Source organism: Flavobacterium tructae, assembly GCF_002217475.1.
In the GTDB taxonomy this organism is placed as follows: domain Bacteria; phylum Bacteroidota; class Bacteroidia; order Flavobacteriales; family Flavobacteriaceae; genus Flavobacterium; species Flavobacterium tructae.
Genome location: NZ_MUHH01000067.1, coordinates 1 through 57,671 on the forward strand (window position 1 = coordinate 1; position 57,671 = coordinate 57,671).

The 57,671-nt window shown below is 36.5% G+C and carries 43 protein-coding genes (1 of these 43 running past the window's edge); 32 read left to right on the forward strand and 11 right to left on the reverse strand.

The window, feature by feature from the left end:
• Positions 1-306: 306 nt before the first annotated feature.
• The gene (locus B0A80_RS19850) at positions 307-777 is read right to left on the reverse strand and encodes a JAB domain-containing protein (protein WP_089078422.1); all 471 of its coding nucleotides are present in this window, start codon (positions 775-777) and stop codon (positions 307-309) included.
• A gap of 161 nt (positions 778-938) precedes the next feature.
• On the opposite strand from B0A80_RS19850, the gene B0A80_RS19855 reads away from it, so the two are divergent.
• The 5 genes from B0A80_RS19855 to B0A80_RS19875 all read left to right on the forward strand — a co-directional run bounded on the left by B0A80_RS19855 (position 939) and on the right by B0A80_RS19875 (position 4,700).
• Entirely contained in the window at positions 939-1,130 is a 192-nt protein-coding gene (locus tag B0A80_RS19855; RefSeq protein ID WP_089078451.1) for a helix-turn-helix transcriptional regulator, read from the forward strand.
• A 23-nt stretch (positions 1,131-1,153) separates the two neighbouring features.
• Positions 1,154-1,720: a hypothetical protein gene (locus B0A80_RS19860; RefSeq protein WP_089078423.1), complete on the forward strand. Its 567-nt coding sequence runs from the start codon at positions 1,154-1,156 to the stop codon at positions 1,718-1,720.
• A gap of 86 nt (positions 1,721-1,806) precedes the next feature.
• Positions 1,807-3,333 carry a S10 family peptidase gene (locus B0A80_RS19865; protein ID WP_089078424.1) on the forward strand — a complete coding sequence of 509 codons (1,527 nt, stop codon included), beginning with the start codon at positions 1,807-1,809 and terminating at the stop codon, positions 3,331-3,333.
• Positions 3,334-3,481: 148 nt separating this feature from the next.
• On the forward strand, positions 3,482-3,988 hold the full coding sequence (locus B0A80_RS19870; RefSeq protein ID WP_089078425.1) for a GNAT family N-acetyltransferase: 507 nt from the start codon (positions 3,482-3,484) through the stop codon (positions 3,986-3,988).
• Between the two features lie 163 nt (positions 3,989-4,151).
• Positions 4,152-4,700, forward strand: coding sequence for a HutD family protein (locus tag B0A80_RS19875; RefSeq protein ID WP_089078426.1), 549 nt, complete (start codon positions 4,152-4,154; stop codon positions 4,698-4,700).
• 190 nt (positions 4,701-4,890) lie between these two features.
• On the opposite strand, the gene B0A80_RS19880 is transcribed toward B0A80_RS19875, so the two are convergent.
• Positions 4,891-5,460 (reverse strand): Crp/Fnr family transcriptional regulator, encoded by a 570-nt coding sequence (locus B0A80_RS19880; RefSeq protein WP_017498240.1) that lies wholly within the window; start codon positions 5,458-5,460, stop codon positions 4,891-4,893.
• Positions 5,461-5,678: 218 nt separating this feature from the next.
• Here B0A80_RS19880 and B0A80_RS19885 point away from each other — a divergent pair, with 218 nt between their 5' ends.
• Positions 5,679-6,788: a pectate lyase family protein gene (locus tag B0A80_RS19885; RefSeq protein WP_089078427.1), complete on the forward strand. Its 1,110-nt coding sequence runs from the start codon at positions 5,679-5,681 to the stop codon at positions 6,786-6,788.
• A gap of 283 nt (positions 6,789-7,071) precedes the next feature.
• On the opposite strand, the gene B0A80_RS19890 is transcribed toward B0A80_RS19885, so the two are convergent.
• From B0A80_RS19890 to B0A80_RS19900, 3 genes are all read right to left on the reverse strand, one after another.
• The gene (locus B0A80_RS19890) at positions 7,072-7,455 is read right to left on the reverse strand and encodes a DUF3037 domain-containing protein (protein WP_017498237.1); all 384 of its coding nucleotides are present in this window, start codon (positions 7,453-7,455) and stop codon (positions 7,072-7,074) included.
• Entirely contained in the window at positions 7,445-8,227 is a 783-nt protein-coding gene (locus tag B0A80_RS19895; RefSeq protein WP_070906692.1) for a HipA family kinase, read from the reverse strand. Before B0A80_RS19895 ends, B0A80_RS19890 begins: the two co-directional genes overlap by 11 nt.
• A 328-nt stretch (positions 8,228-8,555) precedes the next feature.
• Entirely contained in the window at positions 8,556-9,401 is an 846-nt protein-coding gene (locus B0A80_RS19900; protein ID WP_089078428.1) for an NAD(P)H-hydrate dehydratase, read from the reverse strand.
• 259 nt (positions 9,402-9,660) lie between these two features.
• On the opposite strand from B0A80_RS19900, the gene gcvT reads away from it, so the two are divergent.
• The 15 genes from gcvT to B0A80_RS19970 all read left to right on the forward strand — a co-directional run bounded on the left by gcvT (position 9,661) and on the right by B0A80_RS19970 (position 41,014).
• Entirely contained in the window at positions 9,661-10,743 is a 1,083-nt protein-coding gene (gene gcvT, locus B0A80_RS19905) for a glycine cleavage system aminomethyltransferase GcvT (protein WP_017498234.1), read from the forward strand.
• A gap of 235 nt (positions 10,744-10,978) precedes the next feature.
• Positions 10,979-13,009 carry a S41 family peptidase gene (locus tag B0A80_RS19910; protein WP_089078429.1) on the forward strand — a complete coding sequence of 677 codons (2,031 nt, stop codon included), beginning with the start codon at positions 10,979-10,981 and terminating at the stop codon, positions 13,007-13,009.
• Between the two features lie 204 nt (positions 13,010-13,213).
• Positions 13,214-13,927 carry a YebC/PmpR family DNA-binding transcriptional regulator gene (locus B0A80_RS19915; RefSeq protein ID WP_017498232.1) on the forward strand — a complete coding sequence of 238 codons (714 nt, stop codon included), beginning with the start codon at positions 13,214-13,216 and terminating at the stop codon, positions 13,925-13,927.
• A 334-nt stretch (positions 13,928-14,261) separates the two neighbouring features.
• On the forward strand, positions 14,262-18,986 hold the full coding sequence (locus B0A80_RS19920; protein WP_089078430.1) for a hypothetical protein: 4,725 nt from the start codon (positions 14,262-14,264) through the stop codon (positions 18,984-18,986).
• A gap of 1 nt (position 18,987) precedes the next feature.
• The gene (locus tag B0A80_RS19925; RefSeq protein ID WP_089078431.1) at positions 18,988-21,069 is read left to right on the forward strand and encodes a fibronectin type III domain-containing protein; all 2,082 of its coding nucleotides are present in this window, start codon (positions 18,988-18,990) and stop codon (positions 21,067-21,069) included.
• 16 nt (positions 21,070-21,085) lie between these two features.
• Positions 21,086-22,393: a hypothetical protein gene (locus B0A80_RS19930; RefSeq protein WP_089078432.1), complete on the forward strand. Its 1,308-nt coding sequence runs from the start codon at positions 21,086-21,088 to the stop codon at positions 22,391-22,393.
• 31 nt (positions 22,394-22,424) lie between these two features.
• The gene (locus tag B0A80_RS19935; protein ID WP_089078433.1) at positions 22,425-23,666 is read left to right on the forward strand and encodes a hypothetical protein; all 1,242 of its coding nucleotides are present in this window, start codon (positions 22,425-22,427) and stop codon (positions 23,664-23,666) included.
• A gap of 4 nt (positions 23,667-23,670) precedes the next feature.
• Complete coding sequence (locus B0A80_RS19940) at positions 23,671-24,837, forward strand: hypothetical protein (protein WP_089078434.1); 1,167 nt, start codon at positions 23,671-23,673, stop codon at positions 24,835-24,837.
• A gap of 4 nt (positions 24,838-24,841) precedes the next feature.
• Positions 24,842-26,026, forward strand: a complete 1,185-nt coding sequence (locus B0A80_RS19945) for a hypothetical protein (protein ID WP_124020601.1) — start codon at positions 24,842-24,844, stop codon at positions 26,024-26,026.
• Positions 26,027-26,045: 19 nt separating this feature from the next.
• On the forward strand, positions 26,046-27,224 hold the full coding sequence (locus B0A80_RS20720; RefSeq protein WP_123923486.1) for a hypothetical protein: 1,179 nt from the start codon (positions 26,046-26,048) through the stop codon (positions 27,222-27,224).
• A 22-nt stretch (positions 27,225-27,246) separates the two neighbouring features.
• Positions 27,247-33,825: a T9SS type A sorting domain-containing protein gene (locus B0A80_RS19950; RefSeq protein ID WP_165769302.1), complete on the forward strand. Its 6,579-nt coding sequence runs from the start codon at positions 27,247-27,249 to the stop codon at positions 33,823-33,825.
• 89 nt (positions 33,826-33,914) lie between these two features.
• Entirely contained in the window at positions 33,915-36,365 is a 2,451-nt protein-coding gene (locus tag B0A80_RS19955; RefSeq protein ID WP_089078437.1) for a porin family protein, read from the forward strand.
• A gap of 35 nt (positions 36,366-36,400) precedes the next feature.
• Complete coding sequence (locus tag B0A80_RS19960) at positions 36,401-39,295, forward strand: fibronectin type III domain-containing protein (protein WP_089078438.1); 2,895 nt, start codon at positions 36,401-36,403, stop codon at positions 39,293-39,295.
• A gap of 1 nt (position 39,296) precedes the next feature.
• On the forward strand, positions 39,297-39,842 hold the full coding sequence (locus B0A80_RS19965; protein ID WP_124020602.1) for a hypothetical protein: 546 nt from the start codon (positions 39,297-39,299) through the stop codon (positions 39,840-39,842).
• Positions 39,839-41,014: a hypothetical protein gene (locus B0A80_RS19970; RefSeq protein WP_070906707.1), complete on the forward strand. Its 1,176-nt coding sequence runs from the start codon at positions 39,839-39,841 to the stop codon at positions 41,012-41,014. Before B0A80_RS19965 ends, B0A80_RS19970 begins: the two co-directional genes overlap by 4 nt.
• A gap of 97 nt (positions 41,015-41,111) precedes the next feature.
• Here the strand turns inward: B0A80_RS19970 and B0A80_RS19975 are convergent, their stop codons facing one another.
• Positions 41,112-41,867: a hypothetical protein gene (locus tag B0A80_RS19975; RefSeq protein WP_017498218.1), complete on the reverse strand. Its 756-nt coding sequence runs from the start codon at positions 41,865-41,867 to the stop codon at positions 41,112-41,114.
• A gap of 240 nt (positions 41,868-42,107) precedes the next feature.
• Here B0A80_RS19975 and B0A80_RS19980 point away from each other — a divergent pair, with 240 nt between their 5' ends.
• On the forward strand, positions 42,108-42,302 hold the full coding sequence (locus B0A80_RS19980; protein WP_017498217.1) for a hypothetical protein: 195 nt from the start codon (positions 42,108-42,110) through the stop codon (positions 42,300-42,302).
• 170 nt (positions 42,303-42,472) lie between these two features.
• Here B0A80_RS19980 and B0A80_RS19985 read toward each other — a convergent pair whose 3' ends face one another.
• Both B0A80_RS19985 and B0A80_RS19990 read right to left on the reverse strand, forming a co-directional pair.
• Positions 42,473-43,513 (reverse strand): PLP-dependent cysteine synthase family protein, encoded by a 1,041-nt coding sequence (locus B0A80_RS19985; RefSeq protein WP_026110163.1) that lies wholly within the window; start codon positions 43,511-43,513, stop codon positions 42,473-42,475.
• A 70-nt stretch (positions 43,514-43,583) separates the two neighbouring features.
• A complete protein-coding gene (locus tag B0A80_RS19990) occupies positions 43,584-45,719 on the reverse strand; it encodes a S9 family peptidase (protein ID WP_089078440.1) in 2,136 nt (711 codons plus the stop codon).
• Between the two features lie 67 nt (positions 45,720-45,786).
• Between B0A80_RS19990 and B0A80_RS19995 the strand changes: the two genes are divergently transcribed.
• Entirely contained in the window at positions 45,787-46,107 is a 321-nt protein-coding gene (locus B0A80_RS19995) for a YbaB/EbfC family nucleoid-associated protein (RefSeq protein WP_017498214.1), read from the forward strand.
• Positions 46,108-46,259: 152 nt separating this feature from the next.
• Here the strand turns inward: B0A80_RS19995 and B0A80_RS20000 are convergent, their stop codons facing one another.
• A complete protein-coding gene (locus B0A80_RS20000) occupies positions 46,260-47,279 on the reverse strand; it encodes a threonine aldolase family protein (protein WP_017498347.1) in 1,020 nt (339 codons plus the stop codon).
• Between the two features lie 151 nt (positions 47,280-47,430).
• On the opposite strand from B0A80_RS20000, the gene prfB reads away from it, so the two are divergent.
• The 9 genes from prfB to hemN all read left to right on the forward strand — a co-directional run bounded on the left by prfB (position 47,431) and on the right by hemN (position 56,077).
• Positions 47,431-48,529, forward strand: a protein-coding gene (gene prfB, locus B0A80_RS20005; protein ID WP_123923490.1) for a peptide chain release factor 2 whose coding sequence is annotated in 2 segments (ribosomal slippage) — positions 47,431-47,493 and positions 47,495-48,529 — 1,098 coding nt in all. Because the reading frame shifts where the segments join, the coding sequence is not laid out codon by codon here.
• A gap of 84 nt (positions 48,530-48,613) precedes the next feature.
• Complete coding sequence (gene msrB, locus B0A80_RS20010) at positions 48,614-49,057, forward strand: peptide-methionine (R)-S-oxide reductase MsrB (protein WP_017498345.1); 444 nt, start codon at positions 48,614-48,616, stop codon at positions 49,055-49,057.
• A 349-nt stretch (positions 49,058-49,406) separates the two neighbouring features.
• Positions 49,407-50,405, forward strand: coding sequence for a UDP-3-O-(3-hydroxymyristoyl)glucosamine N-acyltransferase (gene lpxD / locus B0A80_RS20015; protein ID WP_017498344.1), 999 nt, complete (start codon positions 49,407-49,409; stop codon positions 50,403-50,405).
• A 200-nt stretch (positions 50,406-50,605) separates the two neighbouring features.
• A complete protein-coding gene (locus tag B0A80_RS20020; RefSeq protein WP_089078441.1) occupies positions 50,606-52,234 on the forward strand; it encodes an acyl-CoA carboxylase subunit beta in 1,629 nt (542 codons plus the stop codon).
• Positions 52,235-52,283: 49 nt separating this feature from the next.
• Positions 52,284-52,922, forward strand: a complete 639-nt coding sequence (locus B0A80_RS20025) for a hypothetical protein (protein ID WP_089078442.1) — start codon at positions 52,284-52,286, stop codon at positions 52,920-52,922.
• 197 nt (positions 52,923-53,119) lie between these two features.
• Positions 53,120-53,542, forward strand: coding sequence for a DoxX family protein (locus B0A80_RS20030; RefSeq protein WP_017498342.1), 423 nt, complete (start codon positions 53,120-53,122; stop codon positions 53,540-53,542).
• A 121-nt stretch (positions 53,543-53,663) separates the two neighbouring features.
• Positions 53,664-54,011, forward strand: a complete 348-nt coding sequence (locus B0A80_RS20035) for a hypothetical protein (protein ID WP_089078443.1) — start codon at positions 53,664-53,666, stop codon at positions 54,009-54,011.
• A 111-nt stretch (positions 54,012-54,122) separates the two neighbouring features.
• Complete coding sequence (locus B0A80_RS20040; protein WP_017498340.1) at positions 54,123-54,593, forward strand: hypothetical protein; 471 nt, start codon at positions 54,123-54,125, stop codon at positions 54,591-54,593.
• Positions 54,594-54,712: 119 nt separating this feature from the next.
• Positions 54,713-56,077 (forward strand): oxygen-independent coproporphyrinogen III oxidase, encoded by a 1,365-nt coding sequence (gene hemN / locus B0A80_RS20045; RefSeq protein WP_089078444.1) that lies wholly within the window; start codon positions 54,713-54,715, stop codon positions 56,075-56,077.
• A 454-nt stretch (positions 56,078-56,531) separates the two neighbouring features.
• On the opposite strand, the gene B0A80_RS20050 is transcribed toward hemN, so the two are convergent.
• On the reverse strand, positions 56,532-57,233 hold the full coding sequence (locus B0A80_RS20050) for a sulfite exporter TauE/SafE family protein (RefSeq protein WP_089078445.1): 702 nt from the start codon (positions 57,231-57,233) through the stop codon (positions 56,532-56,534).
• A 111-nt stretch (positions 57,234-57,344) separates the two neighbouring features.
• A protein-coding gene (locus B0A80_RS20055; protein WP_070906714.1) for a FixH family protein crosses the window boundary here: on the reverse strand, positions 57,345-57,671 show its 3' portion. 123 nt of this gene lie beyond the right edge of the window; 327 of the gene's 450 nt are visible here — the last part of the coding sequence; its start codon lies beyond the right edge, outside the window; it ends in the stop codon at positions 57,345-57,347.

Here is a 57,671-nt window from a genome sequence, read left to right on the forward strand (position 1 = left end):
TATCTCCATATAACGGAGTACAATTATCTTTTAAAGATGTTACTAAGGATTATTTTACTATCTATATGTGGGCAAAAACTGTAGAAGAAGAACAAAAGAATCACAAATACGATTTGCTAATTATTTACAAAGAAGCTCAATAAGCACTACCAGTTCTACGAAGTATTAAGATCCCCCCGCTAGCGCGAGCGTCCCGCTCGTGAACTCAAAGAAATTCAAAAGCCAATTGAAACGGGCACGAGCGAGACGCTCGCGCTAGCGATAGCAATGGTAATATTATACTCAAACATGAAACTTTCTCACTGTTTACATAATACCATTATCAGCAAAAGAGTAATAACCTTCCGGGGTAATAATCAAATGATCTACTACTTCTATATCCAGAATAACACCTGCATCTTTAACTTTTTTAGTCATCACTTTATCGGCAGGAGAAGGAAATGCTTTTCCTGACGGATGATTATGCAACATAATAATAGCGGTTGCTTTGGCTTTGAGTGCTGCCGTAAACAATAACCTAAGATCAACCGTAGTTGCAGTTATGCCTCCTGTAGACATTTCATAAATTCCCAGTACCCTATTCGCTTTGTTGAGTAAAAGTATTTTAAACTGCTCTAAAAACTCTATTTTGTCCGGATCCCAGGACTTCAAAGCCAGCTTGTAAGTTGCTTTAGAGGAAGTGATATGAGGTCGTTCTGAAGCTTTTACTTTGGTTTTGTAAATCAGTTCAATTTCCGATGCGATTCTCCAATCTTCCTTTCCTTTCTTCACTTTCATAATAAATACATCAAATTACAATACAAATATATACTAAATTACAATATTTCACAATACGTTTTTATATTATAATTTAACACACTAATAGAAAAGCTATCAATAGGCAATAACTTTCTATGCTAAATATTATTATAATAAATCAATTAATGGCTGATATTCAAATGAACAGGATTAAAGAAGTTCTAAAAGAACAAGGAAGAACACAAACATGGTTGGCCGAAAAAATTGGAAAAAGTTATGTCGTGGTAACGAATTACTGCAACAATAATGCTCAACCAAGTGTTGAGGTTCTAAGGAAAATTGCGGAGGTACTAGATGTGGATGTTAGAGAATTGTTGGTTCCAACAAAGTAGACAAAAAATAGCAGCTTAGCAGCATGAACAAAAAGCTAAAAATCTTTTTTATTATTCTAATAATAGTGTCTTCATTAGGGTTAGTATATTATTATGGAACCATATTTCTATGCGAAATTAGCGTTAAATGTAAAGATTGTGATCAAACTTCTCAGTCAGAAAAAGAATCAAAAGAAAATAAATTTTATTATGGGTATTATACTTGTGATGTTTCTGAGTTTAATCTAAAATACAATACCGAAAAAATAGAAATCGGAAATATCTGGGTCGAAAAAGTTTGGCGTTATAATACTGATGATTGCTTTAGTGATGACTATAATACCAAGGTAATTAATAACCATGGTTTTAATATTGTAGTAGATTTTAAAAAATCAGCAGATGAATTTCTATTCGATTTCATTCCTCTCATTAACAATATCAAGGACAATACAAATGGTGGAATTGAAGATAGCAGAAAAACTTTGAGATATAGAAGACTCCCACAAGAGATGAAACTTATAGTTGTTGAAAGAAATCCGGATATGAATTTTGGTTGGACGAAAGAAATAGTATCAGATACATTGACATTAAAACTAATAAAGTATGAATGAATAAAATTTTTATTTTTTTATATCTTTAAAAATTCTAAATACAGCCACCTGTTTAGAGCATTAATTTCTATTAACACCCTATTTTTATGAGAAAAACATTACTTGTATTCCTTTTAGCCGGATCCTTAATTTCATCTGCTCAGGAATCAAAACCAAAAGCTCCCCAAGCCCCTGCAAAAGAAGAAAATTCACCTTCTAATCTTACTTTTAATCCGGATGCTAGTGTGATCACCAATCACTCCGTTACCATAAAAGGGCAAAAAGTTCCTTATAAAGCCACAACGGGTACGATGCCGGTTTGGGACGAAGACGGAAAAGCCATTGCCGGATTGTTCTACACCTATTATGAGCGTTCTGATGTAAAAGATCAGGCTTCGCGTCCGTTAGTTATTTCCTTTAACGGTGGTCCGGGTTCTGCTTCGGTTTGGATGCAGATTGCTTACACAGGACCGAGTCTCTTAAACATTGATGACGAAGGATATCCTGTACAGCCTTACGGAATAAAAGAAAATCCGTATTCTATTCTGGATGTTGCCGATATCGTTTTTGTAAACCCTGTCAATACCGCTTATTCCAGACCTACCAGCAAAGACATTCCTACTACAAAATTCTTTGGTGTAAATGCCGATATTAAATACCTCGCCGATTGGATCAATGGTTTTGTAACCCGTACCAATCGCTGGGCTTCTCCTAAATACCTAATTGGTGAAAGTTATGGTACTACCCGTGTTTCGGGATTAGCACTTCAATTGCAAAACAGCCAATGGATGTATCTTAACGGAGTGATTTTGGTTTCTCCAACTGAATTAGGAATAACACGTGGCGTAGTTTCTGATGCTGCTCTTAAATTGCCTTATTTTGCAGCTACTGCCTGGTACCACAAAATGCTTCCGCCTGATCTGCAAAACAAAGATTTAACAGACATGTTACCCGAAGTGGAAGATTTTACCGTAAACGAACTTCTTCCTGCATTGACCAAAGGAGGCTCTTTGGATGAACAAAAAAGAAAAGAAATTGGTGCTAAAATAGCACGTTATTCCGGTATTCCGGAGAAAGTGATCCAGCAAAACAATTTGGACCTTCCTTATGATTATTTTTGGAAAGAATTGTTAAGAGATAAGGGCTATACGGTAGGAAGACTTGATTCGAGATACAAAGGAATTGACCGCAAAGACTCAGGCGAAAGCCCTGATTTTAATGCCGAACTTACTTCCTGGTTGCATTCGTTTACGCCTGCCATCAATATGTACCTGCGCAACAATCTGAACTATAAAACAGACTTTAAATACAATATGTTTGGTTCTGTACATCCTTGGGACAGATCGAACGATAAAACAGGAGAAAACCTGAGACAGGCTATGGCTCAAAACCCATATTTACATGTCATGGTACAATCCGGATATTATGATGGCGCCTGCGATTACTTTAATTCTAAATACGATTTATGGCAAATGGATCCGAGTGGAAAACTAACGGATAGAATGTCATGGAAAGGTTACAGAAGCGGTCACATGATGTACCTGAGAAAAGCCGATCTGGAAGCTGCCAACGAAGATATCAGAACCTTCATAAAGCAATCCTTACCTAAAGCGGGACAACCTGCAAAATACTAAATCGAACCTATTGGGTTTAATGAACAAAAATTGATTTAACACATAGAAATAAAATTTCTCTCGCAGATTTAGCAGATTATTCAGATTATTTTATAATGGTCTTAGAAAACAGTTAAATCTGCGTGAAAAATTACAACTACAATAATTCATGATTACAAAAGCTTCCTTACAGGACATTCCGGCGTTAACCGTTTTAATCAATTCGGCCTACAGAGGCGAAACCTCCAAAAAAGGCTGGACAACTGAAGCCAATTTATTGGAAGGAAAAAGAACTGACGAGCAGGAAATGACCGAAATTTTTCTGGATCCTAAAAACACTATTCTAAAATACACCGAAAATGACCAAATTATTGGTTCAGTTTTATTGATCGAAAAAGGACACCAATTGTATCTCGGAATGTTAACGGTTTCACCGGAATTACAAAACAGCGGTATCGGGAAAAAGATGCTGGCCGAAGCTGAAAATCATGCAAAAGCTTTGGGATTATCCAGTATTATCATGACGGTGATCTCCGTTCGGGAAGAACTTATTGCGTGGTACAAACGTCACGGCTACGTTGATACAGGCGAGAGAGAAGCTTTTCCGGTAAGTGAGATTCACGTTACTATTTCTGAAGAACCTCTGGAGTTTATTTACTTAGAGAAGGTTATTTAGTTTTAGTTGTTTCAAGTTTCATGTTTCAAGTTTCAGGTTTCAAGTTTCAGGTTTCAGGTTTGAGAGTAAAAGCTAAAAAACTTAGCAACTCAGCACCTTAGGACCTTAGTACCTCAGAAAAGCCTTTGAACCTTTGCCTCTCTGAACCTCCAATAATAAAAAAATGATCCTACACCTTTTACCCAAAGAAAATTGTAAACCCGCAGTTTGGAGCGGTGGATTGACGTATGAATATATGATCTATCCAAAAACAGCAAACTACGCCGATAGAGATTTTGCATTCAGAATAAGCAGTGCTACCATAGAGCAGGAACCATCGGTATTTACTCAATTTAAAGGTTATCACCGATATCTGGTTATGCTTGATAACGGCCTGGATATCGAGATAAACCAAGAAAAAAAGGTATACGAGCAATTTGAAATCATGGAATTTAACTCCAATGATGCCGTGACTTCTTTTACAAAAGGTATTGATTTTAATTGGATGGTTTCTGAAAAAATATCCCAGCACCAACTGAAAATAACAGCTGCTAATCAAAATTGTAATGCTCAAATTGTACTTTTCTTTTCTTTAGATACAACCGTTGTTCAAATTAATGAGAAGCCGTACGATTTAAAACCTTATGATTTACTGATCATTGAAAATCCGGAAAAGACAGATATAGCACTTCGATTTTCTAATAAATGCCTTTTTGGAGTATTGGATTTTTAATTCCGAAATGAATTTAACCGCAACGTTCGCGAAGGGTTACGCAAAGATTCGCAAAGCTTTCTTAACTGGTACAGTATATGCTCGCAAAGGCACAAAGTCTCAGAGTTTAAGCTCTTCTTTGTTCTTGCATCTTTCTTCCATTTATCAAAGCATACTACTAAAAAACTCAGCCCCTTAGCTCCTCAGAACCTTAGCAACTCCTTTTAATCTTCGATAAAAACTCGTGGGAAACTCCCAAATAAGAGGATAAATTCCGGTTATTGATTTTATTTGCTTTGTGCGAATAGCGCTTTATAAACTCCAGATACCTTTGTTTAGAAGTTTTATTCAGAAGATCTATAAGCCTTTGCTGAATGGCAATATTAGCCCTTTCAACCATTAAAATATGAAACTGAATCAACTTGGGTACCTGCTCAAACAAAAGTGCTTTGTTTTTCTTACTGATCACCAGGATTTCACTTTCTTCTATTGCTTTGATATTATAAGTCGTAGGCTTTTGATGATAGAAGCTTTCAAGATCACAAATCCATTCATTTTCGAAAGAAAAAAAAATAACACTTTCGGTTCCGTTGTCATTTAAAATATAGGTTTTAAAAGTACCTTTCAAAATAAAGCCTTCATAAGAATTCTTTGAATCCTGAATCTGCAGAAATTCGTTTTTCTTAAGTTTAATAAACTTTACTTTTTCAACTACAAAATTCCATTCCTCATCTGTTAACGGAATCTTGCGCTCGATACTTAATCGTAGGTCTTTGTACATATGGTATTTACTTTTTATTCTTACTCAGGGGCGTAAGCAGGTGAATGAATGAAAAATAATGCAATCGATTACACAAAAATATACTTTTTTGTAATGTAACGGCTACCGAAAACACATTTAACAGTAAATTATTTTCAAAACATTGAACTTGTTCAACTTTTTTCATCCTAATTATAAGCAGATTTGCACTATTAACTATTTAACCAAACTTAATTATTATGAAATTTAAATCAACAATCTCAGTGTTTTTATTGACATTGATTTTCGGTTTTGCAGCCTGTAATACCGAAGAAATTGCTACCCCGCAAAGTAGCGAAAATGCTACTATCGAGACCTCCACAACTTCCGGCAATTTGACGGCAAAAATTGGAAACTGCGCCCAGGTTCCGGGATGGGCTTCTCAAAATGGAGGAACAACTGGTGGAGGTTCCTCTCAAGAAGAAGTAGTTTCGAATTATACGCAGCTGAAATCGGCTATTGAAAACAGTGCAGTAAAAGTGATTAAAGTTACCGGTACCATTACGGTTACTACAAGATTATCACTACAGGATCAAAGCGGCAAAACCATTTACGGTGCAAGCGGTGCCAAACTGGTTTCGACCAACCAAACGAAAGACGGTTCGGGTATCATCAATATCAAAAGATGCACGAATCTGATTATCAGAAATCTTATTTTTGAAGGTCCGGGTGCTTATGACACAGATGGCTGGGACAATGCAATTTTAGATGATTGTCAAAATGTATGGGTAGACCATTGTGAATTTAGAGATGGGGTTGACGGGAACTTCGACATCAAAAATAAATCAGATTTTGTTACGGTATCGTATACAAAATTCGGTTATTTAAAAGCTCCTAAAGCCGGAGGTCCCGGAGGTTCTGACGATCACAGGTATTCTAATTTAATTGGTTCCAGTGATGGTGCAACTGCCGATCGTGGAAAATTACGAATCACTTTCGCTCGCTGCTGGTGGGCTCCGGGCTGCAAAGAAAGAATGCCTAGAGTGCGTTTTGGAAAAGTACATCTGGTAAACAACTTCTTTAACAGTACGGTAAGTAATAAATGTATTGCTGCAGGTTTTGAAGCGAGTCTAAATGTAGAAAGCAACGTTTTTGAAGGTGTAAAAACTCCTATCGATCTAATGAGCGGTTTTACTGCTGTTACAGCAACAGACAATGTTTTCACCAATACCACCGGAAATCAAGCCGGAAGCGGTACTGCTTTTACTCCACCCTATTCGATCGTAAAACTGAACAAAACTGCTGTTAAAGCTGATATCTCTGCCAATGCAGGAGCAACTTTAGGCGGCAATATCTGCGGATCGTTTTAATCAGTTACAAATAATAAATACAAGTTAGTTTTATTTTGAAACCATGGATTACAGTTTTGTAGTTCGTGGTTTTTTTGTTTCAGGTTTTTTTGTTTCAGGTTTCAAGTTTCAAGTTTCAGGTTTCAGGTTTCAGGTTTTAATGCAAAAACTACAATGATTTTAATCTGTTTTAAATTTTATGAAATATAAAAGTTCGCAAAGCTTTACCTAAAAACTTTGCGAACTTTGCGTAATTCTTTGTGTCCTTTGCGGTTAAAAAAACCTTTGCCACTTTGAACCTCCTCTAAAGCACCAATTCTTCAAATAATCTCTGAATCGTCTTTTCTAAGTCCTGACATAAGCCCGGATGAGGTCTTGACGTTTGTATTGCAGAACTTCTAATGGCTGTGAGCCATCTAAAACGTTCCGGAATCTCAAATTCAGCGATCGGTCCGCCGTCTTTGGCTCCATTAACAATTTTTTCTAATGACGTTAAATTACATTCTAACTGTTCGATGTCAAAGTCGGCAGAAAGGGCTTGTATTCTTTCTTTATTCAGATGAAAAAGAACTTTTATGAATTTCTTTTTTTTGCAAAACAAAATGATTCCGATATTCAGAAACTCTTCGCGCTCTACTCTTGGCACCACGCGGATTACGGCATACTCATATAAGTGATTATCTTGCATTTTGCGCCTGGTTTACAAAGATTTCTGAATGATTTAATCGGGTCTGCAAAAACTGTAAATACACATTTCGCAAGGTTTCCGGTTCTTCCTCGGTATCTTCCCATTGCAGCCATTCCAGTGGAATTGTATTTACAATCTCTTCTAATATTTCGTGCGATAAAAGTGCCTTAAATTCAGCATCTACCTCCTTTAAAAGCGAAGCTTGCGGCAATAAAACATGATCTTTAATTAATGCAAACGGACTTTTGGCATGCTGTTCCCAATTGTTCCAGGAATGATGAAAATACAAGCACGCTCCGTGATCAATCAGCCATAATTCTTTATGCCAAATTAGCATATTTGTATTTTTGAAAGTACGATCGACATTGGTAATATAAGCATCCAGCCAAACAATTTGTGAAGCCAGCTTAGCATCAACGGTGGTCACAACAGGATCGAATGTAATGGCTCCTGATAAAAAATGGAGTGCCAGATTTAATCCCTGACTTCCCTGCAGTAAATCCTGAATTTCTTCATCAGCTTCGGTTCTTCCAAACGCTTCGTCAAGATTGGCGAAAACTAATTCCGGAAGCTGCAATTTTAAGGCTTTTGCGATTTGTCCACCCACCAATTCGGCAATCAAAGCTTTTACACCGTGACCGGCTCCTCTAAATTTTAAGACGTATTTAAAATCGTCATCGGCTTCTGCCAAAGCAGGTAAAGAACCTCCCTCGCGCAATGGCGTTATATAACGCATGACGTTTACTGTTCTGAGATCGAAGTTGTTTTTCATTTTTTTCTAAATTCAAAGATGCTAAGAAACTGAGCTACTAAGTTTCTAATCTTTGAGATTACAAACTTACGTTTTTTGATTTTAGATTATGCAGACCAGATTTTAGATTTTTTCTCGTTCGTGCAGATCAAGCAGCTTTATTCTCAGTTTTGGTATCCTGAGCGAAGTCGAAGGACACTTGCTTAGACGTACTTAGACTTGCTTAGACTTACTTAGGCTTGCTTAGTTTTTTTACCGCAAAGTTCGCGAGGGTTTTATCATTTAGTTTTTTGTATAACCTAAAGGTTCGCAAGGCTTTGCGTAACCCTTTGCGAACGTTGCGGTTAAATTAAACCAAACTCAAAAAAGCTTTTCCCAAATACTTAATAATAGTAGACGCTGTAAAAGATTCATACCCTGTTTTTGGTAACGCAATATCGGCTGTAAGTCCGTGGAGGAAAACGCCTAGTTTTGCTGCGTATTTAGGTTCGTAGCCCTGAGCCAGTAAGCCTGTAATGATTCCGGTGAGGGTATCTCCGCTTCCGGCAGTGGCTAAAGCTGCATTACCGGTGGTGTTTTCGTAAATCTCAGTCTTAATGATGATGTAGGTTGGTGCGCCTTTCATGACAATGATTACTTTGTACTTTTCTGAAAAAGCAATCGTTTTTTGAAATTTTTCCGATTCTGAATTCCACTTACCTATTAAACGCTCGAGTTCTTTTGGATGTGGTGTCAGAATAGTATTTTCAGGAACTAATTCCAGCCAGGTTAAATTTTCTGCCAGAATATTCAAGGCATCAGCATCCAATACTAAAGGAGATTTGTTCACTCTTAAAAACTCAAAAAGCGCTTTTTGGGTACCAAGTTCCACTCCTATTCCGGGTCCAATTCCGATGGACTGAGGTACTAACGGAAGATGAATACTGGTCAGGAAATTAGTATTTTCATCGGTTATCACCATCACTTCCGGAATCGAGATCTGCAGAATTTGATAGCCGCATTTGGGTACAAAAACCGTTACTAGTCCGCAACCCGATTTTAAACAGGATTTTGATGCTAAAACTGCCGCTCCTACTTTTCCGTAACTTCCGGCAATGATAACCGCATGCCCCTGAAGTCCCTTATGAGTTATAGGATTTACCGGTTTGAGAAATTTTAATACCTCTTCTTTTGTAATTAGAAATGGATCTTTCATCGGACAGATTTTATTACTTAAAGTTACATAAAAAATTAAAGATGTAGGCACTTTGTAAGATCCTAAAGTCAGATTCTGTTGTCGCTAGTATCTTTCTTTCATTCCTTAGAAAAACAAAACGCAAAAAAACTATTGAAACTGCGGGATATTGCTTCGTATGCATAAATCGGGCAAGAATATTGCGAATTTTAATAATTTAGTATATAAATCTTCGATATTTTTTAAATAAATTTGCGACACAATTTTATAAAACAACACAATGAAAAATACTGCGCTTACGCACATACATGAGAGTTTGGGAGCGAAAATGCTACCTTTTGCCGGATACAATATGCCTATTACCTATGAGGGCGTAAATGCTGAACACGAAACAGTTCGCAACAGTGTGGGCGTTTTTGACGTTTCGCATATGGGAGAATTTTTGTTGACAGGTCCAAATGCTTTGGCTTTGATTCAAAAAGTAACTTCAAATGATGCTTCGACTTTAACGATCGGAAGAGCACAATATTCTTGTCTGCCAAACAACGAAGGTGGAATTGTAGATGATTTGATTGTATATAAAATGAAAGAAGAAGAGTATTTACTGGTTGTAAATGCTTCAAATATCGAAAAAGACTGGAACTGGATTTCTTCGCACAATGATTTGGGTGTTGAAATGAAAAACATTTCTGATGATTATTCTTTATTGGCCATTCAGGGACCAAAAGCGGTTGAAGCTATGCAGTCTTTATCTTCTATCGACTTAGGAGCTATTACATATTATCATTTTGAAGTAGCTGACTTTGCAGGATTCAACGATGTAATTATTTCTGCAACTGGTTATACCGGTTCTGGCGGATTTGAAATTTACTGTAAAAATGCCGATGCTGAAGCTATCTGGAATAAAGTTTTCGAAGCGGGTGCTGCTTTCGGAATTAAACCTATCGGATTAGCTGCTCGTGATACATTACGTCTTGAAATGGGATTCTGTTTGTACGGAAATGATATTAACGATGCTACTTCACCTTTAGAGGCAGGATTAGGCTGGATCACTAAGTTTACTAAAGATTTTACCAATTCTGAAAATCTGAAAAAACAAAAAGAAGAAGGTGTTACCCGTAAATTAATTGCTTTCGAAATGCAGGAGCGTGCGGTACCAAGACATGACTACGAGATTGTAGATGCTTCAGGTGCTGTGATTGGTGTAGTAACTTCGGGAACTATGTCTCCTTCTATGAACAAAGGTATTGGATTAGGATATGTTACGGTAAATAATAGTGCCGTTGACAGCGATATCTTTATCAGAATCAGAAAAAATGATGTAGCTGCAAAAGTGGTTAAATTACCTTTTTATAAGAAATAATATTTTATCCTAAATATTCTAAAAATGCATTGCTTAACAAGTGATGCATTTTTTTTATAGTTTTTTTTCTGCCACAAATTCACAAATGATTGTAAATAAAAAAGGCTGCCAAATTCGCGAATTCATGGCGAAAACTTCGCAGAATAAAATTTATCTGAATGTAAGAATTTTTAGAAAAGTATATCCTTTTATGAAAAAATAAACGTAATTTTAGTCTGAACGAAGATTCCGATTTATGAAAAAAATAGCACTGGCGTTGATTCTAACCACAAATATTCTATTTAGTCAAAGTGGAAATCCCACTTGCGAAATAGTCAACAAAATAAATGCCGTTATTCAGGAAGATCACATCCGACCAAAACCCGTTGATGATAGCTTGTCGATTTTTGTTTTTGATAATCTGATCAACGAATTAGATCCTTCCCGAAATATTTTTTTTAAAACGGAGTACGATGAAATGGCAGAAAAATACCGCACCAACCTGGACGATTTTATTCTTAGTAATGATTGCAGTTTTTTGGCTGATATTACTTCCAAATACAAAGAAAGTCTTTTGAGAACAAAAAAGGTTCTTGAAAAAATTCAAACCGCACCTATCGATTACAGCAAAACAGATACTATCCGGTTTTATAAAAAATCATTTCCTTTTTACCTTAAAAAAGAAAACCTTGAAAAAGTATGGCTTAAAAAAATCCGCTACCAGATTTTGGATGAGATAGCCGAACTAAGTGACAATTTAGATTCAATTAAGGTCAATTTTCAGTCGATAGAGTCCAAATCAAAGAAACTAATTTTATCCAATGAAATATGCCGAATCAATACACTTTTAGAGACAAATGTCAGACAGGAAGAAAAGTTCTACAATTTCTTTTGTACCTACTTTGATCCTCATTCTGCCTATTTTAGTGACGATTCTAAAACGAGCTTTGTGGCATCACTTTCTAAAGAACATTTATCTTTAGGAATGACTGTTAATTTAAATGAAAAAAATGAAATCATTGTAGCCGAAGTTGATCCTAATGGTCCTGCTTATCAAACTGGTCAGATCAAAAAAGGCGATCAGATCATTTCAATATCCAACCAAAAAGAAACTTTGCAGGTTTCCTGTGCTTCGCTGGAATCTATCTCCACCTTGATTTTATCGGAATCTAACAAAAGCATCACGCTAACTTTAAAACGAAACTCGGGTAAAAGCTTTGATGTTTATATCGAAAAAAAGGTGATGAAAGACGAAGAGAATTCTGTTTTTAGCTTTATTGTTGGAAAGGAAAGTAAAATTGGGTACATCAAAATTCCAAGTTTTTACGCTGACTTAGAAGGCAATAGTCGCAAAGGCTGTGCTGATGATGTGGCTCGCGAAGTTATAAAACTGGAAAGAGACAATATAAAAGGACTCGTAATTGATTTGATTGACAATGGCGGCGGATCGATGGAAGAAGCAATAAAACTAGCCGGAATGTTTATTGACTACGGACCACTTTCTATAGTTGTAGATCGTAATCAGGGAAAATCGATTATCAATGATCCTTATAAAGGTTTGATTTATAAAGGTCCGATAGTCATTCTGGTCAATAGCAATACTGCCTCGGCAAGTGAATTCTTTTCCTCTATATTACAGGATTATAACCGTGCTTTATTATTAGGAAGTACTACGCTTGGGAAAGCGACCATGCAAACCATTCTTTCGCTTGACGAAACTAAAAACACTGATTTTTTAAAAATTACAATTAACAAATTTTACAGAGTTACAGGTAAAAGTCATCAATATATCGGAGTAAAACCGGATGTAATTCTTCCTGAATTCTATGAAAATGTTTATCAACGAGAAAGCAATTTTCCTACCGCAATTAAAAATGATAGTATCACACCGTCTTTAAAATTTAAGCCTTACGTAAAAAGAGCCCTAATCGACAAACTGGCTCAAAATAGTACAACAAGATTGGCAGACAATTACTTTTTCAATAACATAAAAGAGATCAATCAAAAAATTGATAAACTTATCAATACTCCAAAAGCCGAAATACCGATGACTATAGATGCTGTCTTCAAACAGAAAAAAGTAGTGAACTCACTTTGGACCGAAATCAATACTTTTAACGATGAAAACAACCCTCTGGATGTCTATAATTCTACGGTAAATCAGTTTCTGCTGGGTGTATACCCTAATGACAAAACGATCAACCAATACCAGATTGACAATCTAAAAACGAATCCCTATCTAAATGAAGCCGTAAATGTTATTAATGAGTTTAATGCGTGGAAATAGTTCTTGGCTATAAGCTATAAGCTGTAGACTATAGGCATTGGACGTTAGACTTTCTACTTTACAAAAGGGAGTTCGGATAACCTTAAACCGTAAACTTTAAACTTTTTAACCTCTAAGTCCTAACTATCACTAAAAAAGAATTCAATTGATTTTGGAAAAATAAGGAATAACCGTATTTTTGCCACACAAAACTAAAAATTAGAAATGGGAAGAGCGTTCGAATTTAGAAAAGGAAGAAAAATGAAACGTTGGTCAGCAATGGCTAAAACATTTACCCGAATTGGTAAAGATATCGTTATGGCCGTTAAAGAAGGTGGTCCCAACCCGGAGGCCAATTCTAGATTAAGAGCTGTAATACAAAATGCAAAAGCCGCTAACATGCCTAAGGACAATGTCGAGCGTGCGATAAAAAATGCAAGTAATAAAGATACTGCCAACTATAAAGAGATTCTGTTTGAAGGATATGCTCCACACGGAATTGCTATTTTAATTGAAACAGCATCTGACAATAATAACAGAACGGTAGCGAACATCAGAAGCTATTTTAACAAATGTAACGGAACAATGGGAACACAAGGTTCTGTTGAGTTTATGTTTGATCATACTTGTAATTTCAGAATTACAAAAGGTGAAATTGATGCTGAAGAATTAGAGTTAGAACTAATTGATTTTGGTGCCGAGGAAGTTTTTGAAGACGAAGACGGAATTTTAATCTACGCCCCTTTTGGAAGCTTCGGAGCTTTACAAAAAGAACTGGAAAACAGAGGTTTGGAGATCTTATCTTCAGGATTTGAACGTATTCCTCAAATTACAAAAGAACTTACGGAAGCTCAAATCGCAGACGTTGAAAAACTAATCGAAAAAATCGAAGAAGATGACGACGTAATGAACGTTTATCACACCATGAAAGAAGAGTAAAAACTTATATTTCAACACCATACAAAAAACTCCGGAATTCTCCGGAGTTTTTTTTTGCCCTAATGTGGAAACCCGTAAAGAATATTCTTAAAGATTGCTTATGTTTGGCAAAATTTTAACAAAACCAAACTTAACAAAATGACTATAAAGAAAATAAGCCTCTGTTTTTTATGGCTTTCAACCTAAAAACTAATACTCCGAAAAGAAAGTATAGCACCAATAAACTTCTCCTTTCCTGTTAAAAACGATATCCGATTAAGGAATTAGAACTACTTCGGTTTGAATCCCTCATGAAATATATATTGCCTAATACCACAACCAAACCTACTAAGACTTGAAAAAAACTACTCTTAAGTTATTTCCTTTTATTGCAAGTATTATTTTATTTTTAGTTAGCATAAACTGCTTTTCTAATACTTCTGATACCATTACCAATTCAAAGAAGGTTTTTATTTCTAAAAATCTTCCAAAAGACGAAATTGGTCTGTTAAACAATTCTCTTAGCTATTACCAGACTCCAAAAAGCGAATTCACAAATGATTTCTTAAAAAAGAACTTTCCGGTTTCACAAGAAATCAATAAAGATCGTGATTTGGCCATGTCTGTTTTTAAGGAAATTGCCAAAAACGATAACCTCACTGATTTATTAGAGCCTAAAAAATTATCTATGCTTCCTCTTGGTATAAAAAAGACCATTGGAGGTATACAATACATGCTTGGTATCAGCAGCGCCAAATTCACTCCTGAATATACGGAACTGACGGCTTTTGTAAAAATCGTGATCCCACAAAATGATTCACTTGGAAAACCAAAAGAATTGTTTTTTGGTGCTAACGGTATTAAGCTTTCTCATAAAGGCGGATTGGTTGGGGCAACGAATTTAGTTTTACTCGGAGATGTTCCCATTAATATAAATGGTCAAAATGCCTTACTTATTTTAAAAGGAGGTATGGAGATGTCTACAGGAGTTGTACAAAAAAAGACTTATGTAACAATTGACTGTAATGGTTTTAAGGAACTCGGAATTGCAGCGGATGTTGAATTTTCAAGAAACTTTCTCGAACCTGTCGACGATGATTACAAGCTTATCCCCGCTCCGAATCGTGTGCGAGGTTCATTTCAGACCATAGTATCCAATTGGAATGATATTCTGATTGAGATATCACTACCCAAATTTCAGTTGACTTCTTATCAGGGCAAAGGCCCTGCTTTTGAGTTAAACAATGCTGTAATTGATTTAAGTGATATTAGAAACTCTGATAAAATCGAATGGCCGGATGCAGATTATGTAAAAGATTATCTGGTGCCTGGTAACGAAAATTTATGGAGAGGTTTTTATGTCAAATCCCTAAAAGTTGTATTACCGGAACAGTTCAATAAGAGAGACGAAAACAAGAGGGTTAAATTTGAAGCAGCCAATCTGTTAATCGACAGAATGGGGGTTTCCGGAAAATTTATAGGTGATAATGTTTTTAGCCTTAAAGAAGGAAGTGCTTCAGGATGGCAGTTTTCATTAGACCATATTGAGATGGAATTCAGGGCCAACTCATTAACAGCAGCCGCCTTCAATGGTGAAATTGTTTTACCGGTTTCTTCGGAAGAAAATACGCAATGTGATCCTAAATCGAGAGGAAGATTAGCTTACAATGCCATCATCAACCCTGTCGATAACGAATACATTCTTAAAGCTGATGTAACCAACAATATTTGCTTTCAGGCTTTTAAAGCGACGGCTTCTTTAGAAAAAAACTCTTATTTGGAACTAAAGGTAAAAGACGGGAAGTTTTTACCAAAAGCGGTTCTTTACGGAAGTTTAGCATTAAAAGGCAGCAATAAAAATACTACTGCGGCTGAACTTGCTAACTCACCCATTAAATCTTCTGAAACCACTAATGCAGATGGAGAGAAAAAGGAAGCTATTAATTTTAAAGGAATCATTTTCCAGAATTTAACCTTACAGACTGTTGTACCTTATCTAACGGCAGACTATTTTGGTTACAAACACATTCAGGAAAAAGATGCCGCAGTAAGTAATTTTCCTGTTACCATTAACGAAATTTCTCTCGTCGCTACAGATGTATCTGCCAGTCTGAAAGTAGATGTTGCCATTAACATCATGAAAAATCAGTTTAACGGTCAAACTAAATTTTATGTGATTGGGTCGTTCGACAGAGAAAAAGGAATTCAGAAATGGAAATACGAACGCATTAAGTTTGAGGAAATAAAAGTTGCCGCAGACTTAGGTGGTGTAAAATTTAAAGGAAGCATTGCCATAATGGATAATGATCCTGTTTATGGAAATGGTTTCAAAGGAAGTGTATCGGCCGATTTTACAGGAGGTATCAAAGTAGAAGCCAATGCTATTTTTGGATCTACTACTTTTAGATATTGGTATGTAGATGCCATGGTAGACAACTTAAATATTCCTGCCGGAGCCATTACTTTTAAAGGTTTTGGTGGTGGTGCTTATTATCAAATGAAAAAAGACGGCTTTAGTTCTTCTTTTGTAGCATCGAAATCAAATTATGTACCTGACGCAGATTCAGGATTAGGAGTTAAGGCAATGATTAAGTTTGCGGGTACTGCAACAGCAAATGCTTTTTGGGGAGGTGCCGGTTTCGAAATTGCTTTTAATAAACATGGCGGTCTTAATAGAATCAGTATTTATGGAGAAGGGCACATCATGCAGCCATTTGAAATTCCGGGGGCTGATGAACTAACAAAAGCCTTACAGACGGTTACCGAAAATGAATCGTTAATGGGTACGATCGCAACTGAAGCACTAAAAACAAGCAATTTATCGGCCGCAGCGGAACAGCTTTATCCAAATGATGTAAAAAACAGTATGGGGATCAATGCCTTTGCTGCAATAGAATACGATTTTAGAGCCAAAACACTACACGGTACCTTCGATTTATATATTGATACTCCGGGTGGTTTCATACAAGGCCGTGCTTCCGGTAACAGAGCGGGTTGGGCAGTTTTACACTTTGGTCCGGACAAATGGTACATCCGTGCGGGTACTCCTACGGATCGCTTGGGTATAAAACTGGCTATTGGATCTGTCGAAGTTGAAGCAGGTGGTTATTTTATGCTTGGAGATGATATTCCGGGCAGTCCTCCTCCACCCGATATTGTTGCAAAACTTTTAAGAGTTGATGTTGCTAAACTGAATTATATGCGTGACGAAAACAGCATTGCTTCAGGAAAAGGATTTGCCTTTGGTTCTGATTTTAGCATTAAAACCGGAAACTTGAGTTTCTTAATGTTCTACGCCAATTTCCAAGCTGGATTTGGATTTGATATTATGGTTAAAGATTATGGAGAAGCACAATGTAAGGGCTCAGGACAAATTGGTATAAACGGTTGGTATGCTAATGGTCAGTCGTATGCCTATATGCAAGGGGAACTTGGAATTAATATTAAACTGTTTTTTATACGAAAGAAAATATCCATTATAAAAGGTGGAGGTGCTGTTTTATTACAGGCCAAACTGCCAAATCCGGTATGGATTCGAGGCTATATGGCTGGTGAATTCAGCCTTCTTGGTGGTGCCGTAAGAGGTAGTTTCCGTTTCAAACTTGAATTTGGAGAACAGTGCGAATTCATATCTGCAAATCCGTTAGAAGGTTTAAAATCTATTGCCGATATCACTCCAGCTCAGGGAGCTAAAGATGTAGATGTCTTTACCGTACCTCAGGTTGGATTTAATATGCCTGTCGATAAAAACTTTAATATTGAAGGAGATGACGGGGTTAAAACCTATCGCCTCAAACTCGAAGAATATACCGTCAAGAAAGGCGGAGTCCCTGTGATTGGTAACTTAAGCTGGAACAAAACAAATGATTTAGTAAGTTTTAATTCATTTGAAATATTACCTGAAAAATCAGAATTAACCTTAACGGTAAAAGTAAGTTTTCAGGAATATGCAAATGGTGCATGGAAAACCATTATGGATCAGGGTCAGGTGGCAATGGAAACAGAAACCAGAACTTTCACGACAGGTGTGGCACCAAATAACATTCCGGTAAGCAATATTGCTTATAGCTACCCTGTTTTTGATCAAAAATATGTGTATCAAAACGAGAGTAAAGAAGCGTATGTTGTGCTAAAAATTGGACAGGCATATTTGTTTGATCTGAAACCGGGACAATCACAAAAAGCAACCTATAAAACCGGAAGTAAAACGACAAATGGTACTATAGGTTACAAAGCTGATTCAAAAAAGGTAATCGTTAGTTTACCCGCTTTAGAAAACCTAAAACCATACAGTTTATCCTTAATGACACTGGAAACTACAAAAGACGCTAATGCCAACCTGAATGAAAGTTTTGACAAGCAGGATCTTGGTACCAATGCCAATGTAGAAGTTAAAAGTAATAAACTGGTAGAAACATTAACTGGTGGTCAGGGTGTCGAATTGCTGCAATACAATTTCAATACCAGTCAATACAATACTTTTCAGGAAAAAATGACTGCTAAGAAAGCACGTAAAACGCACATCGAAATTATCGAAGCCGATATTCATGCATTGCATGCCGAAAACACCGCAACTGAAGCTTTTGATGAAATCGAAATCGCCGGAACACCTCAATCAATGAACGTTCCATTGGTAAGTGTTGAGGCTGTATTAGACGACAGCTATTTTAAAAATGATATACATCCATTGATTTATCAGGGATATCCTTTAGAAGCCGATTTAACTTTAAACAGAAATACGAGCCTTTTAGGAAATCCTCCGGTTAGAGGGGTGGAAATAATCACTTCTTACCTGTCAGATTTAATAAATAATCCAAAAAGTTCTTATTTAAGAGACAGGCTGCCGTATCGCTACAACCAACCTTTCTACTATAAGGACGATTTTATCAAAATTCAGTATAAAGTAGTTAATAAATATTTAAACAGTCAGAATAGGGCTATGATCGATAAGTATAATTACATCATAACAGGAAGATTTCCAATGATAAAAGATGGCACTTACAATGTCAAATTAAATTATATACTTCCTGGTGGACAAGCTGGTACCAGTTCAATTTTTACATTCAATAAAACAAATTAGCATGAAGCTTAAATTTTTAATTCTCCTTACTTTTATAATAACCGGTACTAACTATGCGCAAGAGAAAAATGGTACGGGAGAAGCGAATCCAAACGAAATAAAATCAGAAATACAAGTTATAGCCAGAGTGCAAAAAGACAGAATTTTGTTAAGATGGGCCGTCAGCAATGCGATGGCCTGGAAAAAACTAAATACTTATGGATATACTGTAGAACGTTATACCGTTACCCGTAACAATAAAACTTTACCAACCCCTGAAAAAGTAGTTCTAATTAATGCTTTGAAACCGGAACCGCTGGAAACATGGGAAAAACTAATCGAAAAGAACGACAATGCTGCCATTGTAGCACAAGCCATTTATGGAGAAAATTTCTCGGTTACCGGTACAGATAAATTAGAAAATATCGTAAACCTGTCAGAAGAGAACGAGCAAAGGTTTACGTTTGCTCTGCTAACCGCCGACAGGGATTACGAAATTGCGAAAAAAGCAGGTCTGGGAATTGAAGATAAAACGGTTAAACCTAACGAAAAATATGCCTACAGGATAATCTCAAACGTACCTGAAAAAGAGGCTACAATTTCTTATGGTGGAATTTTCGTTGGATTAGAGGATTATCAACCTCTTCCAAAACCAATGGATTTTACGGCTCATTTTACAGACAGTAGCACCATGTTAAGCTGGAATTTTAAAATACTTTCGCATACCTATGCCAATTATTTTGTAGAACGTTCAACCGATAAAAAGACATTCGAGAGAATCACAGATAAACCTTACACCAGTTTAAATCAGGAAAACACCAGTAACAATCAAATTTTCTATGTCGATTCTATTGCCAACAATAAACCGTACAGTTACAGAATTCAGGGAATTTCACCTTTTGGTGAATTAGGTCCCTATTCACAAGTTATAACAGGAAAAGGAACTGCGATCTTAAAATATGTTCCTCATCTTACTGTTAAAGAATTTAAAGATGAAAACACCGTTACGTTGACTTGGGAATTTCCGGCAGAAGGTGATAATGAAATCACAGGATTTGAATTAAACCGATCTGATAAGGATGATGATGGCTACAAAACGGTAATAAAAAACATTCCTGCCAAGAGTCGTACGGTGACGTACAACAAACTCTTATCGACGAATTATTTTACGATTACAGCCCTTGGAAAACAAGGCAGCAACAGAACTTCATTTCCTATGCTTGTACAGCCCGTAGACTCAATACCACCTTCTAAACCTATCGGTTTAAAAGGAGTTATAGACAGTTTAGGTGTGGTGAAATTAACATGGGATCCTAACAAAGAGAAAGATCTTCTTGGTTATCGTATTTACAGAGGAAATACCGCTGAAGAAGAACTTACACAGCTGACAGTAAGTCCTAGCGAACCCAACTCTTATCAGGACAAAGTGCTTGTTAAAAGTCTGAACAGTAAGGTTTATTACAAAGTTATTGCTGTAGATTATCATTACAATATGTCTGATTTCTCAGATGTCTTAATTATTAAAAAACCAGATGTCATCCCTCCCACTTCACCTGTTTTTACCAGCTTCAAAATCAAAGAAGGAGCAGTCTTTCTAGAATGGGTAAACAGCCAGAGTGAGGATGTGGCCGTACACCAGTTGTACCGAAAAGAAAATGATCAAAAAGACTGGACACTGATTTTGGAGACCAAGAATAAGGAAGAAAAATTTCAGGACAAAACGGCGGTTGAAGGTAACACTTACCGTTATGCCATTTTTGCCAAAGATGAGAGTAATTTAGTTTCTAATCCTTCACCGGGATTAACTTTATTTGTTCCAAAGTATTCTGCAATGCCTGCTGTGAAAGGTTTTTTCGCTCAGCCTAATAAAACTTCCAATACTATTGATTTGTCCTGGGATTACGCAAACAATGAAGTTGATGGCTTCGAAATCTACAAAGCTTCAGATAAAGATCCATTGCAACTGATTCAGATTGTTCCTGGAAAAACACGCTTTTTACCAGATCCTACCATTACCATTAATACGACATACCAATACGGTATCAGAGCAACATTTAAAGATGGAAGAACCTCTAAAATGGATTTTTTCACTGTAAAGTTCTAAGGACATGAAACCATTTATGACATACAAAAACATATTCCAAACCTTAAAAATAGCCTGTCTGTTTTTGACTGTTTTTGGTATGCAGTTACTCAACGGCCAGACAACATACAAATATAAAGTGAAGTGGGACTTAAGAAAATCACCAAGCACCAGCCGAAACGTTTACTTTTACTTGAACACTGGTGATACATATCCCTTCAACGGAACTTATGCCAATGCAAGTTCGACGGGCTCAAGCAGTTCATTTTCGTATGTTTTAAAAAATTCAGGTGCCAGTCCGATGGATGGTGTCGTAGTTTCCAATACCCCATTGCGTCTTAGTGGAGCAGTTGATAACGTATCTTCGGGATTCTTTCAGAAACATGCACCATTTATGACAGGTCCGTATTCCGGTTACTGGCAATCTAACTTTGCTTATAATTTTGATAACGTTACGGTTACACACAATACCCAGTTTGAATTCTTCTATCTGCAAACCCTTGTGGAAGCAAACAATTACAATGTTTCAAATTCAGAGCTGAAACAATGTGAAACTTTCAATTTTACGGTAGCCGTAGTTGGTGAAAGTGGCTTTATGACTTTTGCTGTTGAATATTATGATCCAAACACGGCAGGCTGGAAAGAGCTTCTTCCTTATGCCTCAAGATCGGCACAAAACATACCAATAACGTTTACATCCATCCCTAATCTGCAATTGAATCAAAACTTTCAATTGAGGGCGAGATACACCAGAACCGGAAGTGGCGGAGCAAATGATTATTCTGATATTTTAACGTACAAATTTATTCCCTGCTCTCCTAAACTCAATGGTGCACCGGTAACCGCTCAGGTTAAATGTTTTGATGAACCCACCGGCAGTGTTACTTTAAATTTTTTGTCGGACATTCCAACAGGACAAAAATTACTTCTTACTTTATATCAAAACGGTGCCTATAGAAGTCACAAGTTTGCAAAAGATACAGATGTTAAGAACAGAGCTTATACTTGGGAAGGAATTGCTCCGGGTTCTTATACGATAAAGTACCAAACACAAAATGCTTCAGATCCTAATGCCACAATTGGATCAAGTCCGGTAGAAACTCCGGTGTTCAAAATAGAAAATACAGTGGCCTTAACTTTTAAAGCAACCGCCATACAGCCTCAATGCAGTACGGATAAAGGTGGCATTGAAATTTCAGTAAGTGGCGGAACACCTCCGTACTATTATATTCTAGATAATGAGACCAAAAAAGAGCTGGTCAAAAATCCTGACATCATAGATATTACAACCGATGGTGATCATAAAGTGATTGTCCTGGACCGTTTTGACTGCATGGAAAAATAACTTTGATAAATTCTATTCTAAACATTCAATAATGAATATTTTACACAAAACCACTTACCTTCTGATTTTAGTCGCTTTTTTTGCGGCTCAGCTCATTTATGGTCAAACGGGTAAAATATTAATTGAAACTCAGTTAACAAGATATGGTCCTGACTTGAAATCCAATACGTATAGTGTAAACATCACCACTAAAGGATCTTCGGCTTTTGGTAAAGCCTATAACCTGAATAATAACGACGATGATGTTAAGATTTACTATGATTTAGTACAGTATGATGAAACGAAATACCCTCTTAAAATTGTAATCAATGGTTCTTATGTTGTTAAACCAACCCAACTGGGAGGACCAGAATGCAATCAAAAAGATGAAGCGACTTTAGTTGCTCCAAAAAGTGTATCTATGGGTGCCTGTCACGGCCGCACCAACTTCCTGCTTTTAGATCTGCCGAAACCAAGTGGCTCAATTGGCAACTGCGGCAATTTTACTGTACAAAAACAAATTCGATTGTCAGGTGCCGGTTATTCATGGCAGTACAAGAAAAACACCGACACCCAATGGAAGTATTTTACCTATGGTACACAATATAACGAAAATGGGATAAACTTTAATTTCAATGATGTTCCTGATTTGAAAGATTACACAGGGAACCTGTTTGTTAAATTTGTTGTTGAATACGAAAATCTAAATACTTCTAAAATTGAAACCTATGAGTCGGATATTGCCATCTATCCAATCATACCCTGCTCTCCAAAATTAGACACTACGTCAGATCCTAATTTTACCACTTGCAGTTACAGCAATGGCGGCGTAACCTTTACTTTTAGCAGACCTCTGGAACCGGGTGAAAAATACCTTTTCAATCGCAATCCTGTAGGCAGTACATTTATTACTGATGCAACTTCAAATGATCCTGATGTAGAAAAAGTATCAGCACTTAGTTACAAGTGGAAAAATATACCCCCAGGTGTATATGAATTTAAATATCAGACACAGTTTGGGAACAATACCCCGTCTACTTTGTCACCAGTAACGAAGTTCGAAATCACGCCAAGTAAAGCCTTAACTTTTACAGCAACGGACATACAGCCAGCGTGTAGTAGTGATAAAGGTGGTATTAGCATTTCAGTAAGTGGAGGAATGCCCCCTTACTTCTACATTCTCGATAATGAGCCCAAAAAAGAGCTTACTAAAAACCCTGACATCATCAATATTACAACGGATGGAGAGCATAAAGTAATAGTGCTAGACAGCTTTAATTGTATTGAAAAATAACACTATGACGAAAAAACTACTTTTATTTACTTTTTTTCTAGGAAACCTGTTTGTTCATGGGCAAACGGACTATGGAATTCTTGTAATTTCTACTTTATCACCTTCTCGTGGATGGGACGGCAGTCATGCCGGTAGCTTAAGCCTCACGTTGGGGAACAAATCGATATTTAAAAGTAGCAGTACCAGCGATGAAGTTGAAATTGAATATGATTTTTTCTATGTTACAGACAACCCTTCCAAAATAGATTACAGGAGTGCAACAGCCGGAAACAAAAATGGTACCGATTGTCAGATTAAAGACTCTACTCCTTTTAATATCGCTACTTTTAGCAGAGACGCTTTTGGAGGTTGTATTGGCGATTTTGAAGTATTAAGTATGAACATACCAATTCCTGTTTATCCCGAAACCAATCAAAAATGTGTAGAGGATATTATTACCCTTAAAAATGGCTGGAATTGGCAGTATCAATTTGATGGTGCTGGTTGGGCACCATTTCCATCACAATTTCAGGAAAAAGCGTCCATTTCATTCCAATTAAAAGATTTACCAAATTATAAAAGTACAGGCGATGTACGATTTAGAGCCGGATATCAACAACAATTTGCTAAAATCGTAACATATAATATCATACCCTGTTCTCCAAGATTAGGCAATACGTCAGATCCGAACTATACCACTTGCAGTTACAGCAATGGCGGTGTAACCTTTACTTTTAGCAGACCTCTGGAACCGGGTGAAAAATACCTTTTCAATCGCAATCCTGTAGGTAGTACTTTTATTACTGATGCAACCTCAAATGATCCTGACGTAGAAAAAATTTCTGCACTTAGTTACAAGTGGAAAAATATACCCGTTGGTGTGTATGAATTTAAGTATCAGACACAGTTTGGAAGCAATACCCCGTCTACTTTGTCACCAGTATCGAAGTTCGAAATCAAACAAAGTACAGCCTTAACTTTTACAGCAACAGCAGTACAGCCAGCTTGCAGTACTGACCCAAAAGGGATATACATAACGGCTACCGGAGGATCAAAGTCCTACTATTATTTATTAGACGGCGAGCCTTTGTCGCAAAAACATGCCTTTACAAGTCCTCATACTATAAAAATAACAACAGACGGTGCTCATAAAGTGATCGTTGTAGACAGCTCTGATTGCATAGAACAATAACATTATGAAAAAAATAATATATCTTTTTTTATTCACTGTAATACTCTTATCTGGCAATAAGACTTATTCGCAAAAACTGTACATCGTCCGTCATAGTATGGGAAGCTGTGTTAATGAATGCGCTGCATTACAGTCTTATTTCTTTATGTCCGGCAACACCTACATTGCACCAGTTGCGGAATTTGGAGACTATCATGTATTTAATGTCCCTCCAACCTATGTTGAACTAATTTCGATAGCTGATACCAGTTTTGGCTGTGCCTGGCGTGATCCTATGGCTTGTTATGAACAGAGTACAATTAACATGAATGATTGTTTTTGGGGAATAACCAATGCCGTTTTACCCGAACCAGACGTATATACCAACTTGTTTTGCGATAAAAAAACACTTACCGCGGTATGCTGCCCGGGACCCTATCGTTTTTCATGGGAATACAGTACTAATGGTATTAATTTCACTCCTATGAACATTACTACCACACCCAATCAAAGCTTTGAATTTGTCAAAGCCAATTATCCGGCTTTAAACAATTATACGGGAACTATCATTTTCAGGGTTTTAATTGATTCTGACCCAAATGCTCCTGATGAAAATGTATATTCTAATGTTGTTACTTACAATATTATACCTTGTTCTCCTAAACTTTCTGCTACCTCCGACCCAAACTATACCACTTGCAGTTACAGCAATGGCAGCGTAACCTTTACTTTTAGCAGACCTCTGGAACCGGGCGAAAAATACCTTTTCAATCGCAATGCTGTAGGTAGTACTTTTATTACTGATGCAACTTCAAATGATCCTGATGTAGAAAAAATTTCTGCACTTAGTTACAAATGGAAAAATATCCCTCCGGGACAGTACCAATTTAAATTTCAAACACAGTTTGGTAACGGTACGCCTTCTACTTTGTCAGCGGTAACAAATTTCGAAATCAGACAAAATACAGCCTTAACTTTTTGGGCAACGGCAATACAACCTGAATGCAGTAACAGCCGAGGCTTCATAGAAATACATGCGGCCGGTGGAACAAGTCCGTACTTCTACATTTTAGACGATCAGACCGAAGTTGTAAACGGCCAGACAGTACCTAAAAAAGTTGGATTTTCCGGTTATCACCAAATCCCAATTACAGCAGACGGCGGGCACAAAGTAGTCGTTGTTGATGCTTCTAATTGTATTGAAAACTAACTATAAAATACTATCTAAAATGAATAGAACATTACTCTATCTGATATTATTTATGGCATCAATGACCCTGCAAGCTCAAACCGAGTACGGACTACTTATCAATACCGATTTGGAGCCTAGAACTGAACGTGAGCAAACTCAGGGATCATATGATATCTTTTTTTTGGGTAATAGTTTAAATTTATTCCCTAATGGTACGTATCAACCAATATCGCAAACTGATTTTTTCTATGCAACACCTGATCCGGTAACGAAAAGGATAGATTTTAGTTGTTTTAGTATGCATCAGGACTGCTACATTGAAAAGAATACTTTCATTGAAACAAATGGACCTCAATATGTCACTTTTTTTTCTGGATGCTTTGCTTCCTCATCAATACTTTTATTACATCTGACAAATACAAGCTCTAAAACTAGCTATTGTGTTAACGAAACAATCAATTTTGAAAATGGTTTCAATTGGCAATATAGTTATGACGGTCAAAATTGGGCTAATTTCCCAAGTGACTTTCAATCCTATCCGTCTATTTCATTCAAAATATCAGAGCTTGAGAATTATAATGGAAAAACTACAATTCATTTTAGAACTGGCTATCAGACGCAGTTTACTAATATAGTTACCTACGGTATTATCGGCTGTTCGCCTGAGTTGGCAGAAAAAAAACCAACTACAACTGCGGTCGAATGTGCTAATACAGCTACCGGAAGTGCTACTCTAAAGTTTGAATCACTGCTAAAAAAAGACGATCAGTTTCTATTTAATCTGTTCCGCGTCAATCCGGTGGCACCGGATACTGGTTTTATCAAAAGTATTAAAGCATCAGAAGAAGAAACTAAAAATAAAACCTACACCTGGAATGGAATAGCGGCGGGGACATACACTATAAAATATCAGGCGCAAAGTACTGCCGATAATGGTCAACAAGTAGGATTAAGTGCTATCGTTACAGATCCTTTTACGATTGATGAAAAAGTCCCATTAACTTTTAAGACTACGGCCGTACAGCCGGCTTGCAGCACAGATCTAAAAGGAATATTGATCACTGCCTCAGGGGGAACCCCTCCCTACTATTATCTTTTAGACGGAGAACCCTTGGCACAAAAACATCTTTTTACAAATCCACATACCATACCCATAACGGAAGATGGACCTCATACCATTAAAATCGTTGACAAATTCGATTGCACAGAACAATAAATTCCCGAACAACCATATTATTATGAAAAAAATCTACTTATTACTACTGCTTCTTATGAGTTTCTTGGGGTATTCTCAAGCTCCGGACCCTCAACCGGCAGTTAACGGAGCCAGAACAATTACAATCACAACACCAAAAGCAATTACAGTTTCTGCTGGTACTTTGAGCTATACCAATACAACAGAAAATGGCAGAGCCAATGGTACGTTTTCTGTTATTTTTGAAGGAGGTACAGGCGACTTCGTTTATTTCTTTTTCAAAGACGGGCAGCCTTATACTCCCGTTTCATGGACTTCACTGCCAGCCGGAAGCTACATCATGTATGCAAAAGACAAAGACAGGGTTTGTAGAAGTGCTGATGTTCCTTTCGTAATTTACGAACCTGGAAAATTAGTAGTTAGTACGTCAAAACCAACTAATATATTGTGTCCGGGAGGAACAGGTAGCCTAACTGCATCAGCTGTTGGAGGTTATCCGTATAGCGCAACACCAATAGACAGAACATATAATTATACCTGGTACAGTTGTGATGCAGCCGGAAATAACTCCAGTAAAATTTCGGGACCAAGTATAACCCCTGGTATCACGGGACAAAATGCCGGTTACTATAAAGTTATTGTTACCGATAGTAAGAATAATCCAGCTACGGGACCTGTAGTGTTACTAGAGCCTAATCCTCAAATAGGATCCGCTGTGCTTTCTAAAAAAGACGTTAGCTGTTTTGATGGTAATGATGGGGAAATTACGGTAAGTCTGAGCGGAGGAAGCGGTACGCTTACCGTACAATGGAATGACGGTGGTACCGGTGCAACCAGAACGGGCTTAAAAAAAGGAGATTACTGGTATACCGTAACAGATGTTAATAATTGTACTTTTTCCAACGGTGTAATAACCAAAATCACGCAGCCGCCAGCGGCATTAGCCATTCCAAACATAACACAAACACAACCTACATCGACTGCTGCAACCGACGGTACTATTACCGTAACAGCAACGGGAGGAACTACTCCGTACACCTATGTATGGACCAAAAACAATCAGGCTTTTAGTGCTAATACTAACGGTGCGGGACTTACTACTGGTTTAGGAAACGGTACGTACAGGGTAACAGTTAGAGATGCAAAAGGATGTAGCATCTCAAGCGAAATAATCGAATTAAAAGCACTGGCCGTAGTCTTGCAAGATCAGACCAACATTAAATGTAAAGGCCTGCCTACTGGTAGTATAACCGTAGTAGCAAGTGGCGGAACCCTAAACACCACTACCCCTAATTATAAATTTCAGTGGTTGTTAAATGGAACTGAAATGCCCGGTAAAGAATCGGCTACTCTAAGCGGAATCCTTAAAGGAGATTATATGGTAAAAGTAATCGATGCGAATAATAGTATCTTCTCTATAGTTTATACCATCTCAGAACCTGCAGACGTTCTTACTATAACAAACTCAACTGCGCAACGCCGTAATGTTTCCTGTAATGGTGGAACTGACGGAGCCGTAGACGTTACTGTTTCGGGAGGAACCGGAGCTTATAGTTATTTATGGAGTAACGGCAGTACAGCTTCAAGGCTGAGCAATGTTCCTGTTGGTACCTACTGGGTTACCGTTACCGATGAAAATGGCTGCCCTGCACGATTGGACAATATCCAAATTACCCAACCTAATCCAATTGTTGTTCCAACACCAGCTATTAAAAATGTGGCCATTTTTAATCAAAATACTGGTTCAATAATATTCCCTGCTGATCCAGCAGGAGGTACTCTGGCTTTCCAATACAAATGGACCCGTGCCGGTGATCCAACTTTTCCGAGAACAACAAGAGATATAACAGCTCTGAAAGCGGGAACTTATCGTTTAGAAATTAGAGATGCTAATGCAAATGCTGCAGACAATGCGGGCTGTATCGTTACAAAGGACTATACGGTAACCGAATCGGACTTATTAGAAGTTCAGATTAAAGAAACCCAATTTATTAAATGTAATGGAGATTCTAACGGAAAATTGGTTGCTCTTGCTAAAGGTGGAATTGCACCTTACAAATATGTGTGGAAGAAAAATGGAATTGTACTTCCGTCTGAAACTGCATCGGAAATCACAAATTGTGGTGTTGGTCAATACAGCGTTACCGTAACCGATTCGGCAAATCCTGAACCAGCTGGTCCTTTTGCAAAAGCAGAACAACTCAACTATAAACTCAACGAGCCAGATGAATTAATAGTAAAATTAACAAAGCAAACTGATGTTTTATGTTATGGCGCCGCGACTGGTGCTATTGATATTACTATCACAGGAGGAACCGGACCTTATACACAACAATGGACTAAAAACGGTGTGAACTACTCTACGGCAGATGATCTGTCAAATCTTACAATAGGAAGTTATACCGTTACCGTAAAAGATCAGGCCGATCATGGTTGTACTGCAACACTTAATGTACCTGTAGTTATCACACAGCCTGCTGCACCTTTAAAAATTGAAAGTGCAACCCTAGTTGACCTAACCGGTTTTGAAACCAAAAACGGTAGCATAGCGGTAACCGTGTCGGGTGGAAAACCTAACTATAGTTATGAGTGGACAAAAGATGCATCGCCAACCATAATTGGTTCAGCTTCTTCCATCGGAAATTTAGCTATTGGTACTTATCATTTGATCGTTAGAGATGCAAATGGCTGTAGTCTTCCACAGGTAGATTACAAAATTACACAGCCCGACAAATTTGAGATCATCAGTATTATACAGACTCCAAATACAAATGTTGCCTGTTATGGCGATGAGCCAGGCATATTTACGGCTGTCGTACGAGGCGGTGTGAAAGCCTATACTTTTGAATGGTTAAATACTACAACCGGAGTAAAACATAAACATACCGAAAGTACTAAAGACGATTTAACCAGTTCGGAAGCTATAGAATTAGGAGCCGGAAATTATGTTATTACCGTAAAAGATCAGCAAAACAACATTCTTTTTGGAACAAACACTTTTACCATTACACAACCGGATAAACTGGCCTTTACCTACACCAAAACGGAGGTATCCTGTCATAATGGAAATAATGGTACCGTGCAGTTAAACATCGTTGGAGGAACTAAGTTCGCCGACATTGCAAAACCATACACTATCATAGCAAGCGGTGGAACAGTTGATACTAAAACCGGACTTATTACCGGATTGTCTAACGGAAGCTACACCATATTTATAAGTGATGCTAACGGATGTCAGACACAAGTGCAAACGGTTGGTATTACTGAACCAGCAAAATCTCTTTTCATCAGCAGCGAGACGGTTATACCAACAACAGGTTTTGGTTTGTCGACCGGTAAAATTGCAATCACCGTAGAGGGTGGAACTCCGGGATATACCTACCAATGGAAAAATAATTCGAACACGGTAGTAGGAACTAATAGTCCTGCCTTAAACAATGTTCCTGCAGGAGTTTATACCGTTTTGATAACCGACTCAAAACTATGTACGATCACCAACAGTTATACAATAGAACAACCAACAAAACCTGTATTGACTGAAACTCATTTACAGGCAAAATGTAACGGTTTAGTAGGCTCTTTAGAAGCTATTGCAACCGGAGGAGCAACTTTTACACAAAACCAAATTGATAGAATTTACACTTATAAATTAAGAAATAAAACAACCGGAACTGTCGTAACTATTGTTCAAAACACAGCCAGTTTTAAAAACATAGCAGACGGAGACTACGCACTTACCGCTACCGATGTAGGCAATGTAGACTCTAATACTATTGACGTAACGTTTAAACAGCCTACTGCCGTTGTGGTAAACTTAACCTCAAAAACTCCCGTGAGTTGTTTTGCGGGACAAGACGGAGCAATTCAAATAGCTGTTACCGGAGGAACACCTTTCATCGTAAATGGTGCTCCAGTTTATAACTATCAATGGAAAAAGAGAAATACCGCCACCAATACTTACGAAAACTTTACGCCAGTAGCCTTAAACGCCCTTACTGAAGGTGATTATGCAGTAGAAGTTCGTGATGCCAATTACAATTCCGCTGATGCAACCCATTGTATTGGAATTCTGGAGAACATCATCATCACACAACCGGCAGATTTTGGATTTGATGTTGATAAAATTACCTATATCAACCCTACAGCTCTAAACGGAAATGACGGTGCACTGCATTTTGAAATTATAGGAGGAAAACCAAATTTTGAGTATAAACTCTACACTAAAGATGCGCTGGCTAACATAACAGTTCTAAAAACAATTTCAAATACAGCAGCCAAAATGGTCGACTTTACAGGTTTAGTCAAAGATCACTATTATGTATCCGTTCAGGATGCAACTGGCTGTACAAAATATGCTGATTTTGACTTTACCGATAATCCGTTAACCATCACAATCAGACAAACTCAGGACATGACCTGCTTTGAATCCAACAATGCGATTCTCGAAGCAACCGTAGCCGGAGGTTTTGGAACCAAAAAAATTAGTTGGTACAGAAACAATACCTTATTGCCAAATGAAAACAGCATCAAACTCATCAATGCCAAAATAGGTACTTACTACGCTGTTGTAAAAGATTCAAAAGCAATTGAAGTAACCACTACTCCAATAATCATAACTCAGCCTGATTATATAACCTTTACATCCGTTCCCGAACCTGTAAAATGTTTAGGAGATGCAAACGGAAGTATTGCTATCACAGCAGCAGGAGGAAATGGAATATTCAGATCCCGTTATTTCCAAAATGGAATACTGGTTAAAGACTGGACCAATTTCGCGAACGGAGCAAAAACCACTATTACTGATTTAGCCGATGGAGAATACACCATTCAGGTACAAGACACACAGCAATGTACAAGCACAGAGGCGACTGTAAAAATTACGTCTCCAACTGCTTTAATAATTAGCAAAATTGTATCAACTCCTGCTACAGGAAAAGGACTAAGCAACGGATCTCTGGCCATAACCGCACAGGGAGCCAATGGTACATATACCTATAACTGGTTCAAAAGCGATGGTACAGCATTGAATCAGACCACAGCCACAGCAATAAATCTGGCAGCCGGAAACTACTATGTTATCATCAAAGATGCTAAAAACTGTAGTTTAACTTCACAGCTATTACAAGTTACCGAACCGCCTCTACTAGAAACTAGCGTAGAAGTACAAAATGTTGTTTTATGTAATGGAGATAAAAACGGAAGTTTGAAACCTATTACAATTGGTGGATTCCTAAAACCGGGTGAAAGCTATACTTATCAGTGGTTTGCAGAAAACAATGCCACCGTATTGGCCACAACGACTACTCTAACAGGTATCGGAAAAGGTTCGTACTATACAATCGCAACAGATTCAAATGGAAACAAAGCTACAAGTCCAATTTTCATCGTTACTGAACCTCAGGTTCTCAACAATAATCTTACCGCTGACTATACTCTTTGTGGAGACTTCAACGACTGGACTATTGATGCTAACCCATCAGGAGGAACACTACCGTATACCTACAGCTGGAATACAGGTGCTCAAACTGCTACCATAAAAAATGTACCACCGGGTTATTATTTTGTCAAAATCACAGACAAACACGGTTGTACCGTTACAAAAAATATTACCATTGTAGCACCTGTTCATTTGGCAGCGGCCGAAACCATTAAAATACCAACCTGTTATGCCGGTTCTGATGCGACTATTACCTTGACCGCTTCAGGAGGAAAAGCGCCTTATACTTATTTATGGAATACCGGTGAAACCTCAAATGTGTTAAAGAATGCTTCGGCTGGAGAATATAAAGTTGCCGTTACAGACAGCAAAGGTTGTATTATCAATCATACCTACACCATTGTCAATCCACCGAAAGATGTTATTAATATCGGAGAAGATGTGACTTTATGTTTTGATCAGACCTTAACCATTAATGCCACAATTAATGACGATAAAGCGACCTATTCATGGACCTCTGATAAAGGTTTCAAGAGCAATAAAGCTATAGTTACCGTTTCTGAACCTGCAAATTATACCGTTGTTGTTACCAACAAATTGGGTTGTGAGGCTACAGATACCATCAAAATTTCAAGTCAGAATACCCCAATTAGTGCTGAATTTGCCATCTCGAGTCAGGTATTCAAAAACGAAAAATTCATAATTGTTGACATCAGTAATCCTGACGCCGATGAAATCGAATGGGTAATTCCTGCCAATGCAACCGTAATCTCGAAAAACAAAGATTTTGCCGAAATCAGTTTCAGTCAGGCCGGTGAATACGACATTACACTGAACACTAAAAAAGGAAACTGTACTGCTTTTCAAACCAAGTCAATCTTAGTAACTGAAGGAGAATATGAAGAAAACAACCCGGACGATCAGACTTTCAAGAAATTCGATCTGAAAATCTATCCAAATCCGTCAAAAGGAGCTTTTACTGTAGATGTACTGCTGGATAAAGTAATGCCGGCACATGTTAAGGTTTATAATTTGAATAACAACTTACTGATAGATTCAAAAACACAGGAAGGCAAAGACAATTACCTGTTCAACTTTAGTTTAACCGGGCTTCCTTCAGGAATATATTTCGTGTTATTCGAGTCACAGCAAGGAAGTAAATTGAGAAAAATCATTATTCAGTAAACTCTAATTTATCCAGCAAGCAAAAATTATAAATTTCAAATACTAATGGAAATCAAGAAAACAATCTTGATTTCCATGGCCCATAAAGAATGATTTTAAAAAGAATAATTTTAATTACACTACTGCTTTTCACCGGTACCTTTGCTTTTTCGCAAAACTTTAATGTACAGGAGCTAGGCAAAGCGAAACTTATAAATGTCAGTGGTGGTGCATCAGCCAATACCGTATTCTATTCCGGTAATGCCACACGAGAGCCCTTCAGTTATTTTTTGAACGGAAACATCAATTTCAATATTGCCAATCTGTACAACATTCCGCTTTCGTTTTCCTATACCAATCAAAAATTCGGGTACAACAAACCTGTTTTAATGAATCGTCTGAGCATACATCCTTCCTATAAATGGATTACTGCCCATATTGGAGATGTCAGCATGACCTTCTCCCCTTACACGCTGAGCGGTCATCAGTTTACCGGTTTTGGAGTGGATTTAACCCCGCAGGGAAAATTTAAAATCAGTGCGATGTACGGACGATTATTAAAAAGTAACGAATTTGATTCAGCCTATCCGGATATTCTGCCTGCTTACAAAAGATTTGGATACGGATTTAAAACCGCTTATTCCCTAGAGAAAATAAACCTGGGACTTACCTTATTTAAGGCAAAGGATCAGATCAATTCTTTAAACAACCCTGTACCCTTTGAACTGGATGTTGCTCCAAAGGAAAATGCTGCCATCAGTTTTGAAACTAATTTTAAACTTTTTCAAAAACTACAAGTCTCTACCGAATATGCCAGCAGTAGTATTACTGAAGATTTAAGAGTTGTGACAAGTGGAAAAGCAAAAGGAGTTTCCTCGTTTCTATTGGGTAGAAATAGCACTACCACAAGTTATAATGCCTTTAAAGGACAATTGGCTTACCCGGCCGGAAAAGGAACTTTAGGATTAGGTTACGAACGAATTGACCCTAACTACAGAACCTTTGGAGGGTACTATTTTAATAACGATTTAGAAAACGTAACCGTTAATGCAACCCAAAGTTTGTATAAAGATAAAGTGTCGCTTGCTTTAAACTTAGGACTTCAGAAAGACAATTTAGAAAAGCAGAAAGAAAGCCAGATGAAACGCTTGGTAACCTCAGCTAATGTCGATTTGAGACCCAATCAAAAATTAAACCTGAACCTGAACTACTCTAACTTTCAATCGTTCACCAACAGCCGTAATCAATTTGACTACATCAATCAGGTTTCAAATTACGAGTATTTAGACACGTTAAACTTCAGACAAGTGAACCAAAATTTAGGTCTGACTGTAAATTATCTGTTAAGAAATGACAAACAGCTTAAAAAAGCAATTAGTGCCAATTTCTCTATGCAGGATGCCGTAAACCAACAACAAGGAAAAACAATTGCAGGCGGAGCTTCTACCTATTACAACTCAGCCCTAACCTATTCTCTTGGTTATCCTCAAAAAGAGCTAAGTTTCAACGGTTCCATAAACAATACCTATGGACAAACGGATGGAGGAAAGAGTTTTATTATCGGACCAACAGTTGGCGCTTCCAAATTATTTTTTGATAAAAAACTGAATGCCAATGCCTCGACCAGTTACAACACCAGCTACAACAATGGTCGCAAGCAAAACGATATTTTCAATTTCAGATTGAACGGGTCTTACATTTATCTTGAAAAACACAATTTCAACATGAGTGTCATCACACTATTCAATAAAACAGCCACCGGTAAAAACAATGATATGACTGCTACACTGTCTTATTCGTATTCTTTCGACAAAATCAAAATGCGTCCGAAGAGAGAACCAAGAACAGAGGGAGACATGAACCTTACTTCTATTCTGAAAATAAATCTTAACGGAAAAGCTTTAGAAGGAACACGTGATCAGATTACAGCTCAATTAAAAGAAATGCAATTGGCACTAAACCCATTACCGGAAAAAGAAAGTATAAATTTAGAGCATTTACTCACACTGGCTTCCCTTACACCAGATGACAAACAATTTAAAGAGAAAGTACTAGATTACCTCGAAGCTTACAACATCGAAGCTGAAAACGTAAAAAAATACAAAGATTATGTGCTCGAAGCTGCCAAAAAATTAGAAACAGAGATGAAAGACAAAGATGCAAGTCTGGAAAATGCTTATGTTTCGGCTTTAGGAAGAGTAAACAGCCACAAAATGCATGGTGTGAATGAAGAAAACATTACCGATAAAACAGCTTACAAATCCTATCAGAAATTGGTGGAACGAAGTAACAAAAATCGCGATCAGCTTACACGCCACCGATGGATGCTTAAAGAAATTTCGGCATTAACCAAACTGCCGGCTGCCGAAATACAGCAAAATCCCGCTGCAGTAGTTTTTAGTGCAGAAGAAATGGAAGAAGCTTTTAAATCGATAAAAGAAAAAAAATCCGGTCCTGAAATAATCGCGGCTATCGAAGTCAAAATGATACCGTTTTATCATGATCTCGCTCTCAAAAATGCAAACATTGATGAAATCGATCTTAACCATATTCAAAAATAAAAGGAGTGAATACCTACCTGCTAACCTCACAAAAAATGGATAAAATTCAATTACCCAAAATGCTGAAAAACTTACACCTGTACCTGCTGCTGCTCTGCTCCCTAATAGGATTTGAAGGATTTGCACAAACCTTCCCGATTTCGGTTACCACCCAAATTACGCAGCCATCACCTATTTACCTGAGCAAGTATGCCGATGCGACTACCATAAACAGTCCCATTAAAATTCAATTACTACTCAACGATTTGACCATCTCCAATCGTCAGGTTCGATTAAAAATATACTTTCAGGGCAATGGAGTTTCGTTCAGCAACAACGATTTTGTTGTAGGAGCAAAACCACTGTATCTCGAAGGAGGATTTCCATTGCAATTAACCAATGTTGATCTGGCTCCCTATTTTCAGTTCCAAAACCTGCTGGGATTAAATCCAAATCAATATGCTCAGCCTTTACCCGAAGGAATCAGTAACTTTTATGTAGAGGTATATGATTTTGCCACAGGAAAAAAACTGTCTCGAAAAACGGGTACAACTACCGTTATTTTTCAAAACGAACCTCCCTTCCTGAACCTGCCTTTAAACAATGCTTCGATCATGCAGCAGAACCTGCAGAACATTGTTTTTAACTGGACACCGCGAAGCATCAACGTTAGTAATGTAGAATACGAATTTTCATTAGTCGAGATTTGGGACAATTACACCCCGGTGCAAAATGCATTTGCTTACTCACCACCCCTGTACACCACCACAACCAAAATGACTACCCTGCAATATGGCATGAGTGAACCTCAACTGATTCCCGGCAAAAAATACGCCTGGCGCATCAAAGCAAAAGCCATTTTAGGAGCCGAAGAAATTGGTGTATTTAAAAACAACGGTTATACCGAAATCTTTGCTTTTACTTACGAAGTATTCTGTACCTCTCCCCTTGCCATTAAAACCGAAAGCATCGGTCAGGATCAGGCCAAGATAAACTGGAGTGGTAACATCGACAACTTTGACTATCAGGTAAACTATCGCGAGAAAAATTCCGGTTCGGAATGGTACAAAGCCGTAACTCCAAGAGAAAATATTACGCTTAGCAACTTAAAGCCTAACACCACCTACGAATATACCGTAGGATCATCTTGTGATGTGGGCAAATATATTCACAGTTCAATATATGAATTTACTACCATTGCCAGAGACGAGATTGTATTTCAGGGCTGTGGTATCAAACCCGATCCGAAAGATCTGACCAACCAAACACCACTACCGGAACTTTTCCCAAATGATGTAATTTCAGCGGGAGATTTCCCTATTGTAGTCTTGCACGCCACAGGAAGTAACGGTAACTTCTCAGGAGACGGTTATGTAACGCTGCCTTTCTTAGAAAAATTCAGAAAACTCATTGATGCCGCTGAAGCCTTAAGCCCAAAAGATGGTGAAGGCAACTCAAAATGGAACCTAAGCGAAAATACCCGAATCAAAATTACCTTTGATAATATTGGTCTTAATACTGATTTCAAATTAATTTCAGGTGAAATTGTGGCTGGTTATGATGCCGGTAACTGGGATAATATGCTTGATGGTGACAAATTAGTTGATGATATTGCTGCAGCTTTTGAAAAAGAAGCAGCAGAACTACAAAAAGAAATTAATGAGCCTGAAATAACTCAAAATACAGAGGTACCAACTAATTCTGGTCAAGACCCAGCTGTTATTCCAAATCCAACAAATGAAGTAACACCGCCAGTCTCAAATGTCACAACTCCGCCAGTGACAAATACCCCAACAAATCCAACGGGAGGGACCCCAGTTCCGTCAAACAACACAAATGCTCCTCCTAAGCCAACTGAAAACTCTAATACTACCGAACCAAAAAAAGAAGGAAAACCCTTCAGTTCAAAAGAACTTTACGCCATAGGTTTAAATAGTAAAGATGAACCTAAGAGAGTTGCTAAAACAGGACAAACTTTGTATTATATAAACAAGGCTTCGCTACTAAATGAAAAAAAGGAAACCACTTTTTTACTTGTTAACAATCCGAATTATGCTGAAAAATTAGTTGATAAAGAGTCTATAAAATGGACTGTAAATGGTACTCCTTTTCCAGCCTTTACAGGTAAAAAACAATTTGTTAAAAATGTTTCAGAAAAAGACGAGCTGACTAATGTAACTTCTACAGCAGGATACCCAAATCCAACAGATAAATATGTTTACGTAAAATGGGTTGACCACAATTACAGTTCTAATACATTAGCGGTTGAAGGATCAAAAATTGCCGAATTTAAGAAAACCTTAGAGAAGCTGGCACGTTATCTGGGCACCAGAGTTTACAATAGAAGGGATCGTCCGAAAGGAGAGGGAGATAAAGGAATCTTATATGATGTATCTTATCAAAACACCATTCAAAATAAAGAAGGGGAATCAAACAGACTTTATTATAAAGAAACGGAAAGTGTCACAAAACTTGAAGTAGGAGCTAAAATTGGTTACGAAGCGCCTGTACCAGGATGCGCTATACCTTCAATTGACAGAATGCTTTTTGGACACAAATTTAAGGTTGAATTTGGTCTATACTGGTTTGTAGGTGCCCAAACTTCAGCTACTATTGGAATGACCAATACAACAAGAGATTGGGTTGATAATCCTCAAATGCGAACTTCAACCTGGACCTATGGTCATCCTTCGACTTTTGCGATTGAAGGAACTGTTGGGCTTAACCCAAAATTCGTAATAAAGGTACCAGGTATTTCGGGAGAAGCTTCCGCTAAATCTTCAGCAAAAGCGAAATTATATGAATTTAATTTTAAAAAATGGAAGAGTTCATTTCCTTTGGTAGAAGATGGAATTCCTCTAGAAATTAGCCCTATTACAAAATTTGATATATTTGGCTTAAGTTGGTCACACGAATGGGGCAAATACGAACACACTATAAAATTTAATTAAAATGAAAATAAAGAATAGTATTTTTTTCAAAAAATATAAGATCATAAAGATCATATTATTAATACATCTGCTTGTTTCGTTTATTGTTACCACTACAATGGCTGTACATGGCCTTATTGATGGAAATATAAAAAAACCCTTTCAGGAAAATTATGAAAATTATATCGCATTGTACAATCCTAAAGAATATTTGAAAGATGCTGTTTTTGTAGTCGATACCGCCTATATTGAAACTCAGGCAACTTCAAATCAGGGATCATCCACAACTTTCAAGGATTACACTATAATCAGAGGACATTTATTATACTCCAAAACTAAACAGGAGATTACTTGTAAGTACGTAAATTCAAATGTATTAGATAGCTTTTATCATCAAAAAGTAGAAAAAATAAACGTCTTAAAAAACAGCATCAATGGTATTGCCTTTTTAGAAGACAAAAAATATATTAGCTCTGAAAAAATGAATGCTGTTGCGAACTTGTATTTTAATCTTTCACTCATTCCGCTTATCCTAATTTTATTAATATTAAAAATCAAATCAAAATGAAAAAGTATCTAACTCTTTTAATCATTCTTTTCTTTACAACTGGAAATGGACAAAATCTGGTTTTAGAATATTCAGGAGACAATACTGTCGATTTTCATATCTATAATTCCACAGATAATTTTAAATACAAAATTGATGATATTACAAAAGTAGATAGATCAACTGTAGAAGGATTAGTCCAATCTTACTTTTTTGCTACAAACAATGACTGGTTAAAGAATAATTATCTGGAAGAAAAAAGTTTTAATCCTAATGAAGAGAAACATTTTAATACCTTAAAAAAACTAAATAAAGAAAAAAGCAAAGTAGTTTTTTTGCATAAGCTCTCCTACAAACATGAAGGTTTTGAGATGTGTTTTATAAACTTTATTGCTGATTTAGATGGAATCGATTTTAAGTTTCCTACCTTACTTTCTTGCATAAAAAAAGATAACAAATGGTACATTTATAATCTGGCAAACCAACAAAAAATTACTGATATCTTGTGGACTTTCAGATCCTGTAGAATTTTACAATTAATAAATGGGCAGAAAACAAGCAATGCTTTGATGAATAACCTTATTCAGAAAACATTAAGTACCAACAAATTTTTAGATATCAACAAATTATACGATGAAACCCAAACCTGGAGCTTTGATGATGCTAACCAGCGATTTTTTACGATGACAGATAATAACAATTGTGATGACAATACTATTTTAGACGTCAGTAAGAGTATCAATTTTACATCTGTTTTTAAAAGTGCTAAAATTAGTACTTTTGATAAAGACGATCAGACAAAGAATGCTGCTATCATTTCTAGCATCAAAAAGAATGCTACTGATTCTGTTTATTTAAAAGCAAAATTTGATCTTGATTATAATGGCCGTACTTATTCTGTGATAAAATATAATTTAATTAATTCTACGGGCAAATCTACCTTAAAAACACAGCTATTAGATAGTACATTAGATGTTTCGTCACAACAAATATCAGAGGTTATCTTTTTATTCGAAAATTTAAATCTTCAAATTTTCAGCGATTTATCTCCTGCCATGAATGCTCCGGAATCACAAAAACAGGATATTTTATATAAAAACACAAGAGGTAATCTGGATGTACTAAATATTAGTAAACTTTTTGATTTGTACCAAAAGAACAAACCATTGTTTGCCAAATATCTTGAAAATTAGTGTTCCATCAGTACTTCTCGAAACATTTTATCTTCTATAAACACCAAAAGCTCTGGAAACCCCAGAGCTTTTTCTATTCAAAAAAACAACAAATCAATCAATTCTCTTTAATCACTTTTTTTTCTGAATAATTAATGCCTAATCCTCCGGCAATATAAACCTTAATCAACTCCTCTGTGTTGATCTTTATGTTTTGATGAAGAACATTTCCTTTCACTTTTTTAAGGTCAAAAGGAATCGTTTTGGATAAATAATAATCACCGCTCGAGATTGTAATCATAAGTGCTTCACCATTTTTAGAAACCAGAGACGTAATCGAAAAATCACCTGTTTTCGAATCTATTTTCATAGGAGGTTGTGAGTCATTAATACTAAGCGTTAGATTCGGATAGATCTTGCCGTTTAATGGCCTGTTTGTTTTTGCATCTAACAACTTCCCTTTTATTGTTATCGAAATTTCTTCCTGAACGGTTTGACTAATGGCTATTTTGCCCAGAATATTACTTTTAGGTACCGATTCATTTATTTCCGTTTTAACCGGAGTTTTTTCCTGTCCTGTAACATTTGAAGCCAGTAAAATAGAAGCTGCTACTGCCGCATACTTCAGATTATTCATTTTGGAAGTCTCCTGGTGTACAAACTCCTCCTCTAACTGTGTTGTTTTTAATCGCGCACAAATGTTCTGATCTTTATTCTCGGCGATGAACCTGGCAACTTCAGAGTTCGTTTTTCGGCTTAAATCAATTACATTCTTGGCACAGGAACTACAAAACGAGCCCTGTGAATTAGGAATCATATTATCAAAATTTTCAGAACAAGGGTTGGCTATTTCTAAAGTGAATTTCTTTTTCATACGATACTATTTTTAGTTTAAACCGTTCAAAGACGATTATACTTATATAGAGTGCCTTTTAAATGAAAAGGTTGGGAAGAACTAAAAATATTTTTCTTTTTATCATAACTTACCCAAATTGCAAGTACACACATTAATTTTCATAGTTCTGTTTATTTCGCACAAATGATCAAAATTCTTTCAAAGGAGAAATAACAAAACTCATACAGTTTAATATATTTGCAGCTAAAAAAACAAATAATGAAAACATCAAAATATACCAAATTTGCAGTAATTCTTTTGGTTATTGTCTTTTTACTCCTTAGCATAATAAGCTGTAGTGTACATACACAAAGTACTCCTTCCGGTAAAATTCCACCAGGGCAGGCTAAAAAAATCTCCGGAAGTAAAAGTGCTAAAGCTTATGCACCGGGACAACAAAAAAAACAACACTAAAAAACAAAAAGCCTTCTTAAATATTTAAGAAGGCTTTTTATTACTCCAAACATGTTGTTTAAACACACAGGATATCGTTATTTATTCCCTGTAGTTTAGAACATTTCACAAATAAAAAGCCTCACTCGCAAAACGAATGAGGCAATATATTAGAAAAGCAGTTTACCGTACTACTTTACAAATTCAATTTTTTGAACTTCTTCTTCATTGACACTGTCAAAGAAGCCTTGTTCGTTCATCCAGTCATCGCTGAATACTTTACTCATATAACGAGAACCGTGATCCGGAAAAATAGCGATAATATTACTGTCTTTAGTAAACTCTCCTTCTTCTGCGTATTGCTTAATAGCTTGCATTACAGCTCCTGAAGTATATCCTACAAATAACCCTTCTTTTCTGGTAATCTCTCTTGCAGAGTGAGCACTTTCTTCATCCGTCACTTTCATGAACTTATCGATGATATCAAAATCTGTAGCCGAAGGAATTAAATTTTTACCTAAACCTTCTATACGGTACGGATAAATCTCTTTGTTATCGAATTCTTTTGTTTCGTGGTATTTTTTTAATACTGATCCAAAAGCATCAACACCTAAAATTCTGATATTTGGATTTTTCTCTTTTAAGAATTTTGCAGTTCCTGAGATCGTTCCTCCTGTTCCGCTGCAGGCAATAAGATGCGTAATTTTTCCTTTTGTCTGTTCCCAGATTTCTGGTCCGGTAGAGTTATAATGTGCATCAATATTCAACTGATTAAAGTATTGATTAATGTACACAGAACCTTTTGTTTCTTCGTGTAAACGTTTCGCTACATTATAGTATGATCTTTCATCATCTGCTGAAACGTGAGCCGGGCATACATAAACTTTTGCACCTAAACTCCTCAACATGTCAATTTTATCTTTCGATGACTTTGAACTTACTGCCAAAATACAATTATAACCTTTTATAATGCTTACCATAGCCAAACTAAAACCTGTATTACCGGATGTCGTTTCGATTATGGTATCACCTGGCGACAGAATACCTTTTTTTTCGGCCTCTTCAAGAATGTATAACGCTATTCTATCTTTTGAGGAATGTCCTGGATTAAAAGCTTCTACCTTTGCGTAGAAATTACCTTCTAACTCTTCGGTGATTTTATTTAGTTTAATAAGGGGGGTATTGCCTATTAATTCTAAAACATTATTATAAGCGTTTATTTCTTCTTTCATAAAAAAATAGTTAATCAAAGGCATTTTAAAATAACCTTGATAGGTTGCAAATTTAACAAAAAAAATCTAATTAGCTTTTAATTTTTTCTAAATCTAATAAAAAACTAAATTCCTTTGCTAAGTCTTTTAAAGCCTCAAAACGTCCTGAAGCCCCACCATGTCCGGCATCCATATTGGTGTCTAAAAACAATAAATTGCTATTTGTTTTTAAGTTTCTCAATTTGGCTACCCATTTGGCAGGCTCCCAATATTGCACCTGCGAATCATGCAATCCGGTAGAAACATACATATTAGGATAATTTTGAGCTTTTACATTATCATACGGCGAGTACGACAACATATAATCGTAATATTTTTTATTGTTGGGATTTCCCCATTCATCATATTCTCCTGTGGTCAACGGAATACTGTCGTCCAGCATTGTGGTAATAACATCTACAAAAGGCACCTGAGCAATCACTCCATTGTACAGTTCCGGCGCTTCGTTTGAGATAACTCCCATTAAAAGTCCTCCGGCTGATCCTCCTTCTGCATACAAATGTTTAGAAGAAGTAAATTTTTCGTTAATTACAAATTTAGAGCAATCGATGAAATCTGTAAAGGTATTTTTCTTTTTTAACAGTTTTCCATTTTCATACCATTGTCTACCTAAATCTTCTCCTCCTCTGATATGGGCAATTGCGTAAACAAAACCACGATCCAGTAATGAAAGTCTTGTAGAAGAAAAATAAGTATCCATTGTGATTCCGTAAGAACCATACGCATAAAGAAGTAACGGATTTTTACCGTTTCTTTCCAACCCTTTTCTGTAAATCATTGAAATAGGCACTTTAACACCATCTCTGGCTGTCGCCCAAACACGCTCTTCGATATAATTTTCTTTGTCAAATTTTCCTCCTAAAACCTCTTGTTCTTTTAAAACTTCTTTGGTTTTAGTCTTCATATTGAAATCGATCACAGAAGATGGTGTTGCCAGCGATTGATAACTGTAACGCAAAATATCCGTATCAAAATCAACATTTGTTGTGGTATATGCGTTATACGTTTCGCTGCCAAAAGGCAAATAATAATCGGGCTCACCATTCCACGGCATAATGCGAATGTGATTCAAACCATTTGAACGTTCTTCCACCACTAAATAGTTCTTAAAAATTTCAATATCTTCCAATAAAACATCTTCACGATGCGGAATAAGATCTACCCAATTCCTTTTTCCTGTTTTGTTTTCAGGAGTTTTCATCAGCTTGAAGTTAGTTGCCTTGTCTTTATTCGTTAAAATATAAAATGAATCTTCATAATGCGAAATACTATACTCCAGCCCACGAACACGGGTCTGAAATACTTCAAACTCGCCGTCTGGGTTATCAGAATTCAAAATTCTGTATTCTGTAGTTAAGGTACTTCCGGAGCCAATTACGATATATTTTCTTGATTTCTCTTTACTCACAGAAACATTAAAAGTGTCATCAGTTTCATTAAAAACCAAAACATCCTTTGCAGCATCTGTATGCAATTTGTGTCTGAAAATTTTATCCGCTCTTAAAGTTACTTGATCTTGTTTGGTATAAAAAACAGTTTTATTATCATTGGCCCAAACCGATCCTCCAGTTGCATTTTCGATTTTATCTTGTAAAATTTCTCCCGTTTCTAAGTTTTTAAACTGAATCGTGTAAATTCTTCTTCCTACAAGATCAACTCCAAAACTTGCAAATTTATTATCAGGACTTATACTTAAACCTCCTAATTTAAAATATGCATGTCCTTTTGCCAATTCATTGCAATTGAATAAAATTTCTTCTTCAGCCAAGAGACTTCCTTTTTTTCTGGCAAAAATTGGATAATCCTGACCTGTCTCAAAACGGGTGATGTAATAATATCCATTGTAAAAATAAGGAACAGAGGAATCATCTTCTTTAATTCTTCCTTTCATTTCTTCATACAAGTCTTCCTGAAGCCCTTTTGTATGTGAAGTCATACTCTCGTAATAGGCATTTTCCTGATTCAGATAATCAATTACCTCAGGGTTTTCGCGATCATTTAACCAGAAATAATTATCGACTCTGGTTTCTTTATGTTTTTTTAGTGATTTTGGAACTTCTTTGGCTATTGGGGCCACTATATCGTTTTGCATTGATTGAGCATTAGTTTTTAAATACGAAGCAGCAAAAATACTATAAACGCAACAGAACCAAATTAATTTTTTCATAAAATATATGTTGCTTTCATACAGCAATATACTAATTTTGTACGGAATAATTTAAAAATCAACTAAAATGGATTTAATGGGAATGATGGGTAAACTTAAAGAAACCCAGCAAAAAATTGAAGATACAAAAAAACGTTTAGACACCGTTTTGATTGATGAACAAAGCGCTGACGGATTATTAAAAATAACATTAACAGCCAATAGAAAAGTAAAATCAATCAGTATTGATGATTCTTTATTAGAAGATAAAGAACAACTTGAAGACTACCTTATTGTAACTCTGAATAAAGCAATAGAAAAAGCAACAAGCGTAAACGAAAGAGAATTGGATGCCGTTGCCAAAATGGATATGCCAATGATTCCGGGAATGGATAATCTTTTTAAATAAAGGCACTAAGACACTAAGGTTCTGAGCTACTAAGTAACCAAGGCTTGATTTTAAAGGCTACTTGTAAAAAAAATGCTGTCCTAAAGTGACAGCATTTTTTTTAAAACTTTTTGAATCAGAATCTTAGAGCCTCAGAACCTTAGTCCCTTTCATCAGAATTTCTGCAACGTTTCAATTACATAGGTATGCATTACTTCTTTGTAATCTAAATGTGTGACAATTCTAAGCTTATTATGTCCCATCGAGCTTATTAAAATATTTTTTTGTTTTAGCTTTTCAATCAAAAGCTGATCACTATATCCTTCTGCCAAAGAAAAAATCAAAATATTCGTTTCTACAGGCTCTATTGCTGAAACCCACGATTTTGTACTTAGTACAGCCGCAATTTCTTTAGCTCTTCTGTGATCTTCTGCCAGTCTTTCAATATTATGCGCCAAAGCGAACAATCCCGCTGCGGCCAAATATCCTACCTGACGCATTCCTCCACCAAGTATTTTCCTGATTCTCAACGCTCTACGAATATCTTCTTTCGTTCCAAGCAGTACAGAACCTATTGGAGCGCCTAATCCTTTAGACAGACAAACCGATATTGTATCGAAAATTGCCCCAAATTCTTTTGGATTTTGTCTTTTAGCCACTAATGCATTCCAAATTCTGGCTCCATCCAAATGGAATTTCAGATTATTAGCATCGCAAACTTTTTTTATCTCTCTTAAATCTTCTAATTCATAACAAGCCCCACCTCCTTTATTGGTGGTATTCTCTACACAAACCAAACTGGTTAACGGACTGTGATAAAACTCAGGATCATTGATTGCCGCAGCAACCTGACTGGCATTTATCATCCCTCTATGTCCGTCTAACAAACAACAGGATACACCGCTGTTGAACGAAACTCCTCCTCCTTCATAATGATAAACATGAGCGTATTTATCTGCAATCAATTGTTCTCCGGGCTGTGTATGTAATTTAATTGCGGTTTGATTTGCCATAGTTCCAGACGGAAAAAAAAGCCCGGCTTCCATACCAAAAAACTCAGCAACTCTAGTCTCTAATTCGATAACTGTAGGATCTTGCCTGTATACGTCATCCCCAACATGAGCATTAAACATATACTGCAACATTTCATATGTTGGTTTAGTAATGGTATCGCTAATTAAATTTATTTCCATATTCTAAAAACTATATCTTATTTTTGTACAGCAAAATTACGTATTACTGTTAGTTAATTTTGGTAAGTTTCAGTAAATTTTAACTTCCCGATAACGATAGAACCAAATTAACGTAATATTTGTAAAAAACATATAAAACTACTATTAATTTATGACAACGACCGAACAAATAAAAGGTATTGTGGAGCGCCTTGGTGCGTTGAGGAGGTATCTTTGACGTTGATGCCAAACTAATCGAAATTGCGAACGAGGAAGAAAAAACTTTTGCACCTGATTTTTGGAACAATGCAAAAGAAGCTGAAGCTATTGTAAAAAACCTTCGAAACAAGAAAAAATGGATCGAAGATTACAACAAAGCAATTGAACTTACTGATGAATTGCAACTTGCGCATGATTTTTATAAAGAAGGCGAACTTTCTGCAGCAGAGTTAGACGAGCATTACAACACTACTCAGGCTCATATTGAAAACATCGAATTTAAAAACATGCTTTCAGATGAAGGAGACAGTTTAAGTGCCGTAGTACAAATTACAGCCGGAGCCGGAGGAACAGAAAGCTGTGACTGGGCCGGAATGCTGATGCGTATGTACATGATGTGGGGAGAAAGTTACGGTTACAAAATCAAAGAACTTAACTTTCAGGAAGGTGATGTGGCCGGAATTAAAACCGTAACTTTAGAATTCGAAGGCGATTATTCTTTCGGTTATCTAAAAGGCGAAAACGGAGTGCATCGTTTGGTGCGAATCTCTCCTTTTGACAGTAATGCCAAGCGTCATACTTCGTTTGTATCTGTTTATGTCTATCCGCTTGTTGACGATAGTATCGAAATTGACATTAATCCTGCCGATATCGAAATTACAACTTCCCGTTCCAGTGGTGCCGGAGGACAAAACGTAAATAAGGTCGAAACCAAAGTGCAATTAGTACACAAGCCAACCGGAATTCAGATTCAATGTTCTGAAACAAGATCTCAACAGGACAACAGACAACGTGCTATGCAAATGTTACGTTCTCAATTGTATGAAATTGAGTTAAAGAAACAACAAGCGCAACGTGCCGATATCGAAGCCGGAAAAATGAAAATCGAATGGGGTTCACAAATACGTAATTACGTAATGCAACCTTATAAACTAGTAAAAGATGTTCGTACAGGCTACGAAACCAGCGATGTTGATGGGGTTATGAATGGAAATATAGATCCGTTCCTAAAAGCCTACTTAATGATGATGGGACAGAAAGAGGAAGAATAAATTAGTAATCAGTTTTCAGTCGCAGTTTTCAGTTCACTGAGACTGAATACTGGGACTGAGACTGAAAACTTAAAAGAAAAAGTTATGATAAAATGGGCAGATGTAATTCATTTTACAAATAAAGGAAATCCGATACCGGAAAAAAGAGTAGAAAAAACGGAGGAAGAATGGAAACAACTTTTAACTCCTGAAGAATTTCAGGTAACCCGATTAAAAGGTACCGAAAGATCCTTCAGTTCTGAACTTTGCAGTTTGTTTGATCCCGGAATTTATGAATGTAAATGCTGCGGAACTTTATTATTTGATGCTTCTGAGAAGTTTGAGTCAGGAACGGGATGGCCCTCATTTACTCAGCCTTTAAAAGAAAATGCCATTGCATACCATGCCGACAAATCATACGGAATGATTAGAGTTGAAGTCGTTTGCAATACCTGTGATGCCCATTTAGGACATGTTTTTCCTGACGGCCCCGAACCTAGTGGTCTGCGATATTGTATTAATGCAGTTTCTCTTTCTAAAATTAAATAAATTAAAAATCGATTCCTTCTAACAAAGTGAATCGATTTTTTTTATTCCATGCTTTTTTTCAAATGATTTGTATTACATTTGTAAGCCACTACTTATCAATAAATTAATTATTGATTTCCCATTTCAATTCAAATCGAATCCCCCCTCATTCGTATCAAAAAACCAGCAGTACCAACTTAAATACAAACTAAAAAACATTAGTAAATTAATAGCTAAAATGTTAATTTTGTAATATTTAAACTATTATTTTAAATATATTTCAACAAACTCAAAAATAACATTAGGTAATTAGAATCTAATTGATTTTATTTGGAAAAAATTAACCCCTATAATCTATTACATTCATTAAATGAAATCCTATTCAATTCAAGAAATTAACGAAGTAATCAATGGCGTAATTTACGGCACTACTTCACAAAGCATTACAGCCACAGAGCAACTAGAAAAAGCGACAACTTCAGAAATTTCATTTATAGGAAACAAAAAATATGAAAAATACTGGTCAACTTCAAATGCATCCATTGCAGTAGTTAACGAAGATATTTCAATAGAGCCAGGGGAAAATCGTGCCTTTATCAAAGTAAAAAATGCCGATCTGGCCATGTCTCAAATTCTGGCCCTTTTTGCCCCACCTGCCCCAATATTCCATACTAATATTCACAAAACTGCTACTGTAGACGAAACAGCCATTATTGGTGAAGGTGCCAAAATTGGTGCCGGCTGCTACATTGGACCAAAAGTAGAGATTGGTTCCAATACCACTATCTACCCAAACGTAACTATTCTTGACGAATCAACCGTTGGTAATAATACGGTTATCTGGTCCGGAACAGTTGTAAGAGAACGTTGTCATATCGGCAACGATTGTATCATTCATCCTAATGCAACAATTGGAGCTGATGGTTTTGGATTTCGTCCATGCAGCGAAAAAGGATTGGTGAAAATTCCACAAATTGGAAACGTAATTATAGGAAACGGAGTTGAGATTGGCGCGAATACTTGTGTAGACCGCGGAAAATTCAGCTCTACTATTCTTGGTGATGGCTGCAAAATTGACAATCTGGTACAAATAGGGCACAACAGTAAACTAGGTAAGTTTTGCATCATGGCAGGAAACAGCGGTTTAGCCGGTTCTGTAACTTTAGGAAATGGTGTTATCATTGGTGGAAGCGCTTCCATTAAAGACCATACCACAATTGGTGATGGTGCTGTAGTTGGAGCAGGCTCAGGAGTTATTTGTGATGTTGCTGCCGGAAAAACCATGTTAGGTTATCCCGCCGTAGAAGCCCGAGATGCTTTAAAACAATGGGCCCTTCTAAAACGAATGGTTTGTGATATTAAAAAATAAAAAAATGATGATATAAAAAACCGGAAGTTCGCTTCCGGTTTTTTTTTATCCTAAACAGGCACTTTACTTCTTCCAAAAGATACTGAAAATTTAACTATAAGAACCTTAATTTAATTTCATAACAGCACAACATTTATTATGTGGGTTTCAATTGATTTTGTAAATTAGCCAACACTATTTTGTTAAAACATTAAAATATTATGGATTTAAACTTCAATAAAAACGAAGATCACAATAAATTACTACTTTCTGAACTAAAACAAAAATTTGCTAAAGTAAAATTAGGAGGAGGCGAAAAACGTATTGAAAAACTACATGCTGAAGGTAAAATGACCGCACGCGAACGTATTGATTACTTGTTAGACGAAAATTCTAAAAGTATTGAAATCGGAGCTTTTGTTGGCGAAGGAATGTATGCCGAACATGGCGGCTGTCCGTCTGGAGGTGTTGTCATTAAAGTAGGATACATTAGAGGAAAACAATGCATAGTGGTAGCCAATGATGCTACCGTAAAAGCCGGTGCCTGGTTTCCAATTACCGGAAAGAAAAACCTGCGTGCACAGGAAATTGCCATGGAAAACCGATTGCCAATCATTTATCTGGTAGACAGTGCCGGTGTTTATCTGCCCTTACAAGATGAAATTTTCCCTGATAAAGAACACTTCGGAAGAATCTTTAGAAACAATGCACAAATGAGCAGTATGGGAATCACCCAAATTGCTGCTGTAATGGGCAGCTGTGTTGCCGGAGGTGCTTACTTGCCTATTATGAGCGACGAGGCCTTAATTGTAGACAAAACGGGAAGTATTTTCCTTGCTGGAAGCTATTTGGTTAAAGCAGCCATTGGAGAAACTATCGACAATGAAACTTTGGGTGGTGCTACAACACATTGTGAAATTTCAGGTGTTACCGATTATAAAGCCAAAGATGATAAAGATGCCCTCGAAAAGATAAAAAACATCGTAGACAAAATCGGTGATTTTGATAAGGCCGGCTATAGCCGTATCAAAGCTGAAAAACCTGCTCTGGAACCTAAAGATATTTACGGAATCCTGCCAAAAGCGAGAAACGAGCAATATGATATGATGGAAATCATCAATCGTCTGGTTGATAATTCAGAATTTGAAGCTTACAAAGAAGGTTACGGTCAGTCTCTAATTACCGGATATGCCAGAATTGACGGCTGGGCTGTTGGAATTATAGCCAACCAGAGAAAAGTAGTGAAAACTAAAAAAGGAGAAATGCAATTTGGAGGCGTAATTTATTCCGATAGTGCTGATAAAGCCACTCGTTTTATTGCCAACTGCAATCAGAAGAAAATACCTTTAGTTTTTTTACAGGACGTTACCGGTTTTATGGTCGGATCAAAGTCAGAACATGGCGGAATTATAAAAGACGGTGCTAAAATGGTAAATGCTGTAAGTAATTCGGTTGTTCCTAAATTTACCGTTATCGTTGGAAACTCTTACGGTGCCGGAAACTACGCAATGTGCGGAAAAGCTTATGATCCAAGATTAATTTTCGCCTGGCCAAGTGCCGAACTTGCGGTTATGGGTGGAACTCAGGCTGCGAAAGTACTTGCTCAAATCGAAGCTTCTTCACTAAAAGCAAAAGGAGAAATCGTAGACGAAGAAAAAGAAACGGAGCTGTTTAACAAAATAAAAGCACGTTATGATGCGCAAACTTCACCTTACTATGCCGCTTCAAGATTGTGGACAGATGCTATTATTGATCCGCTTGACACCCGTACCTGGATTTCTATGGGAATTGAAGCCGCCAACCACGCTCCTATTCAAAAACCCTTTAATTTAGGAGTGATTCAGGTTTAATTAAAAGAAGACTTAAACACCTTTCAAAAAAAATAGTTAAATACAAGAAATGAAAAAACTACTATTCTTCTTTTTAATATTCTCAAATCAAATCAATTTTGCTCAGACAACCAATATATTCCCTACTGATGATAATGTCGGTATTGGCACTACAAACCCTTTTAGCAAACTTACCATTAGTGGTGAATTATCAAGTTTAACATCGCAAGTTAGTATTTTAAATACTCAAGGAGGACACGCAATAATTAGAGCAGGAATTAATGGAATTACAAATCAGGGAATGACTTTTTTACTAGCTGATAGTAATGGCTCTAATCAACAAAACATAATGGTCTTTAGCGCATATGGCAATATTGGTATTGGTACAGTAAATCCATCAAATAAATTAGATGTAAACGGCGCAATCCATTCGAAAGAAGTTAAAGTTGATATGAATGGTTGGTCAGATTTTGTTTTTAAGAAAGAGTATAACTTACCAACTCTTAAAGAAACTGAAAATTACATAAATAAAAATGGTCATCTGGAAAATATACCTTCTGAAAAAGATGTAATTGAAAATGGATTAAACTTAGGAGAAATTAATGCTAAACTTCTTCAAAAAATTGAAGAATTAACTCTTCACTTGATTCAGCAAAATAAAAAAATCAATGATCTTGAAGAAAGGCTCCAAAAAGTAGAAAAAAATTAAAATTATCTTTTCACTTATTTGTAACCTGATTCTTAATTCAAAAACCCTTTAATTTAGGAGTGATTCAGGTTTAAGTTTTAAAACATTCCCATAAATGCGTTAAATAAAAAGTAAAAAACTTATTTTCAGCTACTTAAAAATAAATATATCATTAAAAATCAGTAACTTTAGTGAGTAATTTTTAATCACATAGTATCATGGAAAATGTAAAAAGCTTAAATAAATGGGCCAATTCGCACACTTATTTACCTGTAGATTTAGTACGTATTGTATTGGGTGTTTTTTTATTTATGAAAGGAGTTTCATTTGTAACGAATGTTCAGTATCTGCATGATTTGATTTCTCCTATTGATAAATTTGGCGGTGGAATGTTTCTTTTACATTACATCGCACCAGCCCACATGATTGGAGGTATCATGATTGTTTTCGGGCTGCTTACCCGTTGGGCAATAGCTGCTCAATTACCCATCCTTTTTGGGGCCGTTCTGATTAATTTTATGGGACACATGCATTCTGAAAGCTTGATTCTTGCAATTGTAGTTTTATTGGTTTGTGTGTTCTTTTTATTCTATGGAAGCGGAAAACACTCAGCTGACTATTATTTCAAAATGCAACAATAACTTTGTTTTATCCTCAACTGTACCAATTAAAAGTTGAGGATAAAATAATTAGCCCCTTTCCAAACGTTAATTAATCCTTTAAAATTTCTTTAATTGTCTTTTAAGAGTTAAATTCGCGACCATGAATTGGATTCGTAAGGCTGTTGCTTTTTTATCACTTTTGATCATCACTTTTTTTGCCACTCAGGCAAACGAGTCTGTTGTTGACAAAAGTGAAAGTAAAAAAACAGACACTACTTTTTCTATCGACTATACCGACTCTTTGGCTTTTATTCAGCCACAAACCGGTTATCATCTGATAGGGAATATCAAAACCAATCCTTCCGGTTTAATCAAATGGTTTGACTCTTTATTGGTCACTGTTCCTCAGCATCAGGCCTTAAATACTGCCTCAAACTTTGCCAATCAATTTAGCACTCAGAGCAAAAAGGTTCTTTTAATGCTCTACCCCTTCCATTTTTTCTGGTAGATTACTTTATGAATTTTTAATCGAAAAGATCTTTCTTTTCCCAATTATTAAGCCGTTTTCAATCTGAAAACTGTTTACTATTTCATATCAATTTATCAAATTTTAAAACAAATGGAAACAAGTGTAACCATAATTGGTATTGTGATCGCCATCATAGTAGCCATTCCTATTTATTTTTCAGCACGTTCAAACGCTGCCAACAAATCTAAAATCCTAAACATAAAAAAGAGATTCAATCCAACACATCCGGAAAACTTTGATCTGACTGAATCTCAAAGTAATAAAACACTAACAATTGATCAGAAGGATAAAAAATTCGTTCTGATGAATTTCAATCCCAATCAGGAAGAATCTACTTATGTTGATTTAAAAAATGTCTCTTCCTGCAAATTAGCACTAACGACCGACGGAAACTCGGATACCATACTAAAAATCGATTTTGAATTTCTGGACAAAGAAACTTCTAAAAAAAATACAATTGCTTTCTATGATTTCGACGATGACCGTATTAAACAAATAAGTGCTTATCAAGATCATGTGTTTGCGAAAAAATGGCTTAAAATCATACAGGATTCTATTTAAATGTTAGTTATTTAATTCACTAAAAGAGGCTCGTTTTGAGTCTCTTTTTTTTTACATGATATTTGTCATTTTATTTTCGACAGCAGTGCTCTAATTTTGAGGATCCAAAATCCTCTTTTATGAAAATTTCATTAACGCAAAAATACAACGTTCCCGGTCCAAGATATACCAGTTATCCTACGGTTCCTTATTGGAATGAAGATAATTTTAATGAACAAAAATGGATTACATCATTCCGGAGGGCTTTTGCAGAGAGCAATTCTCAAAACGGAATCAGTTTGTACATTCACCTGCCTTTCTGTGAAAGTTTATGTACTTTTTGTGGATGCAACAAACGAATTACTAAAAATCATAATGTTGAAGAAACTTATATAAAAGCTCTTTTGAAAGAATGGAGTTTATATTGTAATTTACTTCCGGAAAAACCACTTATAAAAGAGATCCATTTGGGTGGCGGAACTCCAACTTTCTTCTCTGTAAACAATCTGGAACAGCTTATCAATGGTATTTTTAAAAATGCCCGAAAAGCCGAAAATCACGAGTTTAGTTTTGAAGGCCATCCGAACAATACCACTTACGAACAGCTTAAAAAGTTATATTATTTAGGTTTTCGAAGGGTAAGTTTTGGTGTTCAGGATTATGCCGAAAAGGTACAAAAAGCGATTCACAGGATCCAGCCTTTTCACAATGTGGCAAAAGTTACCTTTTGGGCCAAAGAAATAGGATATACCTCAATTGGTCATGATATTATATTTGGTCTGCCTTTTCAAACGGTAGAAAATGTTATTGATACTGTTGAAAAAACGAACTCCTTAAAACCGGATCGTCTGGCATTTTACAGTTATGCTCATGTGCCCTGGATCAAAGGCAATGGCCAACGTGGATTTAATGACGAAAACATTCCGAAAGATGCCGAGAAAAGAAAACTATATGAAGTCGGCAAACAATTGCTGGGACAAAATGGCTATCATGAAATTGGAATGGATCATTTTGCCTTCGCCTCCGACAGTTTATACAAAGCGGCGCAAAATAAAAAACTACACCGAAACTTTATGGGCTATAGCGCCTCAAAAACGCAGCTTATGATAGGCTTAGGCGTTTCCTCTATTAGCGACAGCTGGTATAGTTTTGCCCAAAATACCAAAACCCTGGAAGAATATTACCAATTATTGGAATCAGACAAACTACCAGTGGTGAAAGGCCATATTCTCGATGATGAAGATCTCATCATCCGAAAACATATTTTAAACTTAACCTGTGAATTTGAAACTTCCTGGGGTGATGAATCTTTGTATTTCAAAGAAATTCCAGCGGTTTTATCCGATTTAAAAGAAATGGAAAACGATCAGTTAATTGTAATTGAAGAAAATAAAATTAAGATTACCGAAGCAGGAAAACCTTTTGTACGTAACATTTGTATGGCTTTCGATCTGCATTTAAAAAGAAAATCTCCGGAAACAAACCTCTTTTCTATGACGGTTTAAATTGCTATGAAGGAGCATTAATAATAGTATTCTGCGGAGTACTGTGAACGATCGGGATAGTTGTTTACACCCTAAAAGGGTAAAACTAAAGTATAACAAAAAACATCTTTCCCGCTTTCTATGAAATCCTCTAAGAAATTGTATGATTTTTATTAGAATCAGCATGATTTGCGGAGGCTCTTGCCCTTTCAGGGCAATTCTGTATCTTTATCTAACTCATAGTGCGTTGCACTATGCTTATTCTTTTGGGCTTTCAGCCCATATCTGTTTCAAACATTTAAACCCGGGGAAGAAAATTCTAATTAAGATCAACTCCCTTAAAATGGTATTTCATCTGATATTAATAACTCTTAAGATTAAGGAGCGAACCTTTATAATCACATTTTTTTATCAGTTTACAACTTTTTCTGCTACTCTGCTTTTAATGCTACACAATTTTTCGCATGATCTCCTTTTAATGACAATTAGGAGTCGACTGAACAAACAAACTCATATTGGATGGAGAAATGTAAGGAATTCCGAGACCTAGTCCTCTCAGGATAAATAATACTCCGATAATAACAGCAACATAAGGAATTGCTTTCTGAATCTTATTTCGGAATGGGAGTTTAATTAATGAATTGACATACACAACAACCGTCATTAACGGTACCGTTCCTAAACCGAACAATAGCATATACAGCACTCCTAAACTAGCGCTTTGCATGGCTATAGCTCCAAATAAGGCTACATAAACCATTCCGCAAGGCAAGAAGCCATTCAACAGTCCGATTGTAAAGAGAGATTTGTAGCTCCTGTCTTTAAATTGATTCCCTAAGCTTGATTTTACCCGGGAGATAATTTTATAGACCGGCTTGGAAAAGTTGTATTTAGAAAAAGCCTTTTCTGGAATTAGAACAACGACTATCATCGCCAAACCAATAAAAATGGACATTTTTTGCTGAAGTCCGGCCAAAAAGAATCCTCTTCCTAATAAACCAAAAATAAGTCCAATAGTTGCGTACGCAGTCAATCGGCCTAAATGATAGGTAATAATCTGAGTTACCTTTTTAGCCTCATTTTGTCGGTCCACAGGCAACATCATAGCAATTGGACCGCACATTCCGATACAGTGTAAACTGCTGATTAATCCAAATATGAAAGCGGAATACAACATCTTTTTAGTTTTTTGATACAGCTTGCTTTACTATTGCTAAGTAAAACTGCTGTGCGAATAAAGACAAAATCAACTGAAAAGGAATCTTTTCAATTGATCGGTCTTAAAATATTAATTTACATAGATTACCTCTTTAGACAGGTATTTTTTTCCTCCATACTGCCATTCCATATTGACATCCCAACGTCCTTTCACGAGTTTGTTTTTCGGAATTAACAACGCTGAGTTTGTTAAAGCAATTTGGGTATTAAAATCAAATTTCTTATTTGACGGACGGTACAACAGTATGTTACCTTTGACTTTATCGTTTTCAAAAACGGCAGGAAAAACTATTTCAACTCCATCTTTATGATAGGCAATTGAAGGTTTTTGCTGTAAATCCTGAGCGTTTTGAATACGTGCCATTTCTTCCTGAAAATGTGAATCATGCTTATAGTA

Excerpts from the sequence above, each read along its gene's own strand:
- B0A80_RS19850 (WP_089078422.1), bottom strand. The coding sequence starts at position 777 with ATGAAAGTGAAGAAAGGAAAGGAAGATTGGAGAATCGCATCGGAAATT.
- B0A80_RS19855 (WP_089078451.1), top strand. The coding sequence starts at position 939 with ATGAACAGGATTAAAGAAGTTCTAAAAGAACAAGGAAGAACACAAACA.
- B0A80_RS19860 (WP_089078423.1), top strand. The coding sequence starts at position 1,154 with ATGAACAAAAAGCTAAAAATCTTTTTTATTATTCTAATAATAGTGTCT.
- B0A80_RS19865 (WP_089078424.1), top strand. The coding sequence starts at position 1,807 with ATGAGAAAAACATTACTTGTATTCCTTTTAGCCGGATCCTTAATTTCA.
- B0A80_RS19870 (WP_089078425.1), top strand. The coding sequence starts at position 3,482 with ATGATTACAAAAGCTTCCTTACAGGACATTCCGGCGTTAACCGTTTTA.
- B0A80_RS19875 (WP_089078426.1), top strand. The coding sequence starts at position 4,152 with ATGATCCTACACCTTTTACCCAAAGAAAATTGTAAACCCGCAGTTTGG.
- B0A80_RS19880 (WP_017498240.1), bottom strand. The coding sequence starts at position 5,460 with ATGTACAAAGACCTACGATTAAGTATCGAGCGCAAGATTCCGTTAACA.
- B0A80_RS19885 (WP_089078427.1), top strand. The coding sequence starts at position 5,679 with ATGAAATTTAAATCAACAATCTCAGTGTTTTTATTGACATTGATTTTC.
- B0A80_RS19890 (WP_017498237.1), bottom strand. The coding sequence starts at position 7,455 with ATGCAAGATAATCACTTATATGAGTATGCCGTAATCCGCGTGGTGCCA.
- B0A80_RS19895 (WP_070906692.1), bottom strand. The coding sequence starts at position 8,227 with ATGAAAAACAACTTCGATCTCAGAACAGTAAACGTCATGCGTTATATA.
- B0A80_RS19900 (WP_089078428.1), bottom strand. The coding sequence starts at position 9,401 with ATGAAAGATCCATTTCTAATTACAAAAGAAGAGGTATTAAAATTTCTC.
- gcvT (WP_017498234.1), top strand. The coding sequence starts at position 9,661 with ATGAAAAATACTGCGCTTACGCACATACATGAGAGTTTGGGAGCGAAA.
- B0A80_RS19910 (WP_089078429.1), top strand. The coding sequence starts at position 10,979 with ATGAAAAAAATAGCACTGGCGTTGATTCTAACCACAAATATTCTATTT.
- B0A80_RS19915 (WP_017498232.1), top strand. The coding sequence starts at position 13,214 with ATGGGAAGAGCGTTCGAATTTAGAAAAGGAAGAAAAATGAAACGTTGG.
- B0A80_RS19925 (WP_089078431.1), top strand. The coding sequence starts at position 18,988 with ATGAAGCTTAAATTTTTAATTCTCCTTACTTTTATAATAACCGGTACT.
- B0A80_RS19930 (WP_089078432.1), top strand. The coding sequence starts at position 21,086 with ATGACATACAAAAACATATTCCAAACCTTAAAAATAGCCTGTCTGTTT.
- B0A80_RS19935 (WP_089078433.1), top strand. The coding sequence starts at position 22,425 with ATGAATATTTTACACAAAACCACTTACCTTCTGATTTTAGTCGCTTTT.
- B0A80_RS19940 (WP_089078434.1), top strand. The coding sequence starts at position 23,671 with ATGACGAAAAAACTACTTTTATTTACTTTTTTTCTAGGAAACCTGTTT.
- B0A80_RS19945 (WP_124020601.1), top strand. The coding sequence starts at position 24,842 with ATGAAAAAAATAATATATCTTTTTTTATTCACTGTAATACTCTTATCT.
- B0A80_RS20720 (WP_123923486.1), top strand. The coding sequence starts at position 26,046 with ATGAATAGAACATTACTCTATCTGATATTATTTATGGCATCAATGACC.
- B0A80_RS19950 (WP_165769302.1), top strand. The coding sequence starts at position 27,247 with ATGAAAAAAATCTACTTATTACTACTGCTTCTTATGAGTTTCTTGGGG.
- B0A80_RS19955 (WP_089078437.1), top strand. The coding sequence starts at position 33,915 with ATGATTTTAAAAAGAATAATTTTAATTACACTACTGCTTTTCACCGGT.
- B0A80_RS19960 (WP_089078438.1), top strand. The coding sequence starts at position 36,401 with ATGGATAAAATTCAATTACCCAAAATGCTGAAAAACTTACACCTGTAC.
- B0A80_RS19965 (WP_124020602.1), top strand. The coding sequence starts at position 39,297 with ATGAAAATAAAGAATAGTATTTTTTTCAAAAAATATAAGATCATAAAG.
- B0A80_RS19970 (WP_070906707.1), top strand. The coding sequence starts at position 39,839 with ATGAAAAAGTATCTAACTCTTTTAATCATTCTTTTCTTTACAACTGGA.
- B0A80_RS19975 (WP_017498218.1), bottom strand. The coding sequence starts at position 41,867 with ATGAAAAAGAAATTCACTTTAGAAATAGCCAACCCTTGTTCTGAAAAT.
- B0A80_RS19980 (WP_017498217.1), top strand. The coding sequence starts at position 42,108 with ATGAAAACATCAAAATATACCAAATTTGCAGTAATTCTTTTGGTTATT.
- B0A80_RS19985 (WP_026110163.1), bottom strand. The coding sequence starts at position 43,513 with ATGAAAGAAGAAATAAACGCTTATAATAATGTTTTAGAATTAATAGGC.
- B0A80_RS19990 (WP_089078440.1), bottom strand. The coding sequence starts at position 45,719 with ATGAAAAAATTAATTTGGTTCTGTTGCGTTTATAGTATTTTTGCTGCT.
- B0A80_RS19995 (WP_017498214.1), top strand. The coding sequence starts at position 45,787 with ATGGATTTAATGGGAATGATGGGTAAACTTAAAGAAACCCAGCAAAAA.
- B0A80_RS20000 (WP_017498347.1), bottom strand. The coding sequence starts at position 47,279 with ATGGAAATAAATTTAATTAGCGATACCATTACTAAACCAACATATGAA.
- msrB (WP_017498345.1), top strand. The coding sequence starts at position 48,614 with ATGATAAAATGGGCAGATGTAATTCATTTTACAAATAAAGGAAATCCG.
- lpxD (WP_017498344.1), top strand. The coding sequence starts at position 49,407 with ATGAAATCCTATTCAATTCAAGAAATTAACGAAGTAATCAATGGCGTA.
- B0A80_RS20020 (WP_089078441.1), top strand. The coding sequence starts at position 50,606 with ATGGATTTAAACTTCAATAAAAACGAAGATCACAATAAATTACTACTT.
- B0A80_RS20025 (WP_089078442.1), top strand. The coding sequence starts at position 52,284 with ATGAAAAAACTACTATTCTTCTTTTTAATATTCTCAAATCAAATCAAT.
- B0A80_RS20030 (WP_017498342.1), top strand. The coding sequence starts at position 53,120 with ATGGAAAATGTAAAAAGCTTAAATAAATGGGCCAATTCGCACACTTAT.
- B0A80_RS20035 (WP_089078443.1), top strand. The coding sequence starts at position 53,664 with ATGAATTGGATTCGTAAGGCTGTTGCTTTTTTATCACTTTTGATCATC.
- B0A80_RS20040 (WP_017498340.1), top strand. The coding sequence starts at position 54,123 with ATGGAAACAAGTGTAACCATAATTGGTATTGTGATCGCCATCATAGTA.
- hemN (WP_089078444.1), top strand. The coding sequence starts at position 54,713 with ATGAAAATTTCATTAACGCAAAAATACAACGTTCCCGGTCCAAGATAT.
- B0A80_RS20050 (WP_089078445.1), bottom strand. The coding sequence starts at position 57,233 with ATGTTGTATTCCGCTTTCATATTTGGATTAATCAGCAGTTTACACTGT.